The following is a 57160-nucleotide window of genomic DNA, read 5'->3' as shown; positions in this document are numbered from 1 at the left end:
GGCAACGACTGGACCGCGAAGTTCTCGAAGCAGGTCAAGGCGCTCGACAAGCTCGATATCGAAAGCGGCTGGCTGGACGGCGAAGCCGTGGTGCTCGACGAGCGCGGCTTGCCCGACTTCCAGGCGCTGCAGAACGCATTCGACGTGGGGCGCCCGCAAGACATCGTCGTCTATTTCTTCGACGTGCCGTATCTGAACGGCTACGACTTGCGCAACGTGCCGCTCGTGCAACGCCGTGCGATCCTGAAGGCGGTCATCGAGCCGCTCGACGATCCGGTGCTGCGCTTCTCGCAAGACTTCGCCTTTCACGCCGACGACCTGCTCAAGAGCGCTTGCGACATGGCGCTGGAAGGCATCATCGGCAAGCGGATCGACAGCACCTATGTCTCGGGGCGCAGTGCGTCGTGGATCAAGCTCAAGTGCAGACGCCGCCAGGAATTCGTGATCGGCGGCTATTCGGAGCCCTCTGGCAGCCGCGGGCAGTTCGGCGCGCTGCTGCTCGGCGTCTACGATACGGACGGCAAGTTGCAGTACGCAGGGCGCGTCGGCAGCGGCTTCGATCACGCGACGCTCGTCGCGGTGAAGAAGGAACTCGACAAGCGCGAGACTCAACGCATGCCCTTTGCAAGCGAGCCGCAGGAACGCAGCCGCACGCCCGTGCATTGGGTGAAGCCCGAGCTCGTGGCGGAATGCAATTTCGCGGAATGGACCAAGGAGCGCATCGTGCGACAAGCATCGTTCGTCAGTTTGCGGGACGATAAACCCGCGCGTCAGATCGTGAAGGAAGAGCCCGTGGCCGCGAAGAAAGTCGCGGCAAAGAAAATCGCGGCGAAGAAGACGACGGCCGCGAAAAAGGCCAAGGCAAGTCCGGCTGAAATCGAAGGCGTGAAGATCAGCCATCCGGATCGCGTGATCGACAAATCGACGGGGCTGACCAAGCTCGACGTCGTCGAGTATTACGCGTCGGTCGCCGACTGGATGCTGCCGCATCTGAAGGATCGGCCGGTGTCGCTCGTGCGCGCGCCGGAAGACATCGGCGGCGAGCTCTTCTTTCAGAAGCACAGCGCGAAGCTCGCGATTCCGCATATCACGCAGCATCCCGATATCGATCCGGGACATCCGCCGCTGCTCACGATCGAATCGTCGCAGGCGCTCGTCGGCACCGCGCAGATGGGCACGATCGAGCTGCATACGTGGAACGCGGTGGCGTCGAACATCGAGAAGCCGGATCGCATGATCTTCGATCTCGATCCGGGCGAAGGCGTCGGCTGGGAACGCATGATCGAGGCCGCGAAGCTCACGAAGGATCTGCTCGTCGAGCTCGGTCTCACGTCGTTCTGCAAGACGAGCGGCGGCAAGGGCTTTCATGTGGTCGTGCCGCTTGCGAAGCAGGCGAGCTGGGACGACATGAAGGATTTCTCGCAGGCCGTCGCGCAGCATATGGCGAGCACGCTGCCCAAGCTCTTCTCCGCGAAAATGGGCATGCAGAATCGCAAGGGCAAGATCTTCATCGACTATCTGCGCAACAACCGCGGCTCCAGCACGGTCGCCGCATTCTCGCTGCGCGCGCGGCCGGGGCTCGGCGCATCGATGCCGCTTGCCTGGGACGAACTCGATTCCGTCACGAGCGGCGATCAATGGCATATCGGCAACGTGCGCGAGCGGCTCGATGCGCTGAAGAGCGATCCGTGGGCGGGCTATGACAAGGCGCGTCAGCGGCTCACGGCGGAGATGAAGAAGCGGCTTGGCATGAACGCATCGCGCAAGTGAGCGTTCACAAGGAGACGAACATGAAGCAGGCGAGCGCGGGCCCGGAGAGCGTGCCCGAACGCGGACGCGAAATGGCGAGCAAGGATCGCGAGAAGCAGGCGCGCGACGATGCGTCGAACGCGCCGCTGCCTCACGAGGCGGATCAGAACGTCGAATCGCAACGCGAACATGGCGCGCGCGATGTTGGCAAGCAGGCGCACGAGGACCTCGAACACGGTCTCGTCGACACGGACCGGCGCGGCGGCGGCGACTATCAGCGCGACACGCAGCGCGACGAACATGCGAATGCGAACAGCGGCGAAGGGCAGTCGAAGGAGCGCTGAACCGAACGCTGAAAAGCCTTCGCGGATGGCAGCGCGCGGGCCGCTTGCGTAGAATGATTCGTTGATCGGGAGCGGGCTTGAACGCAACGTTCGCCGCGTTTTTTCTACCGATGCGCGTATTTCAACAAGCGCGCAAACCGGTAAGCCCTTCCGATGCTTGCATCCCATGACCGCTTTGCGGACTGAAGCCAACACAACGGAACATGCCACTCGACCTTCTGTCCCGTCTGAAGAACGAAACCGCTGCGTGCCACGCGCGGCTGGAGAATGCGCTCGACCTGATGCGGGACGACCTTCAGCGCGACGAATACATCGCGCTGCTCGAACGATTCTATGGTTACGTCGCGCCGTGGGAAGACGCGGCGGCCGCGTGCCTGCCGTCGTCGCTCGCGGACTTTTTCGATGCGCGCCGCAAGGCGTCGCTCCTCGCCGCCGATCTCGCCGCGCTGACGGGTGAAACGCCGTCCGCCGGATCGCTGCCGCAAGCCGGCGCGCGCGATGACCTGCCGCGTATGGACAACATCGGCGATGCCATCGGCTCGATGTACGTGATGGAAGGCAGCACACTCGGCGGCCGCTTCATCGCGCCGCATGTGGCCGCGCGTCTCGATCTCGCGCCGGGCATCGGCAACGCGTATTTCGACGGCTACGGTCCGCGCACGGGCAGCATGTGGAACGCGTTTCGCGAGACCGCGGCGGCAAGCGTGCCCGAACGCCTTCACGACGATGCGGTGAAAGCCGCCATCGCGACGTTCGAAAGTCTGCAAGCGTGGTTGTGTCCTGAAGCAATCGGCATCGAGTATTCGCAGCCCGCGCCGGGAGCGGGTTCATGAGCGAGTCCGCGAGCGAGCCGCCCATCGGCGCGAGGGCCGTGCGCGAAGCATCGCAAGGACCGCCCGATGCCGAAGCGCGCCGGCGCACGCTCAGCTCGGGCGTCGCCAGCCAGGACTGCGATGCCGAGCCGATCCACATTCCCGGCGGCATCCAGCCGCATGGATTTCTGCTCGTGCTGTCCGACGATCTGCACATCCTGCAGGTCAGCGAGAACCTCGTCTCGCTGACGAACGCGGGTGTCGACGAACTGCTCGGCGCTCCGCTCGATGTCGTGCTCGGCGCGGCGGGCGCGCAGCGCATCGGGCAGGCGGCCGCCACGTCCGCGCTCGACGACGCGCCGCTTTACATCGGCCCGATCGATCTCGCGCCGTCGTCGTCCGATAAGGCGTTGCGCCTCGATGTGACGATACATCGTCATGACGGCACGCTCATCGTCGAGATGGAGACCGCCGCCGCGACGGGCGATGCGTTCGCGTCGATGTATCCGCTCGTCCGCACGTTCGCGCGCGGGCTGCAGGAGGGCGGCAGCGTGCAGGCGCTCGCGGAGCTCGGCGTGCGCGAAGTGCGGGCGATCACGGGCTTCGGCCGCGTGATGCTCTATAGCTTCGACGAGGAAGGCCGCAGCCACGTGCTCGCGGAGGACCGCGACGCGAGTTATCCGTCGTTCCTGCATCAGTTCTTCCCGGCGTCGGACATTCCGCGTCAGGCGCGCGCGCTGTATCTGAAGAACCGTATCCGCCTCGTCGCCGATGTCGACTACACGCCCGCGCGCCTCGTGCCGAGCGTGAATCCCGTCACCGGACGCCCCACCGATCTCACGTTTGCGACGCTGCGCAGCTTCTCGCCCGTGCATCTGGAGTACATGCGCAACATGGGCACGCATGCGTCGATGTCCGTGTCGATCGTCGTGCGGGGACAGTTGTGGGGACTCATCTCGTGTCACGATCACAGCGCGCGCATCGTGCCGTTCAATACGCGCGTCGCGGTCGAGCATCTCGGGCACATGCTGTCCTTGCAAATCGAAGCGAAGGAAGAGCGCGCCGAGGGCGAATATCTGAGCGCGCTGCGCCGCACGATGAGCCGCCTGATTTCGGCGATGGGCGAGCACGAGAACTTCGTCGCCGGCTTGCGCGCCGTGCCGGGCGACGTACTGAGTTTCGCGCGTTCCGCGGGCGCGGCGATCGTCTTCGACGATCAGGTCACGCTGCTCGGCGCGACGCCCGACGAGGACACCGTGCGCGCGCTCACGCACTGGCTCGCGGAAAACACCTCCGGCGTGTGGGCGACGGATTCGCTCGCGCGCGAATGGCCGCCCGCCAAGGCGCACGCAGACAAGGCGTGCGGCGTGCTCGCGGTGCCGGTCTCGCAGATCTTCCGCAACTATTTGCTTTGGTTCCGTCCCGAACTGATGCAGACGATCGAATGGGCGGGCGAGCCGGTCAAGATCGAAAGCGCGGATGGCTCGAGCGCGCCGCGCACGAGCTTTTCGCCGTGGCTCGAAACGGTGCGCGGCCATTCGGCGCTGTGGCGTCAGAGCGAGCTCGAAATCGCCGCCGAACTGCGCGGCGCGCTGCTGAACATCGTGCTGCGCCGCGCGGAAGAGCGCGCGGAACTCGCGACCGAACTCACGCGCGCGAACAAGGAGCTGGAGGCGTTCTCGTATTCGGTATCGCATGATCTGCGCGCGCCGCTGCGCCATATCGCCGGATACGGCGATCTTCTGCGCGAGCAGGAAGGCGAGCGCATGTCGGACAAGAGCCGGCGGTTTCTCAACAACATGCTGGAATCTGCGCGTTTCGCGGGCACGCTCGTCGACGACCTGCTGACGTTCTCGCAGATGGGCCGCGCCGCGCTCCGGCCCGCGCCGGTCGATCTCGGCCTGCTCGTGAAGTCGGTCGTGCAGGAAGTCGAGGTGGAAGGCTCGGGAAGAAGCATCGAATGGGTGATCGGCGATCTGCCGCGCGTGACCGGCGACGCCGCTTTCCTTCAGCTTGCGGTGCGCAACCTGATATCGAACGCGGTGAAATATACGCGGACGCGGGAATCGGCGAAAATCGAGATATTCGCGACCCGAAGCGGCGACGAATACGTGATCGGCGTGCGCGACAACGGCGTCGGCTTCGACATGAAGTACGGCGCGAAGCTGTTCGGGGTGTTCCAGCGACTGCATCGCGCGGAAGAGTTCGAGGGCACGGGCATCGGGCTCGCCAACGTGCGGCGCATCATCGAGCGTCATGACGGGCGCACGTGGGCCGAAGGGCGGCTGGGAGAGGGCGCGGTATTCTATTTCTCGCTGCCCGTGACATTCCGCAACGCGAACGGGACGCAAGGCGCGCCAAATACAAAGTCAAGAAAAAACCATGCTTAAACCGATATTGCTCGTCGAAGACAATCCGAACGATCTCGAGCTCACGCTCGTCGCGCTCGACAAGAGCCAGCTCGCCAACGAGGTGATCGTGGCGCGCGACGGTCAGGAAGCCATCGACTATCTCACCTCCGAAGGCGAGTGGAAGGAACGCGCGCCCGGCAATCCGGCGGTGATCCTGCTCGACCTGAAGCTGCCGAAGATCGACGGCCTCGAAGTGCTCGACATGATCCGCTCGAACGCATCGCTGAAGAGCGTGCCGGTGGTCATGCTCACGTCGTCGCGCGAGGAGCAGGATCTCATCCGCAGCTATGAACTCGGCGTCAACGCATATGTGGTGAAGCCGGTGGAATTCGCCGAATTCGTCGAGGCGATCAGCGATCTCGGCGTGTTCTGGGCCGTGCTCAACGAGCCGCCGCCGGGCTCGACGCGCTTTCGCCGCCCGCCGCCCGCGCAATGACCGCTGCGCCCATGAGCACGAATCCGTCCCGGCCGGTGCGCCCGCAAGCGTCCTTTCAAGAGGACGCCTAGATCATGCAGCCTCTGCATCTGCTTCTCGTCGAAGACAACGCACTCGATGCGGAGCTGACGATCGCCCAACTCGAACGCGCGGACTATGCGGTCGAGGCGTCGATCGTGTACGACTCCGCGGCGTTCATCGCCGAGCTGGAGAAAAAGCGCTTCGACGTGATCCTCGCCGACTTCGTGATGCCGACCTTCTCGGGCATCGAGGCGCTCACCATCGCGAGCGAGCGTTCCCCGGACACGCCGTTCATCTTCGTGTCGGGCTTGCTCGGCGAAGAGCACGCCGTCGATATGCTCAAGCGCGGCGCAACCGATTACGTGCTGAAACAGCGCCTGCAGCGGCTGCCCGCCGTCGTGCGCCGCGCGATGCGCGAGAGCGCCGAGCGCGCGCAACGCATCGCCGTCGAGCGGGCGTTGCGCGAAACGGAGACGCATTTCCGCCTGCTCATCGATGCGCTGAAGGATTACGCGGTCATCACGCTCGATCCCGAAGGCCGCATCCGCACATGGAACGCGGCGTCGGAGCGCATTCTGGGCTTTCCCGCGCAGGACGTGCTCGGCCAGTCCGCGAACATCTTCTATGCGCAGGAAGATCGCGAGGGCGGCGTGTTCGACGCCGAGCTGGAAACCGCGCGGCGCGAAGGCAGCGCGAGCGACGACCGCTGGCTCTGGCGCAAGGATGGCCATTCGTTTTTCGCCTCGGGCGTGACGACGGCGATCCGCAGCGAGCACGACGAACTGATCGGCTTTTCGAAGATCGTGCGCGACGCGACCGACGCCCACATGGCCGCCGACGCGCTGCGGCTCGCAAAGGATCAGGCGGAATCGGCGAATCGCGCGAAGGACCATTTTCTGGCGGTGCTCTCGCATGAACTGCGCACGCCGCTCACGCCGATTCTCGCCGCCGTGCGCCTGCTCGAAATGAAGCACTCGCTGCCGCGCGAGGCGCATCCGACGCTCGATCTCATCCGCCGCAATGTCGAGCTGGAAGCGCGCCTCATCGACGATCTGCTCGATCTCACGAGCATCGCGCGCGGCAAGCTGTCGCTGAATTTCGCGAGCGTCGCGCTCGATACCTTGCTGACGAGCGCGCTCGACATGTCCGAAGCCGATCTGCGCGCGAAGAGCCTCACGCTCGAAACGCATTTCGACGCGGGCCGGTTCGTCGTGCTCGGCGACGCGGCGCGCCTTCAGCAGATCATCTGGAATCTGATGAAGAACGCGGTGAAGTTCACGCCGGCGGGCGGGCGCATCGACGTGCGGACCTGGAATCCGGATCCGTCGACGATCGCCGTTTCCGTGACGGACAGCGGCATCGGCATCAGCGCGGAGGCGTTGCCGCGCATTTTCTCGGCGTTCGAACAGGCTGACGATTCCATCACGCGCTCGTTCGGCGGCCTCGGGCTCGGTCTCGCGATCGCGAGCACGCTCGCGCAGAAGCACGGCGGCACGCTTTCGGCCTACAGCGAAGGCCGCGACGCGGGCGCGCGCTTCACGCTGACGCTGCCGCTCGCGAAACTGCAACCCGCGCGCGAGGACGAGCCGCTCATCGAAGCCGCGAGCCGGGAACAGGGACGCGCGCTCAAGGTACTGCTCGTGGAGGACAACGAGCAGACGTCGTCGGCGATGGCCGAAGTGCTCGAAATGCTCGGCCACGAAGTGTCGGTTGCCGTAACGGTCGCTCAGGCGCTCGAACGCGCGAAGAGCGGGCCGTTCGATCTGCTCGTCAGCGATATCGGCCTGCCGGACGGCAGCGGACTCGATATCGCGCGCGCGTGGCAGAGCCTGCAGCCCGACAAGCCGTCGGTGGCGATCACGGGCTACGGCATGGACGAGGACATCCGCCGTTGCCGCGAAGCCGGTTTTCGCGATCATCTGACCAAGCCGGTCAATTTCTCGCGGCTCGAAGCGCTGATTCAATCGCTCGCGGAACAGCATTCGAAATAAGCTATCGGCGCGCGCCGGTCGAAGAAATTTGACAGGCGTCTGCGGGCTTGTGTCGATTCGCGCGCGGCCCGTTCGTCGTAGGCTATGAGACCGCGCCAAACCCGGCGCGCTCACTCACTACACGGAGCCGACATGTCCCAATCCGCCGTCAAGCCGATTCCCGAAGGCATGCGTTCGCTGACCCCGCATCTCGTGTGCGCGGGCGCCGCAGAAGCGATCGAGTTCTACAAGCGCGCGTTCAACGCCATCGAGCTGGGCCGCATGCCCGGGCCCGACGGCAAGCTCATGCACGCGATGGTCAAAATCGGCGATTCCATGCTGATGCTCGTCGATGAGTTCCCGCAATTCGGCTCGGTCGGTCCGAAGGCGCTGAACGGATCGCCGGTCACGATTCACCTGTATGTCGAAGACGCCGACGCCACCGTGAAGCAGGCCGAAAGCGCCGGCGCGAAAGTCACGATGCCCGTCGCCGACATGTTCTGGGGCGACCGCTACGGACGTCTCGAAGACCCGTTCGGTCATCAATGGTCGGTCGCGACGCATACGCGTGACATGACGCCGGAAGAAATGAAGCAGGCGATGGCGCAGCAGCCTTGCGGTCAATGAACGAAACCACGCACGCTAGTGAGAACGGAGCAACGCACATGCACAAGATTTCGCCCTGTCTGTGGTTCCAAGGCGGCAACGCCGAAGAGGCCGCGAACTTTTATGTCAGCACGTTCAGGAACGCGCGCATCAAGGACATCATGCGCAGCACCGAGTCGGGCCCGAAGCCGGTCGGCAGCGTCATCGCCGTGATGTTCGAACTCGAAGGCGAGGACTTCCTGGCGCTGAACGGCAATCCGGAGTTCGCGTTCACGCCGGCCGTTTCCATGTTCATCAAGTGCGAGTCGCAGGAAGAAGTCGACCACTACTGGGACAAGCTGATGGACGGCGGCCGTTCGCTGGCCTGCGGCTGGCTCACGGACCGCTTCGGCGTGACGTGGCAAGTTGCGCCGACGCGTCTGCTCGGCATGTTGCAGGACCCGGACCCGGTGAAAGCCGACCGCACCATGAAAGCGATGCAAGGGATGATCAAGCTCGATCTCCCGGCGCTCGAGCGGGCGTACAACGGCGAGTGAGCTACGCGGCGCGTTTGCGGGCTTTTCGTTCGACGAGCTTCGACGCCATGAACCGATGGTCCCGCGAAAACAGCCGCCGATACGTCAGCACGACGGCCCCGACCACGCCGAGCCCCGAGCCCGCCGCAATCAGAAACATGATGACGATCTGATACCGCACCGCCTGCAATGGCGACTGCCCGGCGAGCACCTGGCCGGTCATCATGCCGGGAAGGCTGACGAGACCGACCACGGCCATCTGATTCAACGTCGGAATCATGCCCGCGCGCACGGCCTGGCGCGCGGGTCTCTGCGCCGCTTCCCAGCGCGAGGCGCCGAGTGCGAGCGACATCTCGACCGCCGCGCGTCCCGAAGTCAGTTCTTCCGTCATGCGCTCGATGCCGAGCGACACGCCCGTCAGGCAATTGCCGAGGATCATCCCGAGGATCGGAATCGCGTATTGCGGCTCATACCACGGATGAATCCGGATCACGACGAACAGCCCGAACGCGCCGATCAGCCACGAACTGCCCCAAATCGACAGGATGCTGTCCGCGCGCTGTCCGCGATAAGTGCGCCGTCCGCGATCGGAGGCGGCGAATCCGGCGATGACCGTCATCAGCGCCATCAGCGGCAGCACGACATACCAGCGATTGAACGCGAACACCCAGCCGAGCACGTACCCGATCAGCAGCAATTGCACGACGGTGCGGATCGCGGCGACGAAGAGCTTGCGTTCGAGACCGAGGTCGAGCGCAACCGACAGCGCGCCATTGACGACAATCAGCGCCGCCGCCAGGCCGATATCGAAGAGACTGAGGTTCTGATAGCCGCTCATCGCTTGTCCTCGCCGAGTACGCCTGCGTTCATCGTCAGATGACGCGTGGCGACGCGCCGCGCCTGATCCGGATCGTGCGATACCCAGATGCACGCGCGCGCGTCATCGGCGTCGAACCACGCGGCCACGAGCGCTTCGATCGAGCGTGCCGACGCCGGATCGAGCGATGCGGTCGGTTCGTCGAGCAGCAGCACGTCGGGCGCGAGTTGCAGCACGCGCACGAGCGCGGCGATCTGCGCCTCGCCGCCGGACAGATCGCTTGCGAACTTGTCGAGGAAGTCCGCGCTGCGTCCGGCCGCCTGCGCGAGCCGCATCGCGATATCGCGATCGAAATGCGTGTCGCGATAAGCCTTCAGCGAAAACGGATAGCGCAGATTGTCTTCGACGGTGCCGTCGAGCATCGCGGGCCGTTGCGCGATATACGCGACGCGCCGCCTGTAAGCCGGAATCTGCGCACGCGCGATGCGCTCGCCGCGCCACGTAACGAAACCGGCATCGCACGCATCGAGCAGCGCGAGCGTGCGCAGAAACACGCTCTTGCCCGAGCCCGACGGTCCGGTGATCGCGGCGCGCTGGCTTTTGTCGAGTGCGAAATCCGTGGCATGCAGCAGCACCGTGCCGCGCGCGGCGTCCCGGCGCATCACGCCGTGCGTGGCGACGAGTTCGGTCGATGTCGCGTCCTGCATCGTGGGTGTGTGTGTCGTTCTCTGGATGAGCATCTTACGGACATTCGGCATTCAGCGGACGCATAAGCCGCGGGCACACGATGTGCTGCCGCAATCATAATCAGCAAAAAAGGATGGAGCCGTCATGGCGCAGGCCCGAACGACCGGAAAAAAAATTGGAAGGATCGTCGCATGGATTTTTGCCGTTCTGGCGGTTCTGATCGCAATACTGGTGGTCATTTTTCTGACGTTCGACTGGAACCGGCTGCGGCCCTGGGTGGACGACAAGGTATCGGAAGCAATCGGCCGCCGCTTCGAAATCACCGGCGATCTGAAAGTCGGCTGGCAGCGTCCGCCAAACGAGACGGGCTGGAAACGCTGGGTGCCGTGGCCGCGCTTCTCCGCTGAAAAAATCACGATCGCGAATCCGGACTGGGCGCGCCAGCAGCACTTCGCCACGCTCGATGAAATCGACTTCCAGGTCGAAGTGCTGCCGCTGCTCGCGCACGACATCGTGATTCCGACGATCAATCTCGTGAATCCGTCGATCGATGTCGAGCGGCTCAAGGACAATCGCAATAACTGGACGTTCAAGTTCAAGCAATCGACCGAGCCGTCGACCTGGAATCTCAAGCTCGGCGATATTTCACTCGCGAAGGGCACCGTCGATATCCACGATGAAGTCACGAAGGCCGAGATGCAGGTCGTCATCGATACGCTCGGCCAGGCCGTGCCGATCGGCGAGGTGATGAAGCAGCAGGAAGCGGCGTCGGCGAAGTCGTCGGCGGAAATGGTCGGCAAGAGCGGCGCGGCGAAGCTCAACAAACAAGCGGATGTGGCCGCGGCCTCGGAAGCGTCGGCGGCGTCGGCTGCATCGGCGGCGGCTGCGGCGAACGCATCGGCGCCGAATCCGGCGAGCACGTCGGCCAATACCAGCATCACGACCAAGGAAGGCCCGAAACCGCCGATTCCGCCGTACGCATTCGGCTGGACCGTGAAGGGCACGTACAACAACGGCAAGGTTTCGGGCGAAGGCAAGCTCGGCGGCGTGCTCGCCGTGCAGGACGCGAAGCGCCCGTTCCCGGTTCAGGCGGACGTGCGCCTCGGCGACACGCATATCGCGTTCGTCGGCACCGTGACCGATCCGGCGCATCTGGCCGCGCTCGATCTGCGCCTGTGGGTTCAGGCGGTGAGCATGGCGCATCTGTATCCGTTCACGGGCGTGACCTTGCCCGAAACGCCGCCGTTCGCGACCGAAGGGCGTCTGACCGGCCAGTTCCGCGAGGACGGCAACGTGTTCCACTACGAGAACTTCACCGGGCGCGTCGGCGGCAGCGATATCAACGGTTCGCTCGTCTATGCGGGCAAGAAGCCGCGTCCGCTCCTGAAGGGCGAGCTCGTGTCGCATCTGCTGCAGTTCAAGGATCTCGCGCCGATCATCGGTGCCGATTCGAACGCGAGCAAGGCGAAGCGCGGCGAGACGGAGAAGCAGCCTTCGTCGAAGGCGCTGCCGACCGAAGAGTTCAAGACCGATCGCTGGAAGGCTATCGATGCCGACGTCAAGTTCACCGGCCAGCGCATCATCAAGGATCCTGATCTGCCGATCACCGATCTGTACACGCACGTCATCATGAACGACGGCGTGCTGTCGTTCGAGCCGCTCAAGTTCGGCGTGGCGGGCGGCTCGCTCGCATCGAACATTCATCTCGACGGCAGCGCCGCGCCGCTCAAGGGCCGCGTGTCCGCGCAGGCGCGGCATCTGAAGCTCAAGCAGCTGTTCCCGACCGTGAAGACGATGCAATCCGCGCTCGGCGAGGTCAACGGCGACGCCGCGCTTTCCGCGACCGGCAATTCGCCCGCGGCGCTCGCGGCGACATCGAACGGCGAGGTGAAGGCGCTCATCACGGAAGGCACCGTGAGCCGTCTGTATATGGAAGCGGCGGGGCTGAACGTGGCGAACGTGGTCTACGAGAAGCTCTTCGGCAAGCGCGACGTGAACATCAACTGCGCGGCGGCGGATTTCGTCGTGACCGACGGCGTGCTCGATTCGCGCGTGTTCGCGCTCGATACCGACGATGCCGTCATCAATGTCGACGGCACGATCAATCTGAAGACCGAGGACATGGATCTCGGCATCCATCCGCACACGAAGGGCCTGCGCATTTTCTCCCTGCGCTCGCCGCTGTACGTGAAGGGCACGTTCAAGGATCCGCACGTCGGCGTGAGTCCGGTGCTCGCGCTGCGCGGCGCGGCCGCCGTGGGTCTCGGTCTCATCAATCCGTTCGCGGCGCTGATTCCGCTCATCGCACCGAGCAACAACAAGCCGCTGCCTTGCCAGCAGATGCTCGCCGATATCGGCAAAGCGCCGACCGCGCCGCCCGCAGGGCAGAAGCAGAAGGCGAAGGCGGCGCCGGCGTACATGTCGTCGGATGCGGCGGCGACCGGCGTGGCCAAGTCCAAGGACAAGGACGCGAAGAAGCCGGCGGCGCCGGCGCCCGCCAGCGCCGCGCAGTATCGCGGCAGCTAAGTCGCCGCCGCGCGCTCAGAACGCGTAGCGCACGCCCGCGAAGATGCTGCGGCCTTCGCCCGGATAGAAGATCGCGGTCGACGACGCGGTGCGCGCATCCGCGATCGTGCTGATGTCGCTCACGTAGCGCTTGTTGGTCAGATTGCGCGCGTCGAGAAACACCGAGAGGCCGTTGCGAAAATCCATCCCCGCCTGCACGCCGATGAGCGTATAGCCCGGCACGCGCAACGTGTTGGCGTCGTCGGCCCACGCGCCCGCCGGCACCCAGTCGACGGATGCGGAAATGTGAAAGCCGTTCGGCCGCGCATAGCCGAGCACGGCGCGCAACACGTTCACCGGCACGCCCGCGATGCGGTTGTTGCCGTACTGCGGATCGTCCTTGAAGCGGAAATCGCTCAGGTTCCACAAGCCCGACAGCGTGATCCTGTCGCCCGCGCCCGCGTGCGTGACGTCGCGCCACACATCGACCGATACGCCGGCTTCGATGCCCTGCAGCACCGTCTTGTTCGCATTGAACGTCGATGCCGGTATGTCGGGATTCGTCGTGTACTGAAGCAACTGGTCGCGCACGAGCGAGCGATACGCGGTGACGTCCCAGCTCACGCGATCGCGCGTGCCGCGCGTGCCGAGCTCGAGCGTCCACGCATGCTGCGACGTGAGCGGCGTGAATTGCGTCGTGCTCGAAAAGGTCTGCGTGAGATCGCCGAAATCCGGCACGTCCTGGCTGCGCGTAATGTCCACATACGCCTGGATGTCGCGATTCGGCTGCCACATCAACCCGAGCTTCGGATTCACGCCGCTGAATGTCTCGCTAGCCGACTTGTAGTTCGGATCGGCCGCGAGCCCGCCGTGATCGACATACTTGCGCACGTCGCGCAACGCCTTGAAGCCGGCCATCAGCGCGACGGTCGGCAGGAAGAACAGACGGTCTTCGACGTACGCCTCGTAGTTGTAGGCGCTTTGCGTCGAATCGAGCGTTTGCGCGCCTTCGTTGCCCGACACGTTCACGTACTGCCGCGCCTGCGTGTTGCCGCCGAAGAAACGCGCGCCCGCGATGACATCGTTGCGCATCCCGCTCACGTTGAACGTCGCGGTATAGCGCGGCGCGATGCCGTAGGTCCAGCCGTCCTGATCGATGACCTGGAAGATCGGGTGATACAGACTCTTGTGGATTGCCCACGTGACGATATCGAGCTGGCCGACATCGAGCTTGACGGTCGTCTTGTTGGCGATGCGCTCGGTGCGCGTATCGCGCGCCTGATCGCCCGCCAGCGCGCTCGCGGATGCCTTCGTCGGATTGTCGAGCGCGTCGGAAAGCGAGAGCGTGCCGGGAAGCTGCTGATCGACGACATACGCGCCGAGATAGAAGCGCGTCTCCACATCCGGCGAGAAGCGATAGCCGACATTCGCGTTGAACTGCTCGTACTGGCCGCGCTCGTGATCGCGATAACCGTCCGCATGATTCACCGAGAACGTGCCAATGAAATCCAGCGGACCCATCACGCGCGAAAACTGCGCGCTGCCCCGGATCGTGCCGAAGCTGCCGCCTTCGAGCCGCACGATGTTCGGCGCATCGGCGGTGTAGGCGGAAGGCGTGACGAAATCGATCGCGCCGCCCATCATCGACGAGCCGTACGCGAGGCCGTTGCCGCCCTTGTAGACATCGACGGATTGCAGCGCGAGCGGGTCGATCTGATAGTAGTCGCCGCTGCCATCGGCGAGATTGGTCGGGATGCCGTCCTGCAGTATCTCCAGCCCGCGCGTGTGATAGCCGCGCGCGAGGCCCGAGCCGCGAATCGAGAGGCGCAACTCCTGGCCGTAGCGGTTCTGCACGAACACGCCGGGCACGTTCTTGAGGACGTCGCGCAACGTGAAGGCGTAGGTGTTCTGGTAATCGGCGCTATCGACGAAGCCGACCGAGCCGACCGTCGCGTCGAGCGTGCGCTTCTGATCGGCGACGTTTTGCGATGTCAGCGAATGTTGCGCCTGTCCTTGAACGATGACGGCGGGAAGCGTCGCGGGTTCGGCCTGCGCGAATGCGCGGGTCGCGGCGAGCGCGGTGAGGCCCGTCATGAGGGCGCGTTGTCGGGCGAGTCGCTTCATGGCAGCGTCCTCGCTTCTGCGTGTGCGGACGGCACGACGCCGCCCCTTGCTGAAAGTGAGCATGGTTCTTCTTCGAATTCGTGATGAATGAGCGCGGCGCGACGCGATGGACGCGCGGCGCCGTTCGATGCCGCGAAAGGCAATCGATCCGTTAGGACGAATCAGACGAGAACCGGAGGGGCGCGAGGCTGCGCAGTGGTGAAAGGAGGCGCGGGACGCTCGATGCGAATCCGCGCGACCGCGACGCTGCGGCGCGCAGGAACGTCGAGCGCTGCGGGGGCGCGTGCAGCGGAGATGGCGGGCGCGTGCGCGAAGAAGTGACAGTAGCCGCAAGCCTGGTCGTCGAGATGCGCGAGCGTGTCTGTCGAATGCGTCGAATGATGACCACCCGAACGCTCGACTGTCGACGCATGCGCCGAACAGAGCTCGGCGGTGAGTTCGTCGGCATGCGCGCTGGCGGCGATCAGTTGCGAGACCATCGGCGCGAACGTGATCAGCAGCATTGCGAGCAATGCCAGCAGTGAACCCGTTCGTTGATGGAAGCGACTGCGCATGAGGACGAAGATTTGCAAATCCCGAGTGGCGGGATTATGCCACCCGCTTACTTTATATTACAAAGCAAAGCGGACATAAATTTTCGCCATCAGCGCGCGGACATGTTGTCCCCATCAATTGGGGAGCACCCTGTTGAAAACGCGCCTAAAAGTCTGCTAAATGACTGATGCCGAAGGAAAAGTCATGCGCGCTTCAGGTTGCATCAATGCGTATCGGGCTTTGCATAACTTATCCCCAGCGCACGGGGAAAGGGCTGTGGAAAACCGCTTGGCGACTCATCTAGTTTCTTGATTTCGCGCTGAAATCCCCGCGCGACGCGCATCGCGCCACTTTTTCGCTCGCGCGCGCGACATCGATGCGATGCCCGACTTATCCACAATTTCTGTGGACAGCAGTGTTGAAAAGCCTCGCGTAGACGCGTTAAGTCTTTGATGAATAAAGATTTGTACGACCTGATCGAAGACGGGCGAGCGCGTGCATCGCGATCGTGCCGCGCGCCAGGTTCAGATCGAAATTCCGGGACCGCCGTTGCTGCCCAGCAGTTGTTCGACCGAATTCGCGTCCGTGTAGTCCTGCTCGGGCAGGCCGTCGAACACGGTGATGACGTCGTTGGATACGCCCGCCTCGCGCGCCGCATCGACGATCGCGTCCTTGTTGGCGGGGTACTTCACGAGACGTAATACCTGGGCGATCTCGTTGTCGATCGGCTCGTCGTTCAAGGCGTGTTTTGCGTGCGTGTCGGTCATTCCGAGGTCCGGTGTCGAGTCAGTGAATGAGGAGGCGCGTCAGGTCTGGACCTGAATCGTCTGGCTCGCCATGCCGTGACTCGGCGTGCGCGATTTCGGCAGCGGCACATGACGCCAGCGCGCGTGATCGAGATCCTGCGCCGCGACGTCGGGCGCGGGCGGCGATACGGGCGCGGCGTTCACGCGCAGCGCGGCGCGCGTCGCGGCAATGGCGGCGGTGGATTCGTCGGTCGAACTCGTGTGCAGCGGCGCGGCATAGCACGAGACGGAAACCAGAGCCATCGACAACAACGTTGAGGTCTTCATCGGGCAACCCCTCCTCACGTAGGCAGCAGAAAAGACCAAGCAAAGCCTATGCCGATGGATATTTCCGCCACCCGCCGTGCGCTCGGACCATGACAGCGCCGCGCACACGGGCGCGACGAGTGGGCGTCGCGCAGACATACTTCGAGTGAATTGTGAAGTCGATCCGACCCGCGCGAAACGCGCGCACGCGAAGCGTGACGCGCCGCGAAATTGCACGGCTGCGCAGTTTCAGCGCGACGTCGGGTTCAGACGGAAGTATGCGTCCAGAAGTGAGGTTTTGTACACGACGCCGAGCAGCAACGGCTGCGTCTTTTTTTCGATGACCGGCAGGCGTTCGCCCTGGAACGCGAGGAAGTGCTGCAGTGCTTCGCCGAGCGACATGTCGGGCGTGAGCACGTCGAATTCCGGCTGAAGATAATCCGCGGCGGTTTTGGATGCGCAGGTCTTGTCGTCGAGCAGATCCGACGTGATGTTCTTCAGCGCCACCACGCCCTGAAAGCGCCCGGCGTCATCGACGACGTACAGATACTTCACCGGATATTCGAGGAACACGCGCGTCATGTCCTTGATGTTCGCGGACAGCGGCACGACGGTATCGGCGGGCTTGACGAGCTCGCGCATCTGCGTCGCGGCGAGACGCAGGCGCTCTTTCTCTTCACGCGTGCGCCGCAGCGTGACTTCGTACATCGACGTCTGCTCGGACGTGCGCGCGATGAAGTACGCGATCACGCACGAAACCATTAGCGGCAGCATGACCTGATACGACAGCGTCATCTCGAAGATCATCAGGATGGCCATGAGCGGCGCGTGCGTGGCCGCGGCGAGAAACGCGCCCATGCCGACCATCGCGTAGGCGAAGGGCGCGGACGTGGAGTCCGGCCAGATTGAATGCACGCCGATGCCGTAAAGACAGCCGAGCACCGCGCCGACGAAGAGCGTCGGCGTGAAGATGCCGCCGACCGCGCCCGAACCGGCGGTGGCCGCCGTCGCGATGATCTTGAAGACGAGCACGGTGAGCAGCGCGGTCCAGGTCCACGGTTCGTGCAGCAGCGAGTTCACGACTTCGTAACCGTTGCCCCAGACTTCGGGCCACCAGATCGATATCACGCCGACGATCAGCCCGCCCAGCGCGAGGCGCACGGGCAAGGGCAGGGGCAAGGTCGAGAAGCGTTTTTTCGATTCGGCGAGCAGCCGCAGGAAGTGCGGCGCGAGCGTGCCGCAGAGCAGTCCGAGCACGACGAAGAGCAGCACTTCGATGCCGGTGACGGTCGGGAACACCGGCATCTCGTACGGCGGCCTGTAGCCGGCGAACTCGCGCATCGTGATGTTGGCGACGACCGACGAGACGACGATCGGGCCGAAGCTTTCCATCGCCATCGAGCCGAGCACGAGTTCGGTGACGAAGAACGCGCCGGCGATAGGCGCGTTGTACGCCGACGTGATTCCGGCCGCCGCGCCGCACGCGACGAGCAGACGCAGGCGCGGCGGATCGAAGTGCACCCAGCGCCCGATCAGCGACGACACGAGGGCGGCGAGTTGCACCATCGACCCTTCGCGACCGATCGAGCCGCCGCTCGAAATCGTGATGAGCGACGACAAACTGCGCCATACGCTTTGCCAGACGGGCACGACGCCATCGCCAATGGTGACGGCTTCCATGTAGTCCGTGCTCGCATTCTTGCTCGCGCGCTTGCTGGCGATCAGCAGGCAGACGCCCGCGATGAGCCCCCCCACGGCGGGCAACAGCACGCGCACAGGCCAGGGCAGGCTTTGCGCGAGCGCGACGAGACCTTCCGAATGATTGCCGAGGAGCCGCTGAAGGATCTCAATGCCTTCGCGAAAGACGGAGGTGGCGAAAGCACCGGCCACGCCGACGACCACCGCCCAGACGAGCATCGTATGCGAGTCCGACAGACGGAAAAGCCGTTGGGCCCGTGTACGGAGCTTGAGCAGAAAGGAGAGCACTTTTGCGAAATCGTGGAATGCTTAGAAGCAAATGGAATAAGGGACTCGCAAGGATAGCATTGCAGGGCGGCGCTGCGGACGTCGAAACGCGTTCGTCAGAGTCGAAAAAAAGCCCGGCACACGCCTGGCCGGGCTTCGTCGGAGCAATCGCGCGTCACCACTTCGGCGCGAACGGCGGATTCGCATTGCGCTTGCCTTCGTCGAGCGCATCGATTTTCGCGATGTCGTTGGCGTCGAGCTTCAGTTTCTGCGCGTCCCAGTTGGCTTTCTGATGCTCCGGATTCGTCGATGCCGACAGCACCACGATATCGCGCGAAAGCAGCCACGCGAACGTCACCTGCGCGGGCGTCGCGCCATGCTTCCCGGCGATCGCCTTGAGCGTCGCGTCCGTATGCGCGCGCCCTTCGCCGAGCGGCATGTACGCGGTCACTTTCACGCCGAGCTTTTGCGTCGCATCGACGAGCGCGCGGTTCGCGAGAAACGGGCTCACTTCAATCTGGTTCGTGACGATCGCGCCGCCGCCCGGCGCCTTCAGCGCTTCTTCGAGCAACGGCGCGGTGAAATTCGACACGCCGTAATGGCGAATCAGCCCGAGCTTCTGCGCTTCCTGCATCGCCGCGAGCGTTTCGGCGATCGGCACCGCGCCGTCGGGCGACGGCCAGTGCACGAGCGCGAGATCGATCGTGCCGATGTCGAGCTTCGCGTGACTGTCCTTCAGGCTCGCGACGAGCGCGTCGTGCGAGAGCCGTTCCCACCAGACTTTCGTCGTTACCCAGATAGCGTCGCGCGCCACGCCCGATTCGCGCACGCCCTGACCGACGGCCGCTTCGTTGTTGTAGTACTGCGCGGTGTCGATATGGCGATAACCAAGCTGCAATGCGCTCTTCACCGCGTTCGTGGTCTTCGCGGCATCGACGCGAAACGTGCCGAGACCGAATGAAGGAATCGTTTCTACCATGCTGGCTCGTGGTGAGTGTCGAGGTTTCAAGCGTCCCGATCGAGTTCGGGATAGTGCCTGAAAATGCCCGATTCGTTGAACGGGATGCGCCGTTCCGAATCGACGTAAGCCGCGATGTTCGGCCGTTGCAGCACCGCATCATGAATCGCGGCCACGCGCGGATACTGCGCGCCGAACTCCTTCATCGCGCGCGGAAAGGCGTAATGCAGGCCATCGACGATCTGGAAGATGGACAGATCCACGTAAGTCGCCGTATCGCCGATCATCTGCGTATCGCCGTGCGGGTTCTGCGCAAGCACGCGCTCGAAGTACTTCATGAACTTCGGCACGCGCTTGTCCAGAAAATTCTGCGTGCGGATTTTCGCCGCGTCCTTTTGATCTTCGTAATAGAGATCGGTCGCGAGCGGATGATGCGTGTCGTGCACTTCGGCGACGAAATCGGCGATCGTCAGTTGCAGGCCGTGCGCGACGTAGCGCAGGCCCTCGTCCTTCGGCGCGAGGTTCAGCTTCGGCCCGAGATAAAGAAGAATGTTCGCGACGTGCGGGACCATCAGCTCGCCGTCCCTGAGAAACGGCGGCGCAAACGGAATATGCGGCTCAGTCTTGCTGTTCAGGACTTTCATCATCGCGTCCATGCCGTAGCCGCTGTTCTTCGATTCGCGCGCGACGTCGATATATTCGGCGCCCGCATCTTCGAGCGCGAGCCGGACGAATTCGCCTCGGCCCTGCAATCCGTCCCAATAGTAGAGTTCGTAAGCCATGAGAAAGGGCTCCTCGTCGGGGCATGCCGCATCGGCGGCGAAGCGTGAGCGTGCGCGTTTTTGACGTTCGGCGGGAAACGCGCGAACGAAGAGGCGGACGAGCAACACGCGTTCCCGTCGCGCGGCGATGCCATGACTCGTCGCGAATCGTGCAAAATCGATGTTTTGCGTTTTCGAGTAGCGGAGAAGAGATGAACAAGCAAGGCTTCACCACAGGCATCGTTCACGGCGACAGAAACGCGGGCGGCGAGCACGGCGGCGTGCGCCAGCCGATCCACACATCGGTTCAGTACGGATTCGAGCGCGTGGAAGATCTGATCGGCGTCTTCCAGGGCACGAAGAAAGGCGGTTTCAACTACGCGCGTCAGGGCACGCCGACCACCGCCGCGCTCGAACGCAAGATCACGAGCCTCGAAGACGGCATCGGCTCGATCTGCTTCAGCACCGGCATGGCGGGAATCACCGCCATTTTCCTGACCTTGCTGCGCGCGGGCGATCATCTCGTATCGAGCCGCTACGTCTTCGGCAACACCAACAGCCTGTTCGGCACGCTGCGCACGCTCGGCATCGAAGTGACGATGGTCGATGCAACTTCCGCCGAGAACGTCGCGAACGCGATCAAGCCGAATACGCGCATGGTGTTCGTCGAGACCATCGCGAACCCCGGCACGCAGATTCCCGATCTCGAAGGCATCGGCGCGTTGTGCCGCGAGCGCGGCCTCGCGTATGTCGTCGACAACACGATCACGTCGCCGGCGCTGTTCCGGCCCAAGGCGGTCGGCGCGAGCCTCGTCGTCAATTCGCTGACGAAGACCATCGCGGGTCATGGCGCGGCGCTCGGCGGTGCGGTGACGGACACGGGTCTCTTCGACTGGAGCGCCTATCCGAACATCGCCGATGATTACCGCAAATCGCCATCCAAAGAGCAGGGCTTGCTGCAAGTCCGCAAGAAAGGGCTGCGCGACATGGGCGCGTCGCTGTCGTCTGAGCAGGCGCATTCCATCGCGATGGGCGCGGAAACGCTCGCCCTGCGCGTCGCGAAGTGCAGCGAGAACGCGCTCGCGCTCGCCCAGTATCTGGAGAAGCACGAGGCCATCGGGCGCGTGTTTTATCCGGGATTGAAGAGTCATCCGCAATACGAGATCGCTCAGGCGCTGTTCAAGGGTGCGTCGTGGCTGCTGTCGTTCGAGTTGCGCCGCGCAGACCGCATGATCGATGTCGTCAACGCGCTGCAGTTGCCGGTCAAGGCGACGGGCCTCGGCGACACGCGCACGCTCATCATTCCCGTTGCGCCGACGATCTTCTTCGAAGCCGGCCCCGAAGTGCGCAAGTCGATGGGCATTTCCGACGGCATGCTGCGGCTTTCGGCGGGCATCGAAGATATCGACGATCTGATCGCCGATTTCGAGCAGGCGCTCGAGCTCGCGGCATGACCTTGGTGCGCGCCTCGCGCACTACGAGGCGCGCGCGTAGTAAATGTTCTGCGGATGGCGCGCTTCGGCGAAGAAGAACCATCGCTCGGCGACGAGCCCGAGATACTGCGTGACGCACGCGAGGCAGAAGAGCGCGATCGATTGCGCACCGATCCCGAGCAGCATCAGCACGAAGGGCACGGCGAACGCGCCGACGAGAAACGTCCACTTGATGCGCGCGATCGCCTGCGCCGAGCGTCCGTGAAAGAACTCGCGCAGATTGAACGCGCCCGCCGTGAAGCCCCGCGACTTCTGCACGACGTTCGGCCCCTTGATGCCGGTCGCGCTCTGCACGGTCGATTTCGGCCGCAGCTTCGCATTGCGCTTGAGCGCGGCGACGCGCGTCGCGCAGCCCGCGAGCGTCAACGTGCACGCACAAGCGGCGAGACCCGCCGCCAGTGACGGCGCGAGCCACGCGGCGCACGCGGTCGCCAGCGTGAATCCCGATGCGCAGCCGAGCAGCACGAAGTTGACCATCGTGAGCGGCGTCGCCCATTCCTGCAGGAAGCGCAGGCATGCGTAGATCATCGCGGTACAGACGAAAAGCGCCGCCGACGCGATCACGCCGATCACGCCGACGGCAAGCGACCACGGCGCGCCGAGCCAGTGCGCGAAGCCGTACAACGCGGCGCATCCGAGGAACGCGGGCAGGCACAGGCATTCGCGCGACAGCCACGACGTACGCCACATCGCGATGGCGCGCCACGCCCGCTCGGGATGCCCGAGATGGAAAAACGATGCGACGAGGCCCAGCCCGCCGAGCACGACCGACAACGCCGCGCCGAGGATGAAGAACAGTTGCGAAGGCGCGTCGATCAGACCGAGCTTCGCGCACGCTTCGACACCGACGAGCGCAATCAGCAAGCCTTGCGCGGCGCCGCTCAATGTCGTGAGAAACACGACGGAAAACGCGGGTTTCATGTTCGAGCTCCGATGAAAGTCAGACGCGCACGGCCATCGACGCGAGATTGAGTTCGCCGTGCGCTCCGGGTGCGTCCGGCGCTTCGGCGTCTTGAGACTGACAGCCGCACGAGCCGCCGCCGCTGCTGCACGCATTCACGGGACGACGCGGCAAATAATGATTCGCGGGCTTCGTGTCCCATTCGGGCATCAACTGATAGCCGCCGCGCTCCTCGATCGCCTTCGACACGACCGACTCCGGATCGTGGATATCGCCGAAGAGCCGCGCCGACGTCGGACACGCGAGCACGCACGCCGGCTTGCGATCGCGTTCGGGCAGCGCCTCGTTGTAGATGCGATCGGCGCACAGCGTGCACTTCGTCATCTCCTTGCGCGCTTCGTCGAGCTCGCGCGCGCCGTACGGACACGCCCACGCGCAGTACTTGCAGCCGATGCACTTGTCGAAGTCCACGAGCACGAGTCCGTCTTCCTTGCGCTTGTAGCTCGCGCCGGTCGGACAGACGGGCACGCACGGCGGATCCTCGCAGTGCAGGCACGACTTCGGAAAGTGGATCGTATCGGCGAGCGGAAATTCGCCGGCTTCATACGTCTGCACGCGGTTGAAGAAGGTGCCGGACGGATCGGCGTCGTACGGGCGCTGATCCGCGAGACTGCCAGCTTCGCCGGACGTGTTCCATTCCTTGCAGCTCGTCACGCAGGCGTGGCAGCCGACGCAGACGTTCAGATCGATCACGAGGGCCATTTGAGTCATGCCGGTCTCCTTCAGTTTTTTACGTCGCGCTTGATGGCGTTGCGCAAGCGCGCCGCGAACTCGCCGCGTCCGGCGAAGTACGTCTGCACGACGCGTTGAACCGATCCCGTCATGCCGGGCGATGGACGCATCGGCGCGAATTGCGGCAGCGTGTGATCGGCATCGCTTTCGGCGGGATAGACGCGCACGCGCACGTCGTACCACGCGGCTTGTCCGGTGATCGGATCGGAGTTCGAAAAGCGCAGGCCTTCGCGCGCGGACGCAGGAAGCTCATCCGTGATGAGGTGATTGAGCAAAAAGCCCCGCTGCGATTCGTTCGCGTCGGGACCGAGGCTCCACGCGCCCGATGCCTTGCCGATCGCGTTCCACGTCCACACCGTTCCGGGCTCGACGGCTTCGCTATAGCGCGCCATGCAGCGCACCTTGCCCCATTGCGATTCGACGTAAATCCAGCCGCCGTCCTCGATGCCGTTCGCCTTCGCCATGCGCGGATTCATGTACAACAGGTTCTCGCCGTGAATCTGCCGCAGCCACGCGTTCTGCGAGTCCCACGAGTGATACATCGCCATCGGGCGCTGCGTGACGGCCGCGAGCGGATACTGCGCGAGATCGGTCGTATCGAGTTCCAGCGGCGCGTACCAAAAGGGCAGCGGATCGAAATATTCCTCGATGCGTGCGCGCAAGTGTTCCGGCGGCTGCCGGCCTTTCGTGCGACCCTGCGCGGCGAGGCGGAACTTCTGCATCACGTCGCAATAGAGCTGGATCAGGATCGGCTCGTTGAACTTGCGAAAACCTTTATCGACGGCGAATTGCAGGTACGGCCCGTTCTGGCCGCGCATGTATTGCAGCTCTTGGGGCAGCGTGTAGTGGTAGACGCAATCGTGCTTTGCGTACTCTTCCCATTGATTCGGATTCGGCTCGCCGACGAGCGCGTCCTTGCCGTCCTTGCCGCGCCAGCCGATCAGAAAGCCCACGCCCGACCCCGGCGCCGTCTGATGATTGACGATGAAATCCGGATAGTCGCGATACTTGCGCGTGCCTTCGGGCGTCGTGAACGCGGGCAGCTTCAGGCGGCTGCCGAGCTCGACGAGCACTTCCTGGAACGGACGGCATTCGCCGGTGCGCGGCACGACCGGCACGCGCACGGAATCGACGGGACCGTCGAACTCGGAGATCGGGCGGTCCAGCATCGACATTGCGTCGTGTCGTTCGAGGTAGGTCGTGTCGGGCAGGATGAGATCGGCGAATGCGGTCATCTCCGACTGGAACGCATCGCACACGACGATGAACGGAATCTTGTATTCGCCGTTGACGTGCTTGTCGGCGAGCATGTTGCGCACTTCCATCGTGTTCATCGACGAGTTCCATGCCATGTTGGCCATGAAGATCATCAGCGTGTCGATGGGGTACGGATCGCCGCGCCATGCGTTCGTGATGACGCTGTGCATCACGCCGTGCACCGCGAGCGGATATTCCCACGAGAACGCCTTGTCTATGCGAACCGGCGTGCCGTCGTCGTGGATGAAGAGGTCCTCCGGCGCGGCGGGCCAGCCGAGCGGCCCGCTCGCGAGCGGCGTGTTCGGCTTCACCTGATCGGGATGATTCGGCGGTTTCGCCGATGGCGGCACCGCGCGCGGAAACGGCGACTTGTGCCGGAAACCGCCCGGACGGTCGATCGTGCCGAGCAGCGACATCAGCACGGCGAGCGCGCGGATCGACTGGAAGCCGTTCGAGTGCGCGGCGAGACCGCGCATCGCGTGAAAGGCGATCGGGTTGCCCGTCACGGTGTCGTGCTTCCTGCCCCAACAATCGGTCCATTGAATCGGCAGCGTGATCTCGTGATCGCGGCTCGTCTGGATCATTTCGGCGGCGAGGCGTTCGATCGTCGCGGCGGGAATACCGGTGATGTCCGCGGCCCATTCCGGCGTGCACGTCGCGACCTGCTCGCGCAGCAAGGCGAAGGAGGGCGCGACGCTCGTGCCGTCGTCGAGCGTGTAGCGGCCATCGAGCGCGGGAGCGGCATCGTCGGCGTGATGCGCGACCGCGCGATTCGTCTTCGTGTCCCACCAAAGATGATTCTGCGGAAAGAGCGGATTCGATTCGGCCGCGCTTTCGTCCTTCACGAAAAGGCCGAACGTGTCGCTCGCTTCGTTCATATCGAGCAGTTCGGCCGCGTTCGTATAGCGCGTGACGAATTCGTGATCGTAGGCGTCGGCGGCGATCAGTTCGTGGATCAGCGCCATGAAAAGCGCGCCGTCTGTGCCGGGGCGGATCGGCACCCATTCGTCGGCGATGGCCGCGTAGCCCGTGCGGACCGGATTGATCGCGATGAAGCGTCCGCCCGCGCGCTTGAATTTCGATATCGCGATCTTGAGCGGATTCGAGTGATGATCCTCCGCCGTGCCAATCATGAAGAAGAGCTTCGCGCGGTCGAGATCCGGGCCGCCGAATTCCCAGAACGAGCCGCCGATCGTATAAATCATGCCCGCGGCCATGTTCGCCGAGCAGAAGCCGCCGTGGGCCGCGTAGTTGGGCGTGCCGAAGTTCTTCGCGAAGAGGCCGGTCAGCGCCTGCATCTGATCGCGTCCGGTGAAGAGCGCGAATTTCTTCGGATCGGTGGCGCGCAGGTGTGCGAGACGCTTTTCGAGCGTATCGAGCGCGAGCTCCCACGAGACCGGCTCGAACTGCGCTTCGCCGCGCAGTGCGCCGGGTTTTCGCATCAGCGGCTGCGTGAGGCGTGCGGGCGAATACTGCTTCATGATGCCCGACGCGCCTTTCGCGCAGATCACGCCTTGATTGAGCGGATGGTTCGGATTGCCGTCGATGTATCTGACTTCGCCGTCGCGCAGATGCACGCGGATGCCGCAACGGCACGCGCACATGTAGCACGTCGTGGTCTTGACATCGAGCTTCTCGTTCTGGGTACGAGCGCCGTGTTCCATGAGTGCTCCTTCTAAAGCGTTATCGCGCGACGGGGACGTTCGCGCGATTCGGTACTTCACTGCATCGGCGATCGATCAGCTGAAGAGGCGTTCGACGCCGAGCGTGATCGCGAGGCCGCCGCCGACCAGCCACGCATACAGGATCGCGCCGGTTGCAAGCGCACGCGGGCCGGCCTGACGGATCTGCGCGATGCGCGTCTCCATGCCGAGCGCGGTCATGGCCATCGTGAGCGCGAAGGTGTCGAGCGTGTTGATCGTGCTCGTGGCGGCATCGGGCAGAACGTGCAGCGAATTCAGGACGACGAGCGCGAGAAAGCCGAGCGCGAACCAGGGCACCGCGATCTTGCCGTTGCCTTGCGCCGCGCCGTCCGCCGTGTTGCGCGAGCGGCTGATCCAGAAACCGATGACGAGCAGCACGGGCACGAGCAGCATCACGCGCGTCATCTTGACGATGGTCGCGATATGCGTCGCTTCCGGGCTGACGTTGCTCGCCGCACCGACGACCTGCGCCACTTCGTGAATCGTGCCGCCGAAAAAGAGGCCCGCGCCGAGCGTATCGAGATGCAGCCAGCCGGCGTTGAACGCGAGCGGGTAAAGGAACATCGAGAGCGTGCCGAACAGCACGACGCTGCCCACCGCCATCGCGCTCTTGTGCGGCTTCGATTGCAACGTCGATTCGAACGCGAGCACCGCGGCCGCGCCGCAAATCGCGCTGCCGGCTGCCGTGAGGAGTGCGGTATCGCGATCGAGCTTCATCAGCTTCATGCCGGCCCACGTACCGATGACGAGCGTGCTGACCACGACCAGCACCGACACCGTGAAACCCGACACGCCGACTTGCGCGATTTCCTGAAGGCTGATGCGCAGCCCGAAGAACGCGACCGCGATGCGCAGCAGCTTGCGCGCGGAGAAGTTGACGCCGGCCGCCCAGCTTTCCGGCATGCCGTGACGCAGCGCATTGCCGTAGATCGCGCCCGCGACGATGCCGACGATCAGCGGGCTGATGCCGAGCCCGGCGATAGCGGGCAGCGAAGCGAGGCGCGTGACGGCGGCGGCGAACAAGGCGACGAAGAGAATGCCGTTGAGTTGCCCGCGTCTGGATGATGCGGCCGGCGCAAGCGTTTGGGCGGACTGAACCGTGGACATGGATGAACCCGTTTGATGATGATGACTCGATGGGCTAATCCTATTCTCGATATATGAATATGAAAAATCGTGATTTAGAATGGGAAGTATCGGACCACCTTATATTTGAAACAGATGACCCCGGAACAGCTGATAACGTTCGCAACGGTCGCAGAGCACAGCAACATCAGCCGGGCGGCGGTGGCCTTGCATTTGTCGCAGCCCGCCGTGTCGGGGCAGTTGCGCCTGCTGCAGGAGGAATTCGGCGAGCCGCTTTATCAGCGTGATGGCCGCGGCGTGCGCCTGACCGCAGCCGGCGAGCAGTTGCTCGGCCATGCGGAACGCCTGCGCGAGACATTTCGCGCGGCGCACGCGCTGCGCGACGCATTGCGCGGGCTGGAGCGCGGCACGCTGCGCATCGGCGCGAGCACGACGCCCGCGAGTTATTTGCTGCCGTATCTGATCGCTGCGTTTCACAAGCGCTTTCCGGAAGTCGTCGTGACGACCATCGACGGCAATACCGCCGATATCGTCGCTGCGCTCGGCTCGCTCGATATCGCGCTCGTCGAAGGCGCGCCGGGACACGATCTGCCGCTCGGCACCACCGTCACACCGTGGCGCGAGGACGAAATCGTCGCGATCCTGCCGAATGGTCATCCGCTTGCCGACGGGCGCGATGCCGCCACGCTCGATCAGCTGAGCGAGCATCCGCTCGTGCTGCGCGAGCCCGGCTCGGGCGTGCGGCAGATCATCGAGCGCGCGTTCGCCGATTGCGATGCGCCCATGCGCGTCGCGCTGGAAATCGCGGGCGTCGAGGGCGTGAAGGAGGCGGTGCGCGCGGGCATGGGCATCGGCTTCGTATCGGCGATGTCGATCCGCCACGAGGACAGCGCGTTGCGTCGCGTGCGTATCGCGCCGCGACCGCTCACGCGGCGTTTTTCGATTCTGCTGCCGCACGCGGCAACGCCGTCACGCGTCGCGGCGCGTTTCCTGGAGTTGTGCGAGGAACCGGGTCTCATCGGCTAGGGAATTCCACTATGGCGCGTCGATGGCGGTCTGACGCACCATTCGTTCTCAACAGGGGCGCTGCGGCGTCCTTTTCGAAAATCGTTTATGGAACCGGTTCCACCGAGGAATTTCGAGGCCAAAACCCATAGTGAGAAGCGAGTGAATCAAAAATCCCGCATCGATGAAAAGCGCGCAGAAGTTGTGATCGTGGCGAGCGCGTTCGGCGCCGATGCGATCCGTCGCGATGGCCACGCCGCGTGGGCGGCGGTCGCGGCGCGCGCGGGTGCGGATGGCTTCGAAGTGCGCCGCGAGTTGTTCGCCGATGACGCCGATTCGCAGCCCGATGCACTCGCGCAGCTCGGCGCACGGATTCGCGCGCACGGATTGTGGGCCGTCCATTCGACGCCCGCGACGCTGTTCCGCGACGACGGCGCGCTCGATCTCGATTCGCTGCGGCTCGCCATCGACGAGGCAGCGGCGATGGACGCGCGCATCGTCAAGCTGCAACTGGGCGGCACGGAGCGTGGTGTCGCGACCGATCCGGCCACGCTCGATCGCCTGATGTCGGCGATCGCCGCGTCGAAAGCGCGCGTGGTCGTCGAAAACGGACAACTGAAGGCAGGCGGCACGATCGGCGCGTTCGATGCGCTCTTCGCCGCGCTGCCCGCGCGAAGCGGCCTCGCGATGACTTTCGACACCGGAAACTGGCACTGGGCGGAGCAGGATCCGCTCGACGCGGCGCAGCGCCTCGCGCCGCACGTCGCGTACGTGCACTGCAAGCCGGTGATGGGCGAGGGCGCGCGCCGTTTTGCCGCCGCGCCCGCGAACGGCGACGCGCGTTTCGCGACGCTGCTCGCGCAGTTGCCGGGCGATGTGCCGCGCGGCATCGAATATCCGTTCATTCCGGGCGCGGACGGTTCGCTCGACGCCGACGCGGCGCGCCAGGTCGCACGAATCGCGGCATTTTGAATGCCACTTTGAATTACGCATTTTGCATTCAGCATTCATCTGCAAAGGAACCCGACATGCAAGCCAAGCCTGAAGCCCTCGACGTCGTCACTTACGGCGAAGCGATGACGATGTTCGTCGCCGCCGTTACCGGCGATCTCGCGAAGGCCGGTCAATTCACGAAGCGCGTCGCGGGCGCGGATCTGAACGTCGCGATCGGTTTGTCGCGCCTTGGCTTCAAGGTGGGCTGGATGAGCCGCGTCGGCAACGATTCGTTCGGGCGCTATGTGCTCGACGTACTCGCATCCGAAGGCATCGACGCGCGCCGTGTGACGATCGACGAGCGTTATCCGACGGGCTTTCAGCTCAAAGGCAAGTGCGACGACGGCAGCGATCCGGCCGTCGAGTATTTCCGCAAGGGTTCGGCCGCGAGCCATTTGTCGCTCGACGACTACGCCGCCGATTACGTGCTCGGCGCGCGTCATCTGCATCTGACGGGCGTGGCGCCCGCGATCTCGGCGACCTCGCGTGAGCTTGCGTTCCACATGGCCCGCGAAATGCGGGCAGCGGGCAAGACGATCTCGTTCGATCCGAATCTGCGTCCGACGCTGTGGCCGTCGCGCGAGGCGATGGCCGAATCGCTCAATGCGCTCGCCGCGCTCGCCGACTGGGTGCTGCCGGGGGTGTCCGAAGGATTGACGCTGACGGGCTATGCGAAGCCCGAGGACATCGCCGCGTTTTATCTCGATCGGGGAGCGAAGGGCGTCGTCGTGAAGCTGGGCGCGCACGGCGCGTATTTCCGCACGGCGGACGGCGAGCAGGGCATCGTGCCGGGCGTGCCGGTCGAGAAGGTCGTCGATACGGTCGGCGCGGGCGATGGCTTCGCGGTCGGCGTCGTGAGCGCGCTGCTCGAGGGACGCGATGTGCGTCACGCGATCGCGCGCGGCAATCGCATCGGCGCGCTGGCGATTCAGGTGATCGGCGACAGCGAAGGACTGCCGACGCGCGCCGCGCTCGATCTGCTCGAAGCACAGGATTCCAACGACAAGACGGCCAAAGCCGCGTTCGATCTGGCTTGAAAGCCACCAACCGAGACTCAACCGAATTGCGTTCGGAGACAACCATGCAAAGTTCTTCCAATCCCACGCTGGCCGTGCGCCGCTGGTGGGCGATCATGCCGATCGTCTTCATCACGTACAGCCTCGCGTATCTCGACCGCGCCAACTACGGTTTCGCGGCGGCGGCGGGCATCAATCAGGATTTGGGCATCAGCAAGGGACTGTCCTCGCTGATCGGCGCGCTGTTTTTTCTCGGCTATTTCTTCTTCCAGATTCCGGGCGCAATCTATGCCGAACGGCGCAGCGTGAAGAAGCTCGTGTTCTGGAGTCTCGTGCTGTGGGGCGGCTGCGCGACGCTCACGGGCATGGTGAGCAATATCCCTTCGTTGATGGCGATCCGCTTCGTGCTCGGCGTCGTCGAGGCTGCGGTGATGCCGGCGATGCTCGTCTTCATCGCGAACTGGTTCACGAAGTCGGAGCGCTCGCGTGCGAATACGTTTCTGATTCTCGGCAATCCGGTGACGGTGCTGTGGATGTCGGTCGTATCCGGTTATCTCGTGAACTCGTTCGGCTGGCGCCACATGTTCATCGCGGAAGGTTTGCCGGCGGTGGTGTGGGCGGTGATCTGGTGGTTCATCGTGAAGGACAAGCCCGCACAGGTGAGCTGGCTCACGGATCAGGAAAAGAACGATCTCGATGCGACCTTGCGCGCCGAGCAGGCCGCGATCAAGCCGGTGAAGAACTATCGCGAGGCGTTCAAGTCGCCGGCGGTGATCAAGCTGTGTGCGCAGTATTTCTGCTGGAGCATCGGCGTGTATGGGTTCGTGCTGTGGCTGCCTTCGATTCTCAAGAGCGGATCGACGCTCGGGATGGTCGAGACGGGCTGGCTGTCGGCGGTGCCGTATCTTGCGGCGACCATCGCGATGCTGCTGGCTTCGTGGGCCTCAGACAAGCTTCAGGCACGCAAGGCTTTTGTGTGGCCGTTTCTGCTGATCGGCGCGGTGGCGTTTGCAGGTTCCTACCTTCTCGGGTCGACGAACTTCTGGGCTTCTTATGCGTTGCTCGTGATCGCAGGGGCTGCGATGTATGCGCCCTATGGGCCGTTCTTTGCGATCGTGCCGGAGTTGCTGCCGAAGAATGTCGCCGGGGGGGCGATGGCGCTCATCAATAGCATGGGGGCGTTGGGGTCGTTCGTCGGGTCGTATTTTGTGGGGTATTTGAATGGGGCTACTGGATCGCCCTCTGCCTCTTACGTTTTCATGAGCGCCGCGTTGTTGATGGCTGTTTGGCTTACGCTGGCGGTTAAGCCGCAGGCGGCGGTTCGGGCTGGGGTTGTTGTGAGGCCTTGAGGTTTTTGCTTTCGCTTTTCGCTTTTGCTTTCGGTTTCGCCGGATCAGAAGCCCGAGCCAACCAACCCAGACAAAGCAAACCATGACCAAAAAAATCGTAGCCTACAAGGCGTTGCCAAGCGACGTAGAAGCCTATCTCCGCGCCCACGCGGAAGTGGTGAACATCGATCCGAAAAACCACGCCGCATTCGTGCAAGCGCTAACAACCGCCGACGGCGCCATCGGTGCGAGCATAAAGATCTCCCCCGACATGATCGAAGGCGCCCACCGCCTGAAAGCACTGTCGACGATCTCCGTAGGCTTCGACCAGTTCGACGTGCAAGACCTCACCCGCCGCGGCATCGTGCTTACGCACACGCCGGACGTGCTCACCGAATCCACCGCCGACACGGTCTTCGCGCTGATCCTCGCAAGCGCGCGCCGCGTCGTCGAACTCGCCGAATGGGTCAAGCAAGGCAACTGGAAGGCAAGCATCGGTGAAGCGTGTTTCGGCGTCGACGTGCAAGGCAAGACACTGGGCATCGTCGGCCTGGGACGCATCGGCGGGGCCGTCGCACGGCGCGCGGCGCTCGGCTTTCGCATGAACGTGCTCTACACGAATCGCAGCGCGAACGAGCAGGCCGAAAAGGAATACGGCGCAAAGCGTGTCGAGCTCGACGAACTGCTCGCGCAATCCGATTTCGTCTGCCTGCAAGTGCCGCTCACGCCGGAAACGCGCGGTCTCATCGGGGCGAACGAATTGCAGAAAATGAAACGGAGTGCGATTCTGATCAACGCCTCGCGCGGACCGACCGTCGATGAAAACGCGCTCATCGATGCGCTAAAAAACGGCACGATCCGCGGTGCAGGCCTCGACGTGTTCGAGCAGGAACCGCTTCCCGCCGACTCGCCGCTGCTCGCGATGAAAAACGTCGTCGCACTGCCGCATATCGGCTCGGCCACGCACGAAACGCGTCACGCGATGGCGCGAAACGCCGCGGAAAATCTCATCGGCGCACTGAACGGCACGCTCACGCAGAACATCGTCAATCCCGACGTGCTCGCGCGCTGAAACCGTGGGTCGCCCGGTCATGCGCTAACATGCGCGATGCGAGGAGAACGATAATGACGGCATCGCGACTCGCTTCACGGCGAAGCGCGCGCCCACGACCACTATGTCCGACGACCCCACATTGACGAACCGCCCGCCTGCATTCGGCGCGCGCCGCGCGACCATCACCGATGTCGCCCGCGAAGCAGGCACCGGCAAGACCAGCATCTCGCGCTATCTGAACGGCGAGCTCGGCGTGCTGTCGCCCGATCTGCGCGAGCGCATCGAGGCGGCCATCGCCAAGCTCGACTATCGGCCGAATCAGATGGCGCGCGGCCTGAAGCGCGGCCGCAATCGTCTGATCGGCATGCTGCTCGCCGACCTCACGAACCCGTATTCCGTCGAAGTGCTGCAAGGCGTCGAAGCAGCGTGCCACGCGCTCGGCTATATGCCGCTCATCTGTCACGCAGCCAACGAGATCGACATGGAGCGGCGCTATCTGCAATTGCTGACGACGTATCGCGTCGAAGGCGTCATCGTCAACGCGCTCGGCGTGAAGGAAGAACTGCTGCAAGGCTTTGCGCGCGGCGGCATTCCGGTCGTGCTCGTCGATCGCTCGGTCGAAGGTTTCATCACCGACATGGTCGGGCTCGACAATCCCGCCGCCGTGCAGATCGCGACGCGTCATCTCGTCGACGAAGGTTTCGACGAGCTGCTGTTCGTCGTGCAGCCGGTCACGCATGTCAGCTCGCGGCGTCTGCGCGAAGCCGCGTTTCGCGAAACCGTCGCGGCGCTCCATGCAAGCGGCTCGACGCTCGTGATCGATCTCGCCGATGCGGCGCCCGCGCTCGCGGAACTCGACACGCGCGTCACGGCGGCGAAAGCCGCGGGCAAGCGCGTCGCGCTCTTCGCGGCGAACGGGCCGGTCGCGCTGCGCGTCGCGGTGCATCTGAAGGAACGCCACGGCGCGGACTGGCAGGCGAGCGTCGCGCTGATGTCGATCGACGATTCCGAATGGGCGCAGCTCGCCGGCATGACGGCGGTCCGCCAGCCGACGTACGATATCGGCCGGCGCGCGGTCGAATTTCTGCATGAGCGTCTCGGCGGCGCCGCGATGCCCGCGCGCGAATGTCTGCTGCCGGGCGAACTCGTCGTGCGCGCATCGACGACACGCGCGAATCACAACGACGAGCAACAAGCTTCGCAAGGAATCTGAATGATCAGTGTTACGACGTTGCTGAGCCTCGCGCTCGCGACGCTCATCATCGCGGCCATGCCCATCGTGCTGTACAGGAAGCTGCGGCCGCGCTTCGCGATCGTGCCGCGCTACGCGATTCTCGGCATCGCCGTGTTCGCGCTCTTCGCGATGGTCATCGAACGCGCGCTGCACGGCTTCATGCTGAGCAATCCCGTCACGTCGGCGTGGCTCGTCAATCCGGCCGTGTTCGTCGTTTATGGCGCACTCGCGGCGGGGCTGTGCGAGGAAGTCGGACGCTTTCTCGCGATGAAATGGCTCATCTCGCGCGAGCCTGACGCGCTCGACCGGCACGGTCCGGCGCTCGGCTACGGCATCGGGCACGGCGGGGCGGAGGCGTGGATCGTCGGCGTGCTCGTGCAGGTGCAATGGATCGTCTATGCGGTGCTCGCGAATCGCGGCACGCTCGACGCGCATTTCGCGACCGCGCCGCTCGAAGCGATCGCGCGCATTCATCTCGTGCTGATGAGTCTGTCGCCGGTATCGGCGGGCATCTTCCTCGTCGAGCGTGGGAGTGCGTTCGTGCTGCAACTCGGCTTTTCCGCGCTGATGTGGCAAATGCTGCGCGAGCGTTCGCGCCACGCGCTCGCAGTCCTCGTTGCCGCGCATGCGCTCGTCGGCTTGCCAGCCGCGCTTTTTCAGGCGCGGCTCGTGCCGCTCATCGCCGCCGATGCGGTGTATCTCGTGCTCGGCGCGATCGTCGCGGTGGCGCTCGTGCGCTACTACCGGCGAGCCGCGGCGCGCGGCGGTTGAGCGCATCCGCGCCTGCCTGAATCAAATATCGACATCGAATGGACGACTATCAATACGACTGCCCGAGCGCGGATATCGACATGCTCGCGCATGTAATCTGCGATCTCTTTCCCGAGCAGACGCAGTTCGCCGAACGCAAGGACGATGAAGGCCGCACATCGCTCGTGATTCATTACGTGGCGATGCGCTTCGGTTCGAGCGCGCGGCGCATCACGATCGACGTGCGTTTCGATCCGGCCGCGCTCGCGCGTTATCGCGCATTACCGCCACGCATGCACGCGCGCAGTTACGCGGTGCTGCGTGCCTATGTGGAAGCGACGCTCGGATCGCTCGAAGAGATGTACGCGGACGGCCAGACCGTGCCGCGCGAAGTGGACATCGAGATGGGCGAGGACTTCGCGTGAGCGCGCTCAGGCTTCGCGATAGACCTTCGCGAAGCGCGCTGCCTTCACGACGCCGAAATCGCCCGGCGCGTATTGCATGACCCAGTCGCCGGCAGCGCCGGTGAGGGTGTCGCCTGCCGCGGATCGCGCGATCGAGAAGGGTTCGTGCATCTGCTTCGCGAGCACGACGTTCGGACGGTTGCGATAGATGCCCGCCTCGCCGTGCGCGATGCCGCCTTCCGGCACGTACTTCGGATCGAAGCGTTCGCGCGACACGACCCAGCGCTCGCCGCTGGAAGCGGTGACGATCGCATCGCCGCTTGCATAGCGGTTCGGCCCTTCGAGGCTCATGAGTTCGCCCGCGGCAGCCGCGAATTCCACGGTGACGGCTTCGTCCTTCACGACGCGGCGTGCGGCGGGATCGGTGGCGAGATCGAGTTGCGAAAGATGGAGCATGGTGCGATCGGCGAAGATGGTGAGGGAGCGGATCGTAACGGCATTCGCGTCATTTTGCACTCGGCGGACGCAAAAAAACCCGCATCATGCGATGCGGGCTTTCCGATCCGGCGCTCGTTCAGGGCTTCGTCGTCGATGCCGCATCCGCGCCCGCCGCGCGCGAACGATGGTGCGCGCCGCCGCGGCGCGCCTTGCCGTGCTCCGAGCGGAAGCTCGTATCGGCGAGTTTCTTCTGCTCGGGCGAAAGGCTCGCGTAAAGCGGCTCGAAAGCTTCGACGAGCCGCTTCGTGCCGTCCGCGTTGGCTTGCGTGATCTGCTCGTATTGCTTCATGTCGTCGAGCGCGGACATCGTGTCGCGCTGCGCGATGCGCTGGCGGTACAGATCGGCCATGGTGCGGCCGTTGTCGCGCATTACATCGGCGAACTTCGACCACTGCGCTTCCTGCTGCGGCGTGATCTTGAGGCTCGAATGCAGTTCCGCGATACGCTCCTCGACGCGCGCCTCGCGCTTGCTGGCGGCCGGTGCGGACGCAGCGTCCTGCGCGGCGGGCGCCGATGCGGCCGTGGGCGCCGAACTTTGCGCGAAAACCGGGCTCAGTGCGCAGAAAGCGGCCAATGCAACGAGTGTTCTTTTCATTCAAAGTACCTTCGATCGATATAGGAAGCGGCGTGCTTCGTAAGCTGCATGCAAAGCAGCGAAGATCACGCCATCGGCGGATATTAGTATCACGATTGCATGCGGATTCGCCCGCATTGCCACAACTGCTTACATTCGAAACGTCTCTGGAAAAAACGCAGTGGATACCTTGTTGAGCATGCGGGTCTTTGTCGCGATCGTCGAGGCGGGCAGTCTGAGCGCCGCGGCCGAGCGCTTTTCGATCTCAGCGCCGATGGCGGGCAAGCACTTGCAGGCGCTGGAGGCGCGGCTCGATGCGCGTCTCATCGTCCGCACGACGCGTCGTCAGAGCCTGACCGAGATCGGCCGTGAATATTACGAACGCTGCCGCCGCATTCTCGCGGAAGTCGATTCTGCCGACACCCTCGCCGAATCGATGAGCGCGACGCCGCGCGGTGTATTGCGCGTCACCGTGCCGCTGACTTACGGCGTGCAGTTCGTCACGCCCGCCGTGACCGAGTTTCTCGCGGCGTTCGCGCAGATCAGCGTCGAGCTCGATCTGACCAACCGCATGGCCGATATCGTCGAGGAAGGATTCGACGCCGCCGTGCGTATCGGCACGCTCGCCGATTCGAGCTTCGTCGCGCGGCCGCTCAAGCCGTATGCGATGACGGTATGCGCGTCGCCTTCCTATCTTGCGCGCGCGGGCACGCCCGCGACCCCCGCCGATCTCGCGAGCCACGAGTGCCTCGGCTTCTTGCATCTCGGCCGCGAGGCGAGCTGGCGGCTCGAAGGCGAGGACGAGGCGATGCATGCGCGCCGTACGCAGTCCGCGCGCTTTCGCACGAATAACGGGCAGGCGCTCAGGAAGGCCGCGCTCGCCGGCTTCGGCCTCGTGCTTCAACCGCATGCGCTCGTCGAAGACGAACTGAAGAGCGGCGCGCTCGTCGCGGTGCTCCAGGACTTTCTGCCGAAGCCTTCGCCCGTTCATCTCGTCTATCCGCACGATACGCGCGCGACGCCCAAGCTCGCGAGTTTCGTCGATTTCATGGTGACGAAGCTCGGTGTCTGACCGGCGTTCGTATCGCAGCGTCTCGGCGATAATGCAAAACACAAAATGCCGGATGCCAGATGGCATTCAAAACGCATAACCCAAAACACAAAACGCCAAGGACGACGCCCACATGAGACCGCCGCGCCTCGATCAGCTCGACGACATCGATCGCAATCTCGTCGCGCTTCTGCAGATGAACGCGCGCGAGAGCGTCGCGAATCTCGCGCGGCAACTGGGCGTTGCGCGCACGACGGTGATCGCCCGCATGGCGCGGCTCGAAAAGAACAACGTGATCGCGGGCTACGGCGTGCGGCTCGGCCAGGATGTGCTCGACGCGAGCATTCAGGCGTACGTCGGCATCAAGCTCACGCCGAAATACGGCCGCGATCTGCAGAAGCGCTTCGCACGCATGCCGGAGATTCAGTTGCTCTGTGCGGTGAGCGGCGAATTCGACTACGTCGCATGGCTGCGCGCCGATTCGCCGGACCGCCTGAACGACCTGCTGGACGAGATCGGCGTGCTGGAAGGCGTCGAACGGACGACGACGTCGATCATCCTCGCGCGCAAGATCGATCGCGCCGGTTGAGACTCGACGATACAAACGGGATCGATCGATCGTCGAAACGACGAAAACCGTCGTCGAAGCGCATCATTTTGCGTCTAGGATCAATATTCGCGCGCTCCTAAACTGTGTGAACAGGTGTATCGGCTAACTCGCACATACAGGAGACGAATATGAAAGTGGCCCTCGTCGGCGCCGGACTGATCGGTCAAAGCATTGCGCATTTGCTGCGTGAAACGGGGGATTTCGACGTCGTCGCCTTCGATCGCGACGAACACGCGCTCGCGCTCATCGATGCGCAAGGCATCCCGACGCGCCGCGTCGATTCCGCCGATACGCCCGCGCTTCGTCAGGCGCTGATCGGTTTCGACGCGCTGATCAATGCGCTGCCGTATTACCTCGCGGTCAACGTCGCATCGGCGGCGAAAGCGGCGGGCGTGCATTACTTCGACCTCACCGAAGACGTGCGCGCGACGCACGCGGTCCGCGCGATCGCCGACGACTCCGAGCTCGCGTTCATGCCGCAATGCGGTCTTGCGCCGGGCTTCATCGGCATCGTCGCGCACGATCTGGCGAAGCGTCTCGACGACGTGCGCGAAGTAAAGATGCGCGTCGGCGCGCTGCCCGAGTTTCCGACCAATGCGCTGAAGTACAACCTTACATGGAGCATCGACGGGCTCATCAACGAGTATTGCCAGCCGTGCGAGGCGATCCGCGAAGGCCGCACGCAATGGGTGCAGCCGCTCGAAGGCGTCGAGCATTTTTCGCTCGATGGCATCGAGTACGAGGCGTTCAATACATCGGGCGGGCTCGGCACGCTCTGCGAAACGCTTGCCGGCAAGGTCGAGACGCTCGACTACAAATCGGTGCGCTATCCGGGGCATCGCGATCTGATGAAGTTCCTGCTCGACGATCTGCGTATGTCCACCGATCGCGACGGTCTCAAGACGATGCTCAAGCGCGCGGTGCCTTCGACGGCACAGGACGTCGTATTGATCTTCGTCACGGTGACGGGCATGCGGCGCGGGCAACTCGTGCAGGACGTGTTCACGCGCAAGATCTTCGCGAAGGATGTGTGCGGCGTGCCGATGAGCGCGATCCAGATCACGACCGCCGGCGCGATCTGCGCGGAACTGGATCTCTTCCGCGAAGGCGTGCTGCCGCAGAGCGGCTTCGTGCGTCAGGAGCAGGTTCCGCTCGACGCGTTCCTCAACAACCGCTTCGGCAAGCTGTACGAAGGCGCCAACGCGGTCGCGACGGCACGCCAGCTCGCGGCGGCTTAAGCGACGAGGCGCGCGACCAGTTCGCCGCCCGCTTCACCGGATGGCGTCGTGTTGTCGAACATCACGAGCGTCCGCGCAAGCGCTTCATCGGGGACGAAGAGGCGCTTGCGATATTCCTCCCAATGCGCAAGCTTGTACGCATCGTTCGGATCGCCGCGCGCGACGATCCGTTCGCGCGCCACATCTTCATCGACATGCACCCAGACGACGCTTATGGCGACATCGTCATCGATGCCGAGCCACGCGCGATCGAAAAGGCGTCCATTGCGCACCTCGCGCGTCAGCGGCGCGACGATCACGACGCTCACGCCGAGCGCGAGATTTTCGGCGGCGGTATCGATGAGACAGCGATACTCCGCATCGCGAAAATGTTCTATGAAAAGCGGGCTGTCGCGATCGTGCGGATCGCCGGTGAGCGCGCCGATCGCCGCGGCGCTGTATGCACCGTAGAGCGTGTCCTTGTCGAGCAGGCAGAAGGGCTCGCCAGTCGCATGCATGAGCGGCGCGAAGAGTTGCTTCGCGAGCGTCGTCTTGCCGGTGCCGGCATGACCGCAGAAGAAAATCAGATGCTTCACGCCGGGTCGGTCCTGGATGATAGTTGCATCGCTAAATATCGGTTCGCGCGCGCTGATATCGCTTCATGAGCGGCGTCGCGGTGATGCCGTGCACGATGACAGATGCAGCGATCGTCGCGATGACGAGCGGCACGAGCGGCGCGGCCACGTCATGCGGCGCTTGCTCGAGTGCAAAGAGCAAATAATAGAACGAGCCGACGCCGCGTATGCCGAACCAGCTCATGAGACGTCTTTGCGCGCCCGTCGCCTGCGAGCCGATGAGCGACGCCTCGACCGCCGCCGGCCGCAGCACAAGAAAGAGCGCGACGATGAGCGCGCAGGTCTGCCACGAGAGCAGTTCGCGCCACATCGTCGCGAGCACGGCGCCGACCATCAGCATGATCGCCACTTCGGCGATGCGCTCCAGTTCGATCGTGAAGCCGTGCACGCGCTCGGCCATGAAGGCGTGCGCGCGTTCGGGATCGGCTGCGGCGGCGCCGACGTCGTCCGCATCGATCTTGCCGACCGCCTGGCGCGGGGACTTGTCGCCGCTTTCTTTTTGCTCGACGCGGCGCATGGAGAGACCGGCTGCGAAGACCGCGAGAAACGCGTACGTGTGCAGCAATTCGGCGACGCCGTACGACAGCGCGATGAGGCCGAGCGCAAAGAAACCTTCCGGTCCGAGCGCCTGCCCGTGGCGCGTGCGCAGATACGCGACAAGCCGCACCGACAGCGCGCCGAGCAGCCAGCCGCTCACGAGCGCGCCCGCGATGCCCCATATCGCCTGCAATGCGAAGTTCCAGTGCAACGCTTCGCTTGGCGACGCCTCGAAGCGGCACACCGCGATGCCGAGCAGCGCGAAGGGCAGCGCGATGCCATCGTTGAGTCCGCCTTCGCCCGTCAGCGAAAAGCGCAGCAGGTCGACGTCGCCGGGCGTCTCGACCTGAACGTCATGCGCGAGCACGGGATCGGTCGGCGCGAGCATCGCGGCGAGCAGCAGCGACGGCCCCCAACTGAGACCGAGCACATAGACGCCGAAGAGCGTGAGCGCGGCGACGGTGAGGATCATGGCGACGAAGCCCAGGCGTACCGGGAGAAGCCAGATGCGATCGGTGGGCGGCACGCGCAGCCGCAGGCCGATCGCGAATAGCGACACGAGCATCGCCACTTCGGTGATGCGCCGGAGGACCGTTGCATCGGTCGCGAGGTCGAGTGTCAGCAGATTGGCTAGCGCGGGACCCATCGCGAAGCCGATCGCCAGGTAGCACATCGCGGTGCTGACCGGCAGGTGCTTGAACGTCGAACTGGCGAGGCCCATGAAAATGAGCACGCCGCCGACGACGAGAAACCACATCGTCTCGATCATGAATGCCTTCGGACTTCATATGCTGATGGTTGAGCGGACCGCGCCGCGATGCGCGGGACGTTCTGTTCGGACGCAGCACGCGCCGTGCCCGTATCCGAATCACGCGCTTCGGGCAGCGCGCCTGCCTGTTCGCCGACTTGCGCGTAAGATGCATTCGGTTCCCGCATGGGCATTCTTCATCCGCTTCATTCGCACGGTCTTTTGCGTTACGAATGCAAAAAACCAGGGAGAACGAGCATGTCACAGCACTTCGACGCAGTCGTGATCGGTACGGGGCAGGGCGGTTCGCCGCTTGCCGTGCGGCTCGCGGAAAGCGGCAAGCGCACGGCCATCATCGAGCGGCATCTTTTTGGCGGCACCTGCGTGAACGTCGGTTGCACGCCGACCAAGACTTATGTCGCGAGCGCGCGGGCCGCGCATGTCGCGCGCACGGCGGCGCAGTACGGCGTGATGATCGGCGGCGACATCCGCATCGACATGGCGCGTGTGAAGGCGCGCAAGGACGAGGTGATCGGCGGCTCCCGCACGGGCATCGAGAAATGGCTGCGCGGTACGCACAATCTCACGGTCTTCAAGGGACACGGGCGCTTTACAGGGCCGCGAGCGCTGTCCATCGAGGCGGCCGACGGTTCCACGCAGGAGATCGACGCCGATCTCATCATCATCAACACGGGAACGCGCGCGGTGGTGCCGAAGGTCGATGGGCTCGAACGCGTCCCGTATCTGACCAACTCGACGATTCTCGAACTGACCGAAGTGCCGGAGCATCTGGTGATTGTCGGGGCGAGTTATATCGCGCTCGAATTCGGGCAGATGTTCCGGCGCTTCGGCAGCCGCGTGACCTTGCTCGTGCGCGGCGAACGGATCCTCACACGCGAGGACGAGGACGTCGCCCGCGCGATGCAGGACGTGTTCGTGCGTGAGGGCATCGACTTTCGCTTCGGCGCGGAGATGTCGCGCGTGGAGCCGATGGCAGGTGGCGTGCGTATCGTCAGTGGCGATGATGAGGTCATCGATGCATCGCATCTGCTGTTCGCGACGGGCCGCACGCCGAACACCGACGATCTCGGTCTGGAACATGCGGGTATTGCGGTGAACCGGCACGGCATGATCGATGTCGACGGCCAGTTGCGCACCAAAGTCGATGGCGTGTATGCGCTCGGCGATGTGAACGGGCGCGGCGCGTTCACGCATACGTCGTGGAACGATTACGAGATCATCGCTTCGAATCTGCTCGACGGCGAATCGCGCAGCGTCGATACGCGCATCATGGCTTATGCGGTTTTCGTCGATCCGCCGTTCGCGCGTGTGGGGATGAGCGAGGAAGACGTGCGCAGGGACGGACGCGAGGCGCTTATCGCGACGATGCCGATGTCGCGGGTGGGGCGCGCTCGGGAGCGCGGTGAGACCGATGGCTTCATGAAGGCGCTCGTGGATGCGCGGACGAAGCGGTTCTTAGGGGCGGCGATTTATGGCATCGAAGGGGATGAGGCCATTCATGCCTTCATCGACATCATGAATGCGGATGCGCCCTATACGACGTTGCAGCGGGCGATGCATATTCATCCGACGGTGAGTGAGTTGATTCCTACTTTGCTTGAGGGGTTGACGCCTTTTGAGTGAGTTTTTCTTTGTTTTCGCCGGATCCCGTGTTCTTAGTGGTCTAGTGGCGTTGCCCCTGTGCGGGGCAACGCTAATAAACCGACACGAACGCAGGATTTCACCGAAGCATGAGCAAGAGACAATAGAAACGAAGCCCTCAAACCTTCACCGACGGCTCGGCCTCACCCTCCTTCACCGCATTCGCGATACGCGTCTCCGGCATAGCAAGCCACACCATCAACACCGCAAGCGCCCCGGCCCCGGCGAGCCCAAAAAAGCTCATCGCAGTGCCGAAGCGATCCGCGGCAAAACCGGCCGCCGCCGTCGAAAGCGTCGCCCCGACGCCCGCAGCCAGCCCAAAAAACCCGATCGTCAGGTTGTAATGCCCGCGCCCGCCGGCGACATCCGCCGCAATCAGCGGAAGCATCACACCGAACACGGCTGCGCTGATGCCATCGAGCATCTGCACCGGCACGAGCAGATACGGGCTGCTCACGCCCGCGAACAGAATCGCGCGTATAGGCAACGCGCAGAACCCGAGAATCAGCACCGGCCGGCGTCCCCACTTCTGCGCCTGCCGTCCGACCCACGGCGACAACGCCGCGACGATGAACTGCGGCACGATGATGCACGCCGCAATCACGAGTTGAACGTTGTCGCCCATGTGCGCCGTGACTTCGCCGGCGGCGAGATTCAGCATCGCCGCGTTCGACAGGTGAAAGAGCACCACGCACGCCGCGAAAATCAAAAGACGCCTGTCCTTCAGCAACTCGCGCAACGATTCGCGTTCCTCGCCCTCAGGCGTGAGCTTGGGTTTGCCCGGCGGTGCGCGCGGCACGACGGGCGGCGCATCGTAGTGAATCATGCGCAGCGCGACGATCGCCGGCAACGCGAGCGCGGCCGTCAGGAAGAACACCGAGCGCAGCGACAGATACTCGCCGAACGCGCCCATCAACGCCGCTGTCAGCGCACTGCCGATCGACGCCCAGCGCGCATTGCGGCCGAGCCGGTCGCCGAGATCGGCGCGCGAGACGAGGGCGAGCGAGATCGCCGCCATCGCCGGGACGAGCATGCAGCTCGCGAAACCGTGCAGCACTTCGGCCGCAAAAACCGGCACGAACGTCGGGCTCGCAGCGAGCAACAGCGCACTCACGATGATCGCGATGATCGCCGAGAGAGCAGCGAACTTCTTGTTGCGCATCGCATCGACGAGCGCGCCTGCCGGCAACTGGCTCGCCATCGCGCTGATCGTGCCGACGGAAAGCATCAGGCCGATCTCGCCCTGCGTCCACTTGTTGGCCGCAAGATACGAAGCAATGAAAGGGCCGAAGCCGGTCTGCACGTTGGCGACGAAGAAGTTCAGCCAGTCGAGCGCGCGCAGACTGCGTGCAATTACCATGTTGTGATTCTGTTATCGATGTCGTTATCCGCTATCTCGTCAGGCGCGCGCCGGAAGCGGGCGCTTGCGCCGGCGCCGCGCCTGAAGCCGTCGCGCTCGCCGCGCCAGTCGATGCCGATGCCGATGCCGCGCTCGCAGCCGTCGCCGGCGCGGGCACCACAGGCGACACGATCTTGATCGGCTGCTCGGGCGAGTAGGTGGGCGCGGCCTTCAGTTGCGCGTCGTTGAAATCCATCTGCAGCAGCCACTGCTTGTTGCGCGAAAACACATGCAGGTCGCCCCAGTTGGCCGCGACATGCCGCTTGTCGCCCGCGAGCGAACTCGATAGATCGAGCACCAGCGCCTGAGGCTGCGCCTGAGCGTCGACGAGCACGTCAACCACACGTCCGATGCGCGCGCCGCTTCTTTGCGTCACCGTCGAATCGACGAGCTGCATGAAGTTCGCGGGCGCCTCCGCAACGGGCTGCGGCTTCGGCACCGGTTCGGCCGGCTTGCCCTTCGCGGGCGGTGGTGGCGGCACGAAGGTGATCGGCGCGGTCTTCGAATTCGGCGTGAAGCGGAAGGCCGTCCACGGGAAGTTGACCTTGCGGTCGCCGACGCCGAGGAAGCCCGCGAGATTGACCATCAGAAGCTTCGGCTTCGCGGATGCATCGACGTACATGTCCACCGCACGGCCGACGACCTTGCCGTCCGGACGCTGCACTTCGGCGTCGAGCAGGCCGTGCAGCTGATCGTGCTGCATGATGCGCGTCGAGATGATCTGCGGCGGAGGCGGCGGCTCGGGCGGTTCAGGCGGTGGCGTGACGGCCGGCTCCGGCGGCTTCGGCTTGACGATGCGGCGCTTCGGTTTCGGCGCCGGCGCGGGTTTCACGGCAGACGCGGGCTCCGGCGCCTGCACGGCGGGCAAAGGTTCTTCGGGCTCGGCAGAGCCGGCTTCTTCCGGCGCCGGAATATAAGAGTGTTCGACGATCGGCGCGGGCACCTGTTGCTGCATCAGCCCGCATGCGGAGAGCGCGAAGGCGGCGATGACCGGAAGGCTCGCGGTGACGCGCAGCGCGCGCAACGTTCTCGCGATGGCGACGATGAACGCGGCCACGCACAGCGACAGACGTGCGGCTGCATTGAAGACGCGGCCCGCCCGGCATGCGCGCCCAAGCGCGTGAAGGTCTGTCGGCGACGCATCACCCCGATGCGAGATACCGCCTGTCATCGCAAAAGCTCCATGGTTCCGAGTCACCTGCTTGTCTGGTTCGTTGTTGGATCGGTGCTTGTCAGATCGATTCGACGCGCGCGAGGCGTCGTTCGTTCGCGGATTGAATCATGCATGCAAAGTGCATTGTGCCAATCGACGCTTCACGCTTCGGATGGCCGCGCATGGCCGTTCGATGCGTTCGCGAGCCGTGCCGCGGTGTCGGGCGCGCCCATCTTCTCGGCGGCATCGCGTGCGCTGAAGCCGCCGGCATCGCGCGCATCCGGGTTCGCGCCGCGCGCGATCAGCAAGTCGACGATCTCCACGCGATTGAACATCGCCGCGATCATGAGCGCGGTGCGCCCGTCGGGCGATGCGCCTTCCACATCCGCGCCATGTTCGAGCAGCGTTTCGATTACCTCGCGAAAGCCCTTGAACGCGGCGCCCGCAATCGGCGTCTGGCCATTGTCGTTGCGCAGGTTGGCATCGGCGTTGTGCTGAAGCAGGACGCGCACGGCGTCGGCGTGACCGTGATAGCTCGCGAGCATCACGAGGCTGTCGCCCTTGTCGTTGCGCAGATTCGGCGGCAGGCCCTTGGTCAGGAGCGCGTCGAGCATCGCGGCGTCGCCGCGGCGAGCGACATCGAAGACCTCGCTCGCGAACGCGATCATGTCGTCATCGGGGCCATCGCTGGATTGCTTCGTCGGGGGCTCTTTCGGATCGTGCTGCATGGTTCACTCCAATTCGATCGCGCCGCGTGCGCGGGCCAGAGTTTGTCGGGATGCATCGGCGCGCTCGATGTCATGCTGCGCCGGCGGTTTGCACGCGTTCGGAATGCATTCAATCTGGCATTCAGAATGCACGGCGCATGCATGCAAAATGCGAAAGCGGACGCGGGATCAACCGGGAGCATACACAGGTTTGCTTGCAATCCGCGCTTTCCGCGCGCTTCGGGACAGCACGAATCGCGCCATGCCGGTCAGCATTGGCGGCTCGCCGTTATGTCGCTTGACGGGTCTTCGTGCGTCCCATTAGGCTCGTCGCGAATCGACCGTTAAGCGCCCGCACGCGCTCTCGCAATGAATCCGACACCATCCGCCTCCGGCGATACGCCGCCTCCCGACATTGCCGTGCGCCGCCGCGCGCCCGCCGCCGAACGTAATCGCGATGCGATTCTATCGGTCCTCAAGCGCGTCCTGCCGCAAAGCGGCGTCGTGCTGGAGATCGCAAGCGGCACCGGTCAGCACGCCGTGCACTGCGCGGCTGCACTGCCGGGCCTCGTCTGGCAGCCTAGCGATGCCGATGTCGAAGCACGCGAATCCATCGCCGCATGGCGCGCTCACTCGGGGCTCGCCAACCTGAATGCGCCGCTCGCGCTCGATGTGTGCAACGACGACTGGGGCATCGCGAACGTGGCGGCCATCGTGTGCATCAACATGATCCACATCGCGCCGTGGGAAGCGGCCGAGGCGCTCTTTCGCGGCGCGGGCGCGCGTCTCGATGCGGGGGGCGTACTGTACTTGTACGGGCCGTATCGGCGCAATGGAGTGCATACCGCCCCGAGCAACGAAGCCTTCGATCAGCAACTACGCGCACGCGATCCGCGCTGGGGCGTGCGTGACATGGAAGCAGTCGAGGCGCTTGGCGAGAAGGCCGGCCTCGCGTTCGTCGAGACGGTCGCGATGCCGGCCAATAACTTCAGCGTGGTATTCAAAAAACCCGCGTAACGACGTCCGCGTTCACGCTTCGCCCGGACGCGCTGCGAACATGCCGCGCCAGGACACCGTCGCCATCAGCGAGGCCGCGACGATCATCCCGCCGCCGATCCAGCCCGCCATCGACACACGTTCGCCGAGCCACGCGCTCGCGAAGAGCGCGCCGAACGCGGGCTCGCTGCCCATCAGGAGCGAGACGCGCGTCGGGCTGCTGCGGCCGATCGCGTAGTTCTGCGCGAAGAAGGCGAAAAGGGTGCAGGCGCACACGAGATACAGCACCGATCCCCAGAACATGCCGTGACCGGCGAGAGCGGGCAGCGACTGCCATTGCGATGGCGCGAAAACCAACGCGATGACCGCGCTGCCCGATGCGACCACGCCCGCCTGCACCGCCGTCACCGTGAGCGCAGGCAGGGGAGCCGCGCGCAACACGCGCTTCGTCACGCAAACGGACAGCGCGCGCAGCACGGCGGCGGCGAGGATCAGTCCATCGCCGGCATTGAAGTCGAAGGACAGCGCGCCGTCGCTCGCGAGCAGCCACGCGCCCGCGAACGACACGCCGACCGCCAGCCACTCGGCCGCGCCGGGGCGTCGCCTGAGCAGCGCCCATTCGACGAGCGGCGTCAGCACGACGCACAAGCTGATCAGAAACGCGGCGTTCGCGGCGCGCGTATGGAGCACGCCGAACGTCTCAGCTAGAAAAATCGAAAGCAGCAGCAAGCCGAGAACGAGCACGCCGCGAAGGGCCGCCGCGCTCGCGTGCCGCAGATGCCGCAGGTTGACGGCGAGCAGACAGAACGTGATGCCGAAGCGCAGCGCGAGCAGCCCCAGCACCGGATAGAACGCGAGCGCGCTCTTGACGATGCCGTAGCTGCTGCCCCACACCATCGCGACGGCGAAGAGCAGGAGATCGGAAAGAGGATGCAGGCGTCGGACGGTCATGGAGCGGCTCCGTGAGAAAGTAGCCGTCATTGTCGAATGATGCGTTCAGCGCGATAATCGGCTTCAGTCGCACAGCTTTTTTGTCACGAATGCACAAATGAATCCCGCCGATCTTTTCGACCTGATGCCGGACATGGCCGTATTCGCGCGCGTCGTCGATGCGGGCAACTTCTCGGTCGCGGCGCGGCAACTGGGCAGCACGCCGTCGACGGTCAGCCGCCAGATCAAGCGTCTTGAAGAGGCGCTCGCCACGCGGCTGCTCGAGCGCTCGACGCGCAAGATCCGCGTTACCGAGTCGGGGCTTCAGGTGTATCGGCATTGCCGCGACATGGCCGCGGCGGCGTCCGGCGCGGTCGATGCGGCGGGGCAGGTGTCGGGCAAGCCGCAGGGCCGCGTCGCGCTGTCGGCGCCGACGGCTTACGCGAAGTCCGTGATTCATCCGCTCGTGCCGGCGTTTCTCGCGGCGTATCCGGATGTCGATCTTCAGCTCGTCTTCAGCGATCACGATATCGATCCGCTCGACAGCGACGTCGATCTCGTCATCCGCGCGACGAGCCATCCGCCGCAAGGGCTCGCCGCGCGCCCGCTCGGACGCGTGCGCTGGCTGCTGTGCGCGTCGGCGGGCTATCTGCGGGAGCGTGGCGCGCCGGCGCATCCGCGCGAGCTGGCGCTGCACGATTGCATCCATCTGGGCGAAACCGCCGACGACCACCGCTGGCGCTTCAGCAACAACGGCGAAACGGTGACAGTCGCGGTGCGCGGGCGCTATATCGCGAATCACGCGGGCGCGCGGCTGGACGCGGCCGAAGACGGGCTCGGCATCGCGGCGCTGCCGGAATTCGCCGCCCGCGATGCGCTCGCGTCGGGCAGCGTGCAGGCCGTGCTCGCGGACTGGGACATGCAGGCGCGCGCGTATCAGGGACCGGTGTGGCTGCTTTATCCGCCGAATCGCTTTCTGCCGCCGAAGGTGCGCGCGTTGATCGATCATCTGCACGCGCATCTCGGGCAGCAAGCGTGAGCGCGAGGATCCGGCGCGCGCCGAAATGAGCGACGCCGTGTAGACTGCGAATGGTCGTTCATTGCGCCGCGCGGCTCGCGGCGTTCAAACCGATCTCCCTTCACCGGAGGCGTCGTACATGCACGCAGCGTTGCCGCAAGGCGAGCAGGAAGCCGGATCAACCGATACACCCGCCAAGCCGCCGCGGGATCTGCGCCGCGTCGACATTCATCCCGATCACTGGTATCCGCTCGCGTGGTCGCGCGAGGTGAAAGCGGGGCGCGCGCACGGCGTGCGTTTCGCGGGCGATCCGATCGTGCTCGTACGCACCGCCTCGGGCAAGGTCTTCGCGCTGGAAGACCGCTGCGCGCATCGGCAGGTGCCGTTGTCGGCGGGTGTCGTCGACGGGGAATCGATCCGTTGCTGCTATCACGGCTGGACCTACGACTGCACCGGCCGCTGCACCGACATCCCTTATCTCGGACGCGAACGCCTGCCCAACGGCGTGCGCGCGTATCCGTGCCGCGAGGCGGGCGGGCTGGTTTTCGTGTTCACGGGCGACCCGGCGCTCGCCGATGCCGCGAAGTTTCCCGATCTCGGCTCCGCCACCGATCGCGCATACAAGACGCGCCGCTTCGGCCGCGCGGTGAAGTGCCACTACTCGTTCATGCACGAAAATCTGATGGACATGAACCATCAGTTCCTGCATCGGCGGCAGATGGGCAGCATGCGCGCGCGCTCGCTCGGCAGACGGCGCGGCGAGGACTGGATCGAAGTCGATTACACGTTCGCGCGCGAAGCGGGCAAGCAGCCGATCGGCGAAGCGCTCGTCTTCGGGCAAAAGCGCGGCTCGAAGCCCGACGACGGCCAGAAGGACGTGATGACGATCCGCACCGAGTACCCGTATCAGACGCTCAAGATCCGCACCAAGGACGACACGATGGTGATGGACCTGTGGATCGCCTACGTGCCGCTCGACGCCGAGCAGCGCACGAACCGCACGTTCGGCCTGTTGTCGATTCGCCGCCCGAAAATCCCCGGCCTGCTCGATGCCGCGTGGCCCTTGCTCGTGTGGTTCACCGAGCGCATCTTCAAGGAGGATCGCTGGATCGTCGAGCGCGAGCAGGAGGCGCACGACCGGCAGGGCGCGGACCACAATCACGAGGTGTTCCCGGTCATCGTCGAGCTGCGCGCGCTTTTGATGGAGCGCGGCGTGCCTCACGGCGCAGGCAGGGGCCCGCGGGACGCCCGGCGCGTGCACGTCATCCAGCCGGTGCAGGAACTGCCCGCATCCTGAGGCGTGCGGCGCTGTGCCTCGCTTGCACCCGATTGCACGCTTCGCGCCGCGGCGCTATACAGAGAGCAGAGAGCGGAAACCACACACGGAGGACCATCATCATGAACAGCGACCCGACCAAGCCGCGCGACGACGCATCGGGTATCGGCGAGGCGCATCCGGACGTCGAGCATTTCGATGCGGCCATCTCGCACGTCGACGAGTCCTACGCCGCGGGCAAGATGGCGGCGGGCGCGGCGAAGGGCATTCTGTACAGCATCATCGAGACGCTCGGCACGCTCGTCGGCGATCCCGATCTGCCCTCGCATGCGCGTTCGGGCTACGAAGGCCTGCTTGAAACGGCGCGCGAACTGCGCTCGAAGATCGAGCACTAGCCGACCCGGTCGGGCGACGCAAGCTTGCAGCGCGTTCGCCCGATGTCAATTTCGCGTCTGCGCATCGTCGGGTAACTGTCAGATCTATTCCGATGCAGCGCCGTCGACCGTCGCCTGCACGACGCACGCGAATTTTCCGCGAGCCTGTTCGGGCTATCGCGTTTCCCGTCCCCAAAGAATGGCAATTGGCTGGTATCTCAGAAAGCGGACAAGCCTTGTCCCGTCAAGCCGCGTCCTTTCTGACTGCGGTCGAATCCCTCGTTATCTCTAGCCGCCGCGCCGTCGATTCGGCCCCGCTCGGACCGTCATCGCGCCACATTGCTGTCAGCTTTCTGTCAGTTTCGTGACCGTTTGCCCAATATCTGCGAACCAGAAAATACTGGTTAACCAGACAGTGAAAAAAAACGACACAAAACCGCGTCTTTCTTTCGCATTCGGACTGTAAGCCATACACTTGCCAGCGATAAAAGTTACGAGTTGAAACATAAGAAGTCGCCACGGCGGCACCGGTTCCAAGACTCGCATGCAAGTAAATTGCCCACCGCTTGAGGAGAAAAAATGAAGGGTTTCACGATGACCAAGGCAGCAATCGTCGCAGCCACGGCGTTCGCCGCCGCGGCACCGGCGTTCGCGCAAAGCAGCGTCACGCTGTACGGTATCGTCGACGATTCGATCGTCTATCAAAGCAGCCAGACCAACCTGGCCAAGACGAATCCGGGCCGCTCGAACATCAAGACCGGATCGGGCATTTGGGCCGGTAGCCGCTTCGGTTTGAAGGGCGCCGAAGATCTGGGCGGCGGCAACAAGGCCATCTTCCAGTTGGAATCGGGCTTCGACATCAACAGCGGACAAGCGCAGTTCACCAACGCGCTGTTCGGCCGCCAGGCATGGGTCGGTCTGACGAACCCGGCATACGGTACGTTGACTGCGGGTCGCCAGTACACCTCGTACTACACGCTGCTCTCGCCGTACAGCCCGACGAACTGGCTGACCGGCTACTTCGGCGCGCACCCGGGCGATCTGGACGGTTTGGACACGATCTACCGCGCGAACAACTCGATCGTCTACACGTCGCCGAAGTTCTACGGCCTGACGGTGAGCGGCTCGTACTCCTTCGCTGGCGTGCCTGACAGCGTGTACCAAGGCTCGACCTGGACGGCTGCGCTGCAGTATCAGCAAGGCCCGATCGGCGGCACGGTGGCGTTCTCGCGCATCAACAACGCGGCGGAAGGCGGCGGCATCTACAGCAGCAGCTCGACGACGATCAACAGCACGGCAGCGACCGACGGTTCGGGTCAGCCGGGCGTGTCGGCGGTGACGGCTGGCTACCAGCGCGCACAAGCGCAGCAGCGCTTCGCGGTTGCAGGCGGCTACCAGTTCAACAGCGCGTGGGACATCTCCGTCACGTACACGAACGTTCAGTACATTCCGGGCGTGAACTCGCGCTTCACCGACGAAGCCGTGTTCAACACGGCCGGCACGGTGCTGCACTGGAAGGCGACGTCGGCATGGGATTTCGCAGCGGGCTACAGCTACACGTGGGCCAGCAAGGCGAACGGCATCAACGACGCAGCGTCGTACCACCAGTTCAACCTCTCGCAGTACTACTCGCTGTCGAAGCGCACGGGCCTGTACGCACTGGAAGCATTCCAGCGCGCGAACGGCAACACGCTGGCTGTTCCGTCGAACACGTCGACGAACCGTCAGACGGCCGCCAACGCGACAATCGGCGATGGCTTCCAAAGCGCGCCGTCGGCATCGCGCAGCATGTTCGCAGCGGGCGTGGGTATCATCCACCGCTTCTGAGCGATGCTTCGCGGCGTGATGCATTAGGCATTACGCATGTGGCATGCAAAAAACCGGACGCCTCGGCGTCCGGTTTTTTTTGTCCGCGCGCGGCGCATTTCCTCGTGTCAGATGAACATCCCGCCCGATACCTCGACGCGCTGCGCCGTCATCCAGCGATTGCCGTCCGAGAGCATCGCCACGATCGCGCCGCCGATATCGTCCGGCACACCCGCGCGCCCGAGCGCCGTGTTGTCCGCGACGAACCGGTTGGTGTCGTGATCGTCGCGCACGACGCCGCCCCCGAAATCCGTCTCGATCGCGCCCGGCGCAATGGTGTTCACCGTGATGCCGTGCGGCCCGAGTTCCTTCGCGAGATAGCGCGTGAGCACCTCGATCCCGCCTTTCATCACGGCATAGGCCGCGAATCCCGGCAACGCGAAACGCGTGAGTCCGCTCGACACATTGAGAATCGCGCCTTCCTCATGCAGATAGGGCAGGAGCGTCTGCGTCAGAAAGAACGGTCCCTTCAGCTGGATATTGACGAGTTCGTCGAACTGCGCGGGCGTCGTCTCCGCGAAGAGCGCATGAATGCCGATGCCCGCGTTGTTCACGAGAAAGTCGAAGTTCTCGCGCTCGAACGTATCTTCGAGCGTCTTGCACAGCGCGTCGCCGAAAGCGGCAAAGGTGCCGCAATGCGCGACGTCGAGCGGCAGCATGGCCGCCTTGCCGCCGGATTTCGCGACCTCATCGACGAGCGAGCGCGCCGCGTCCGCGTTGCGGTTGTAGGTGCCGATCACGCCGGCGCCTGCCTGCGCGAGCTTCAATGCGGCGTTGCGTCCGAGTCCGCGGCTCGCGCCGGTGATGACCGCGATTTTGCCGCTCATGGTTCCATTCACGGTGACAGCTCCTTCGATTGCGTGGCCGATGGTTCATCGTAGGACGGCGCGGCGTGCGCAGAAAGGCGCGTCGATGCTGCAATGCACAGATGGCGGGCGCGGCCTTTGCTGCACCGTCTCGATCAATGTGAAAACCGGAGAACGCACCATGGCCGATCGTGAAAGCAGGGAAACCCCTTCGGAGCCGCCCGCAAGTCTCGAACGCCCGTTCAGGCTCTTTGCGGTGGAGCAGCGCGTGCTCGCGCAGAACGTCGACGGCAAGGTGATCGACATCGGCGGAATGGATTCGAAGAACGGCCAGTTCTGCGCCTGCATGGATTCGGGCGATATCGCCACGGAGCCGAAGCGCAGCGCCGAACTTGCGTTGAAGGCGCTCGTCGGCAAGCTGACGTTCGATTATCTCGACGGGCTGTTCACGAGCGAACGCGAAGCGGAGGTGAGCGGCCGTCTGCAGGATTATCCGAGTGTGGAGTTCCAGCTCGACGAGACCTTGCCGCGCGACATGACCGACCGCACGCCGCCGCATCTTTTCTAATGATCACATGCGCGCGAATGAAAGCGACTTATTGATACGGGTTGCTAAATAATTCCGAGACCATGCCGTCCAGCGTTTGTACGACAAAAGCGCCGCGCCGCGCAGCATTTCCCTCGATGTGCGATGCTAGTCGAGCGGCGACGCTCGGGGCTTGCCGCGCTCAATCGCGGGGTGAATCATGAAAAGAACGCCTTTCGCCACGGTCATCGTCCTTGCGGCGGCGACGCTCGCCGCACCAGCTTTCGCACGCGACGACGGTCCGCGCTTCGCGCAGGACCGGCTCGATGCGCTCGTCGCGCAACACGAGGAAGCGAGCCGGCACATCGCTCAGCCATCCGCACCGGCTGAGCACGCGCAGTCGAACACGCCGCACCACGGCGCTTCGTGATCTGACGTTGCTCGGGGCCTGACGAAGGCGTCGGGTCGCCACGTCGTTGATGAGACGGCGCGCAACGCGCCGGATGGGATCGTTCGTGTCCAAAGGTATGAAATTTGCGGACGCCGCCCGGGTGTTCCGCGGCTGCGTGCCGACGATCCTCCTCATCACCCTCATATAAAGCCATGACAAGGAAAGCCGTATCGATCGCAATTCTCTCCGTCGCCTTTCTCGCAGCGGGATGCGCTGGCATCGGCCCGGGTCGCCTGAAGGCCGATCAGGTCGATTACGCCCGGGCGCTCGGCGATGCGAAGAAGCGTGAAATTCTTGCCGCGATTGTCGGCTTGCGCTTCGCCGATGCGCCGTCGTTTCTCACGGTGAGCAGCATCATCGCCGCGTACACGTTCGATACGACGGGCGGCGTCGTGCTCAACGCCGGCTCCGGCGCGCAGCCGAACTACGCGCAGGCAACGGGCAGCGTCTCCTACTCGAATCATCCGACTTTCACGTTCACGCCGACCACGGGCGACGCCTACGCCAGCGCGTATATCCGGCCGCTTTCGCCGACACTCGTCTTGCCGCTCGCCGAAAGCGGCATTCCGATCGATCTGCTGTTGCGCATCACCGCGCAGTCGATCAGTGGCTTGCAGAACGGCACGGCGTTGGGCGGGCCGAACGCATCCGGGTCGCCCGAGTTCTTCCTGCTTCTGCAGGCGCTTCGCAGGCTGCAACTAGCGGGCGAATTGAACATCGAGACGCGCAACGCGGATGACGACAAGAGCGGCAAGCCCGACAAGGCCGCGAAGGGCAACAGCGCCGACAAGGGCGGCGTATTCATCACGCTCGGCGCGACGCGCAGCGGTTCGAACAAGGCTGTCGTCGACGATCTCACGCTCGTCAGAAAACTGCTGCACCTCTCGCCAAAGATGAAGACTTACGAAATCGTCTATGGGCAGTCGTCGGACCACAACCGCATCCCGATGGTCACGCGCTCGGTGCTCGGCATCCTCACCGATCTCGGCGCGCAGATCGCCGTTCCTGACGAGCAGGTGGGCAGCGGCGCGACCAAGCCGGGCATCGGGTTGATCGGCGGAGAGACGCGGCCGACGATCATCGTGAAAGTTGGCGAGGAGGCGCCGCAGGATGCGTACGTGAGCGTGCTCTACGACAAGGCCAACTACTGGATCGATCGCAGCGACTTCGATTCGAAATACGCGTTCACGGTCGTGCAGAATCTGATGGCGCTTGCGGAAGTCACGGACACGGCGAAGTCGCCGGTCGTGACTATTCCGGCGAACTGACATCGAGCGTCTGAACCGGCAACGTCGGTAGCGATCATGCAAAGTGCGAAATGCCATCATGCATGATGTATTCCGCACGCAAAATGCATAGGGCGACATCGATACGATGTCGCCCTATGCATTGCTGCTTATGCGATGCGTCTGTCGACGCTATCTGAACCTACTGGCCGAAGTATGTACCGAGCGCCCGCGGCTGAACGCCGGTGATGCGGCCTGATTGCGACGAACCATTGGCGACCGAACCGTAGGCGCGCGATTGGGGTGTCACTTGCGCAAGCTGCTCCGAGCTCACGCGGGCTTGCGCTGCCTGGATGTTCGACGGATAAGACGGGTCGCTGATGTTCGGGTTGTAGCCTGCCTTTTCGAGTTGGACCAGTTCGGCGCGTACCTGAGCGCGGCTCAGCGGCGCATCCGATTGCTGCGCGAACGACAGAGCGGGAACGGCGAGGGCAGCGGCGACGGCGACTGCGGAAATGAACGTCTTCATGATGACTACCTCCGATTCGGATTTCTGATCGTGCTGCCCGTTTCGTCTTAAGCAGCTTGTGAACGGAGTGTAAAGACGCGCTTGCCGAAGATCATTCTCGTTTCCGTTGAATGATCTTTGTCGATATCGGAATAATTTCGCGAGTCTTCATTGCATTGCGCGAAACTCACCGCGTGATGACGGTGACGGCCGGCTTCGTCGACGGTCTTTTCGCTCCACTGCATCGTTGGCGCCGCCACGCGCCGATCGATCCTTACCAGTTCCGTAAAGATGCTTCTTCGTCACGACGAATGATTGCTTGCAGTTGTGCACTTACACTCTGCGTCGTCCATTCGGCATGGCTCGAACCGCGAGTCGGCCGATTTATCGAAAACGGGGAGAGCCGGATCATGAAATCGTGGGTCAACGCAGTCGTCGCAGTCCTGGTGATGTCCGCACCGCTCGCATCGTTCGCCCAGTTCAGCGCGGCAGTGGGCCGTGCAGAACTTAGTGGTGAACTCGTTCAACTTCAGAAGGCAGGTTATTTGCCGGTCGCGGAAGACGCGTCGTACCCGGCGAAACTGCAGGCGGCCGAAATGCGCGTCGGCGATATGCGTGCGGCGCAGGCGCGGGCAGAAGGATACGGATCTTCGACAGGTGCGGCGGCGCAATCGGGCCGTGCGACCATGCGGGTCGATACGCAAGGCGTGTTCTTCGGGCAGTGAGCGTCAGGAAGCGGCGGTGAGCCCCGCAATGCGAGCGGTTCTGGTCGTTGCATACAAAACTCGAAATGCGCTTTCGCACGATTTGCGTGAACGTGAAGCGACCTCTGCCACCCAATCACCGGTGGTTTTCCCAGTCCGGCTTTCGGCTGGGCTTTTTTGCGTGCGGATGACTTCATGGGTCAGACTCGGTTCCGGGTTAACGCGACGCTATCTATATCGACATAGTTGCACGCAAAATTAATCAACCGGACGGTCGGTTAATGGATATACTCGCTCCATCGCATCTCAAAAAGACGGCGGAGCCCCGCATGTACACGCAATCCCTCGACCTCCCCAGCGCGACGTCCGCAGCCGAAAGCCACGAAGCCGCAGCCTCCGCCGCCC

At 64.1% G+C, this 57160-nt stretch carries 54 protein-coding genes (1 of these 54 cut by a window edge); 31 read left to right on the top strand and 23 right to left on the bottom strand.

Going from position 1 to position 57160, the window contains the following annotated elements; genetic code table 11:
• The 8 genes from ligD to NCT05_RS09305 form a co-directional block, all read left to right on the top strand.
• Positions 1-1770: the 3' portion of a DNA ligase D gene (gene ligD / locus NCT05_RS09340; RefSeq protein ID WP_034473413.1), read on the top strand. Its footprint begins 945 nt before the window's first position; only the last 1770 of its 2715 coding nucleotides appear in the window; its start codon lies off the left edge, out of view; the stop codon is at positions 1768-1770.
• Positions 1771-1790: 20 nt separating this feature from the next.
• Positions 1791-2093: a hypothetical protein gene (locus tag NCT05_RS09335; RefSeq protein ID WP_008349427.1), complete on the top strand. Its 303-nt coding sequence runs from the start codon at positions 1791-1793 to the stop codon at positions 2091-2093.
• A 203-nt stretch (positions 2094-2296) separates the two neighbouring features.
• Positions 2297-2926 carry a biliverdin-producing heme oxygenase gene (locus tag NCT05_RS09330; protein ID WP_008349429.1) on the top strand — a complete coding sequence of 210 codons (630 nt, stop codon included), beginning with the start codon at positions 2297-2299 and terminating at the stop codon, positions 2924-2926.
• Positions 2923-5295, top strand: coding sequence for an ATP-binding protein (locus NCT05_RS09325; RefSeq protein ID WP_250502173.1), 2373 nt, complete (start codon positions 2923-2925; stop codon positions 5293-5295). The genes NCT05_RS09330 and NCT05_RS09325 overlap by 4 nt, the downstream gene beginning before the upstream one ends.
• On the top strand, positions 5288-5752 hold the full coding sequence (locus NCT05_RS09320) for a response regulator (protein WP_008349436.1): 465 nt from the start codon (positions 5288-5290) through the stop codon (positions 5750-5752). The genes NCT05_RS09325 and NCT05_RS09320 overlap by 8 nt, the downstream gene beginning before the upstream one ends.
• A gap of 74 nt (positions 5753-5826) precedes the next feature.
• A complete protein-coding gene (locus tag NCT05_RS09315) occupies positions 5827-7764 on the top strand; it encodes a hybrid sensor histidine kinase/response regulator (protein WP_250439809.1) in 1938 nt (645 codons plus the stop codon).
• Positions 7765-7896: 132 nt separating this feature from the next.
• Positions 7897-8370 carry a VOC family protein gene (locus NCT05_RS09310; RefSeq protein WP_008349441.1) on the top strand — a complete coding sequence of 158 codons (474 nt, stop codon included), beginning with the start codon at positions 7897-7899 and terminating at the stop codon, positions 8368-8370.
• A 38-nt stretch (positions 8371-8408) separates the two neighbouring features.
• Positions 8409-8885, top strand: coding sequence for a VOC family protein (locus NCT05_RS09305; RefSeq protein WP_008349443.1), 477 nt, complete (start codon positions 8409-8411; stop codon positions 8883-8885).
• Between the two features lies 1 nt (position 8886).
• Here the strand turns inward: NCT05_RS09305 and NCT05_RS09300 are convergent, their stop codons facing one another.
• Both NCT05_RS09300 and NCT05_RS09295 read right to left on the bottom strand, forming a co-directional pair.
• The gene (locus NCT05_RS09300; protein ID WP_008349446.1) at positions 8887-9702 is read right to left on the bottom strand and encodes an ABC transporter permease; all 816 of its coding nucleotides are present in this window, start codon (positions 9700-9702) and stop codon (positions 8887-8889) included.
• Positions 9699-10388, bottom strand: a complete 690-nt coding sequence (locus tag NCT05_RS09295) for an ABC transporter ATP-binding protein (protein ID WP_250460236.1) — start codon at positions 10386-10388, stop codon at positions 9699-9701. The genes NCT05_RS09300 and NCT05_RS09295 overlap by 4 nt, the downstream gene beginning before the upstream one ends.
• A gap of 124 nt (positions 10389-10512) precedes the next feature.
• On the opposite strand from NCT05_RS09295, the gene NCT05_RS09290 reads away from it, so the two are divergent.
• Positions 10513-12894, top strand: coding sequence for an AsmA family protein (locus NCT05_RS09290; protein ID WP_250502172.1), 2382 nt, complete (start codon positions 10513-10515; stop codon positions 12892-12894).
• A gap of 15 nt (positions 12895-12909) precedes the next feature.
• On the opposite strand, the gene NCT05_RS09285 is transcribed toward NCT05_RS09290, so the two are convergent.
• From NCT05_RS09285 to NCT05_RS09255, 7 genes are all read right to left on the bottom strand, one after another.
• Positions 12910-14997: a TonB-dependent receptor family protein gene (locus tag NCT05_RS09285; RefSeq protein WP_250502171.1), complete on the bottom strand. Its 2088-nt coding sequence runs from the start codon at positions 14995-14997 to the stop codon at positions 12910-12912.
• Between the two features lie 161 nt (positions 14998-15158).
• Positions 15159-15551, bottom strand: coding sequence for a DUF2946 domain-containing protein (locus tag NCT05_RS09280; RefSeq protein ID WP_034473427.1), 393 nt, complete (start codon positions 15549-15551; stop codon positions 15159-15161).
• Between the two features lie 504 nt (positions 15552-16055).
• Complete coding sequence (locus NCT05_RS09275; RefSeq protein WP_034473428.1) at positions 16056-16298, bottom strand: DUF2795 domain-containing protein; 243 nt, start codon at positions 16296-16298, stop codon at positions 16056-16058.
• Between the two features lie 39 nt (positions 16299-16337).
• Entirely contained in the window at positions 16338-16604 is a 267-nt protein-coding gene (locus NCT05_RS09270) for a hypothetical protein (protein WP_250502170.1), read from the bottom strand.
• Positions 16605-16832: 228 nt separating this feature from the next.
• A complete protein-coding gene (locus NCT05_RS09265; protein ID WP_250502169.1) occupies positions 16833-18569 on the bottom strand; it encodes a ClcB-like voltage-gated chloride channel protein in 1737 nt (578 codons plus the stop codon).
• A 154-nt stretch (positions 18570-18723) separates the two neighbouring features.
• Positions 18724-19527 (bottom strand): aldo/keto reductase, encoded by an 804-nt coding sequence (locus tag NCT05_RS09260; RefSeq protein ID WP_250502168.1) that lies wholly within the window; start codon positions 19525-19527, stop codon positions 18724-18726.
• 26 nt (positions 19528-19553) lie between these two features.
• Positions 19554-20288: a glutathione S-transferase gene (locus NCT05_RS09255; protein ID WP_250502167.1), complete on the bottom strand. Its 735-nt coding sequence runs from the start codon at positions 20286-20288 to the stop codon at positions 19554-19556.
• Between the two features lie 191 nt (positions 20289-20479).
• Here NCT05_RS09255 and NCT05_RS09250 point away from each other — a divergent pair, with 191 nt between their 5' ends.
• Positions 20480-21721: a cystathionine gamma-synthase family protein gene (locus NCT05_RS09250; protein ID WP_034473432.1), complete on the top strand. Its 1242-nt coding sequence runs from the start codon at positions 20480-20482 to the stop codon at positions 21719-21721.
• Between the two features lie 21 nt (positions 21722-21742).
• On the opposite strand, the gene NCT05_RS09245 is transcribed toward NCT05_RS09250, so the two are convergent.
• The 4 genes from NCT05_RS09245 to NCT05_RS09230 all read right to left on the bottom strand — a co-directional run bounded on the left by NCT05_RS09245 (position 21743) and on the right by NCT05_RS09230 (position 27520).
• The gene (locus NCT05_RS09245; protein ID WP_250502166.1) at positions 21743-22681 is read right to left on the bottom strand and encodes a dimethyl sulfoxide reductase anchor subunit family protein; all 939 of its coding nucleotides are present in this window, start codon (positions 22679-22681) and stop codon (positions 21743-21745) included.
• A gap of 19 nt (positions 22682-22700) precedes the next feature.
• Positions 22701-23432 carry a 4Fe-4S dicluster domain-containing protein gene (locus tag NCT05_RS09240; protein ID WP_175982236.1) on the bottom strand — a complete coding sequence of 244 codons (732 nt, stop codon included), beginning with the start codon at positions 23430-23432 and terminating at the stop codon, positions 22701-22703.
• A gap of 11 nt (positions 23433-23443) precedes the next feature.
• A complete protein-coding gene (locus tag NCT05_RS09235; RefSeq protein WP_250502165.1) occupies positions 23444-26374 on the bottom strand; it encodes a molybdopterin oxidoreductase family protein in 2931 nt (976 codons plus the stop codon).
• A gap of 75 nt (positions 26375-26449) precedes the next feature.
• Positions 26450-27520 carry a YeiH family protein gene (locus tag NCT05_RS09230; RefSeq protein WP_250502164.1) on the bottom strand — a complete coding sequence of 357 codons (1071 nt, stop codon included), beginning with the start codon at positions 27518-27520 and terminating at the stop codon, positions 26450-26452.
• Between the two features lie 114 nt (positions 27521-27634).
• On the opposite strand from NCT05_RS09230, the gene NCT05_RS09225 reads away from it, so the two are divergent.
• The 8 genes from NCT05_RS09225 to NCT05_RS09190 all read left to right on the top strand — a co-directional run bounded on the left by NCT05_RS09225 (position 27635) and on the right by NCT05_RS09190 (position 35304).
• Positions 27635-28525, top strand: coding sequence for a LysR family transcriptional regulator (locus NCT05_RS09225; RefSeq protein WP_250502177.1), 891 nt, complete (start codon positions 27635-27637; stop codon positions 28523-28525).
• Between the two features lie 141 nt (positions 28526-28666).
• Positions 28667-29476, top strand: a complete 810-nt coding sequence (locus NCT05_RS09220) for a sugar phosphate isomerase/epimerase family protein (protein ID WP_250502163.1) — start codon at positions 28667-28669, stop codon at positions 29474-29476.
• 56 nt (positions 29477-29532) lie between these two features.
• On the top strand, positions 29533-30534 hold the full coding sequence (locus NCT05_RS09215; RefSeq protein WP_034473439.1) for a sugar kinase: 1002 nt from the start codon (positions 29533-29535) through the stop codon (positions 30532-30534).
• A 44-nt stretch (positions 30535-30578) separates the two neighbouring features.
• Positions 30579-31862, top strand: coding sequence for an MFS transporter (locus tag NCT05_RS09210; RefSeq protein ID WP_008349482.1), 1284 nt, complete (start codon positions 30579-30581; stop codon positions 31860-31862).
• A gap of 82 nt (positions 31863-31944) precedes the next feature.
• The gene (locus NCT05_RS09205) at positions 31945-32913 is read left to right on the top strand and encodes a 2-hydroxyacid dehydrogenase (RefSeq protein WP_175983252.1); all 969 of its coding nucleotides are present in this window, start codon (positions 31945-31947) and stop codon (positions 32911-32913) included.
• 103 nt (positions 32914-33016) lie between these two features.
• The gene (locus NCT05_RS09200; RefSeq protein ID WP_034473442.1) at positions 33017-34108 is read left to right on the top strand and encodes a LacI family DNA-binding transcriptional regulator; all 1092 of its coding nucleotides are present in this window, start codon (positions 33017-33019) and stop codon (positions 34106-34108) included.
• Positions 34109-34900, top strand: a complete 792-nt coding sequence (locus NCT05_RS09195) for a YhfC family intramembrane metalloprotease (RefSeq protein WP_250502162.1) — start codon at positions 34109-34111, stop codon at positions 34898-34900. It abuts the gene before it with no gap.
• Between the two features lie 38 nt (positions 34901-34938).
• A complete protein-coding gene (locus NCT05_RS09190; protein ID WP_008349491.1) occupies positions 34939-35304 on the top strand; it encodes a DUF3022 domain-containing protein in 366 nt (121 codons plus the stop codon).
• A 6-nt stretch (positions 35305-35310) separates the two neighbouring features.
• On the opposite strand, the gene NCT05_RS09185 is transcribed toward NCT05_RS09190, so the two are convergent.
• Complete coding sequence (locus NCT05_RS09185; RefSeq protein ID WP_034473473.1) at positions 35311-35739, bottom strand: PGDYG domain-containing protein; 429 nt, start codon at positions 35737-35739, stop codon at positions 35311-35313.
• A gap of 118 nt (positions 35740-35857) precedes the next feature.
• Positions 35858-36376: a Spy/CpxP family protein refolding chaperone gene (locus tag NCT05_RS09180; protein ID WP_034473444.1), complete on the bottom strand. Its 519-nt coding sequence runs from the start codon at positions 36374-36376 to the stop codon at positions 35858-35860.
• Between the two features lie 160 nt (positions 36377-36536).
• Between NCT05_RS09180 and NCT05_RS09175 the strand changes: the two genes are divergently transcribed.
• The 3 genes from NCT05_RS09175 to NCT05_RS09165 all read left to right on the top strand — a co-directional run bounded on the left by NCT05_RS09175 (position 36537) and on the right by NCT05_RS09165 (position 39254).
• Positions 36537-37427: a LysR family transcriptional regulator gene (locus tag NCT05_RS09175; RefSeq protein ID WP_250502161.1), complete on the top strand. Its 891-nt coding sequence runs from the start codon at positions 36537-36539 to the stop codon at positions 37425-37427.
• A 112-nt stretch (positions 37428-37539) separates the two neighbouring features.
• On the top strand, positions 37540-37995 hold the full coding sequence (locus tag NCT05_RS09170) for an Lrp/AsnC family transcriptional regulator (RefSeq protein ID WP_008349499.1): 456 nt from the start codon (positions 37540-37542) through the stop codon (positions 37993-37995).
• A gap of 149 nt (positions 37996-38144) precedes the next feature.
• On the top strand, positions 38145-39254 hold the full coding sequence (locus NCT05_RS09165; RefSeq protein WP_250502160.1) for a saccharopine dehydrogenase family protein: 1110 nt from the start codon (positions 38145-38147) through the stop codon (positions 39252-39254).
• On the opposite strand, the gene NCT05_RS09160 is transcribed toward NCT05_RS09165, so the two are convergent.
• Complete coding sequence (locus NCT05_RS09160; RefSeq protein WP_250434780.1) at positions 39251-39829, bottom strand: P-loop nucleotide/nucleoside kinase family protein; 579 nt, start codon at positions 39827-39829, stop codon at positions 39251-39253. The two genes, NCT05_RS09165 and NCT05_RS09160, sit on opposite strands and share 4 nt — an antisense overlap.
• Before the next feature lie 31 nt (positions 39830-39860).
• Positions 39861-41174, bottom strand: a complete 1314-nt coding sequence (locus NCT05_RS09155; RefSeq protein WP_175983247.1) for a cation:proton antiporter — start codon at positions 41172-41174, stop codon at positions 39861-39863.
• Positions 41175-41411: 237 nt separating this feature from the next.
• On the opposite strand from NCT05_RS09155, the gene NCT05_RS09150 reads away from it, so the two are divergent.
• Complete coding sequence (locus NCT05_RS09150; RefSeq protein ID WP_250502159.1) at positions 41412-42797, top strand: FAD-containing oxidoreductase; 1386 nt, start codon at positions 41412-41414, stop codon at positions 42795-42797.
• A gap of 136 nt (positions 42798-42933) precedes the next feature.
• On the opposite strand, the gene NCT05_RS09145 is transcribed toward NCT05_RS09150, so the two are convergent.
• From NCT05_RS09145 to NCT05_RS09135, 3 genes are all read right to left on the bottom strand, one after another.
• Positions 42934-44175 carry an MFS transporter gene (locus tag NCT05_RS09145; RefSeq protein ID WP_250502158.1) on the bottom strand — a complete coding sequence of 414 codons (1242 nt, stop codon included), beginning with the start codon at positions 44173-44175 and terminating at the stop codon, positions 42934-42936.
• A 31-nt stretch (positions 44176-44206) separates the two neighbouring features.
• On the bottom strand, positions 44207-45385 hold the full coding sequence (locus NCT05_RS09140) for a hypothetical protein (RefSeq protein WP_250439795.1): 1179 nt from the start codon (positions 45383-45385) through the stop codon (positions 44207-44209).
• Between the two features lie 143 nt (positions 45386-45528).
• Positions 45529-46095 carry an ankyrin repeat domain-containing protein gene (locus tag NCT05_RS09135; protein WP_008349512.1) on the bottom strand — a complete coding sequence of 189 codons (567 nt, stop codon included), beginning with the start codon at positions 46093-46095 and terminating at the stop codon, positions 45529-45531.
• 348 nt (positions 46096-46443) lie between these two features.
• Here NCT05_RS09135 and NCT05_RS09130 point away from each other — a divergent pair, with 348 nt between their 5' ends.
• The gene (locus NCT05_RS09130; protein ID WP_250502157.1) at positions 46444-47091 is read left to right on the top strand and encodes a DUF938 domain-containing protein; all 648 of its coding nucleotides are present in this window, start codon (positions 46444-46446) and stop codon (positions 47089-47091) included.
• Positions 47092-47103: 12 nt separating this feature from the next.
• Here the strand turns inward: NCT05_RS09130 and NCT05_RS09125 are convergent, their stop codons facing one another.
• Positions 47104-48021: a DMT family transporter gene (locus tag NCT05_RS09125; protein ID WP_250439793.1), complete on the bottom strand. Its 918-nt coding sequence runs from the start codon at positions 48019-48021 to the stop codon at positions 47104-47106.
• A gap of 97 nt (positions 48022-48118) precedes the next feature.
• Between NCT05_RS09125 and NCT05_RS09120 the strand changes: the two genes are divergently transcribed.
• The 4 genes from NCT05_RS09120 to NCT05_RS09105 all read left to right on the top strand — a co-directional run bounded on the left by NCT05_RS09120 (position 48119) and on the right by NCT05_RS09105 (position 52495).
• A complete protein-coding gene (locus NCT05_RS09120; RefSeq protein WP_250502156.1) occupies positions 48119-49039 on the top strand; it encodes a LysR family transcriptional regulator in 921 nt (306 codons plus the stop codon).
• Positions 49040-49157: 118 nt separating this feature from the next.
• Positions 49158-50315 carry a Rieske 2Fe-2S domain-containing protein gene (locus NCT05_RS09115; RefSeq protein WP_034473459.1) on the top strand — a complete coding sequence of 386 codons (1158 nt, stop codon included), beginning with the start codon at positions 49158-49160 and terminating at the stop codon, positions 50313-50315.
• Between the two features lie 101 nt (positions 50316-50416).
• Positions 50417-50689: a hypothetical protein gene (locus NCT05_RS09110; protein ID WP_008349524.1), complete on the top strand. Its 273-nt coding sequence runs from the start codon at positions 50417-50419 to the stop codon at positions 50687-50689.
• 558 nt (positions 50690-51247) lie between these two features.
• Positions 51248-52495, top strand: a complete 1248-nt coding sequence (locus NCT05_RS09105) for a porin (protein ID WP_008349526.1) — start codon at positions 51248-51250, stop codon at positions 52493-52495.
• A 107-nt stretch (positions 52496-52602) separates the two neighbouring features.
• Here NCT05_RS09105 and NCT05_RS09100 read toward each other — a convergent pair whose 3' ends face one another.
• Positions 52603-53361 (bottom strand): SDR family NAD(P)-dependent oxidoreductase, encoded by a 759-nt coding sequence (locus NCT05_RS09100; protein ID WP_250502155.1) that lies wholly within the window; start codon positions 53359-53361, stop codon positions 52603-52605.
• A 160-nt stretch (positions 53362-53521) separates the two neighbouring features.
• On the opposite strand from NCT05_RS09100, the gene NCT05_RS09095 reads away from it, so the two are divergent.
• The 3 genes from NCT05_RS09095 to NCT05_RS09085 all read left to right on the top strand — a co-directional run bounded on the left by NCT05_RS09095 (position 53522) and on the right by NCT05_RS09085 (position 55585).
• Positions 53522-53908 carry a hypothetical protein gene (locus tag NCT05_RS09095; protein ID WP_250502154.1) on the top strand — a complete coding sequence of 129 codons (387 nt, stop codon included), beginning with the start codon at positions 53522-53524 and terminating at the stop codon, positions 53906-53908.
• A gap of 178 nt (positions 53909-54086) precedes the next feature.
• Positions 54087-54296, top strand: a complete 210-nt coding sequence (locus NCT05_RS09090; RefSeq protein ID WP_008349530.1) for a hypothetical protein — start codon at positions 54087-54089, stop codon at positions 54294-54296.
• A gap of 173 nt (positions 54297-54469) precedes the next feature.
• Positions 54470-55585, top strand: coding sequence for a hypothetical protein (locus NCT05_RS09085; protein WP_250434766.1), 1116 nt, complete (start codon positions 54470-54472; stop codon positions 55583-55585).
• 160 nt (positions 55586-55745) lie between these two features.
• Here NCT05_RS09085 and NCT05_RS09080 read toward each other — a convergent pair whose 3' ends face one another.
• Positions 55746-56072 (bottom strand): DUF4148 domain-containing protein, encoded by a 327-nt coding sequence (locus NCT05_RS09080; RefSeq protein WP_175983240.1) that lies wholly within the window; start codon positions 56070-56072, stop codon positions 55746-55748.
• A 110-nt stretch (positions 56073-56182) separates the two neighbouring features.
• Between NCT05_RS09080 and NCT05_RS09075 the strand changes: the two genes are divergently transcribed.
• Positions 56183-56776, top strand: a complete 594-nt coding sequence (locus tag NCT05_RS09075) for a DUF4148 domain-containing protein (RefSeq protein ID WP_250502153.1) — start codon at positions 56183-56185, stop codon at positions 56774-56776.
• Positions 56777-57160: the final 384 nt, after the last annotated feature.

It is taken from the genome of Caballeronia sp. AZ7_KS35, assembly GCF_023631045.1.
GTDB lineage: Bacteria > Pseudomonadota > Gammaproteobacteria > Burkholderiales > Burkholderiaceae > Caballeronia > Caballeronia zhejiangensis.
Note: the sequence above shows the minus strand (reverse complement) of the source record. Positions and strands in the feature narration are given on the sequence as shown.

Coding starts and splice junctions, on each gene's coding strand:
- NCT05_RS09335 (WP_008349427.1), top strand. CDS start 1,791: ATGAAGCAGGCGAGCGCGGGCCCGGAGAGCGTGCCCGAACGCGGACGC.
- NCT05_RS09330 (WP_008349429.1), top strand. CDS start 2,297: ATGCCACTCGACCTTCTGTCCCGTCTGAAGAACGAAACCGCTGCGTGC.
- NCT05_RS09325 (WP_250502173.1), top strand. CDS start 2,923: ATGAGCGAGTCCGCGAGCGAGCCGCCCATCGGCGCGAGGGCCGTGCGC.
- NCT05_RS09320 (WP_008349436.1), top strand. CDS start 5,288: ATGCTTAAACCGATATTGCTCGTCGAAGACAATCCGAACGATCTCGAG.
- NCT05_RS09315 (WP_250439809.1), top strand. CDS start 5,827: ATGCAGCCTCTGCATCTGCTTCTCGTCGAAGACAACGCACTCGATGCG.
- NCT05_RS09310 (WP_008349441.1), top strand. CDS start 7,897: ATGTCCCAATCCGCCGTCAAGCCGATTCCCGAAGGCATGCGTTCGCTG.
- NCT05_RS09305 (WP_008349443.1), top strand. CDS start 8,409: ATGCACAAGATTTCGCCCTGTCTGTGGTTCCAAGGCGGCAACGCCGAA.
- NCT05_RS09300 (WP_008349446.1), bottom strand. CDS start 9,702: ATGAGCGGCTATCAGAACCTCAGTCTCTTCGATATCGGCCTGGCGGCG.
- NCT05_RS09295 (WP_250460236.1), bottom strand. CDS start 10,388: ATGCAGGACGCGACATCGACCGAACTCGTCGCCACGCACGGCGTGATG.
- NCT05_RS09290 (WP_250502172.1), top strand. CDS start 10,513: ATGGCGCAGGCCCGAACGACCGGAAAAAAAATTGGAAGGATCGTCGCA.
- NCT05_RS09285 (WP_250502171.1), bottom strand. CDS start 14,997: ATGAAGCGACTCGCCCGACAACGCGCCCTCATGACGGGCCTCACCGCG.
- NCT05_RS09280 (WP_034473427.1), bottom strand. CDS start 15,551: ATGCGCAGTCGCTTCCATCAACGAACGGGTTCACTGCTGGCATTGCTC.
- NCT05_RS09275 (WP_034473428.1), bottom strand. CDS start 16,298: ATGACCGACACGCACGCAAAACACGCCTTGAACGACGAGCCGATCGAC.
- NCT05_RS09270 (WP_250502170.1), bottom strand. CDS start 16,604: ATGAAGACCTCAACGTTGTTGTCGATGGCTCTGGTTTCCGTCTCGTGC.
- NCT05_RS09260 (WP_250502168.1), bottom strand. CDS start 19,527: ATGGTAGAAACGATTCCTTCATTCGGTCTCGGCACGTTTCGCGTCGAT.
- NCT05_RS09255 (WP_250502167.1), bottom strand. CDS start 20,288: ATGGCTTACGAACTCTACTATTGGGACGGATTGCAGGGCCGAGGCGAA.
- NCT05_RS09250 (WP_034473432.1), top strand. CDS start 20,480: ATGAACAAGCAAGGCTTCACCACAGGCATCGTTCACGGCGACAGAAAC.
- NCT05_RS09245 (WP_250502166.1), bottom strand. CDS start 22,681: ATGAAACCCGCGTTTTCCGTCGTGTTTCTCACGACATTGAGCGGCGCC.
- NCT05_RS09240 (WP_175982236.1), bottom strand. CDS start 23,432: ATGACTCAAATGGCCCTCGTGATCGATCTGAACGTCTGCGTCGGCTGC.
- NCT05_RS09235 (WP_250502165.1), bottom strand. CDS start 26,374: ATGGAACACGGCGCTCGTACCCAGAACGAGAAGCTCGATGTCAAGACC.
- NCT05_RS09230 (WP_250502164.1), bottom strand. CDS start 27,520: ATGTCCACGGTTCAGTCCGCCCAAACGCTTGCGCCGGCCGCATCATCC.
- NCT05_RS09225 (WP_250502177.1), top strand. CDS start 27,635: ATGACCCCGGAACAGCTGATAACGTTCGCAACGGTCGCAGAGCACAGC.
- NCT05_RS09215 (WP_034473439.1), top strand. CDS start 29,533: ATGCAAGCCAAGCCTGAAGCCCTCGACGTCGTCACTTACGGCGAAGCG.
- NCT05_RS09210 (WP_008349482.1), top strand. CDS start 30,579: ATGCAAAGTTCTTCCAATCCCACGCTGGCCGTGCGCCGCTGGTGGGCG.
- NCT05_RS09205 (WP_175983252.1), top strand. CDS start 31,945: ATGACCAAAAAAATCGTAGCCTACAAGGCGTTGCCAAGCGACGTAGAA.
- NCT05_RS09200 (WP_034473442.1), top strand. CDS start 33,017: ATGTCCGACGACCCCACATTGACGAACCGCCCGCCTGCATTCGGCGCG.
- NCT05_RS09195 (WP_250502162.1), top strand. CDS start 34,109: ATGATCAGTGTTACGACGTTGCTGAGCCTCGCGCTCGCGACGCTCATC.
- NCT05_RS09190 (WP_008349491.1), top strand. CDS start 34,939: ATGGACGACTATCAATACGACTGCCCGAGCGCGGATATCGACATGCTC.
- NCT05_RS09185 (WP_034473473.1), bottom strand. CDS start 35,739: ATGCTCCATCTTTCGCAACTCGATCTCGCCACCGATCCCGCCGCACGC.
- NCT05_RS09180 (WP_034473444.1), bottom strand. CDS start 36,376: ATGAAAAGAACACTCGTTGCATTGGCCGCTTTCTGCGCACTGAGCCCG.
- NCT05_RS09170 (WP_008349499.1), top strand. CDS start 37,540: ATGAGACCGCCGCGCCTCGATCAGCTCGACGACATCGATCGCAATCTC.
- NCT05_RS09165 (WP_250502160.1), top strand. CDS start 38,145: ATGAAAGTGGCCCTCGTCGGCGCCGGACTGATCGGTCAAAGCATTGCG.
- NCT05_RS09155 (WP_175983247.1), bottom strand. CDS start 41,174: ATGATCGAGACGATGTGGTTTCTCGTCGTCGGCGGCGTGCTCATTTTC.
- NCT05_RS09150 (WP_250502159.1), top strand. CDS start 41,412: ATGTCACAGCACTTCGACGCAGTCGTGATCGGTACGGGGCAGGGCGGT.
- NCT05_RS09145 (WP_250502158.1), bottom strand. CDS start 44,175: ATGGTAATTGCACGCAGTCTGCGCGCGCTCGACTGGCTGAACTTCTTC.
- NCT05_RS09140 (WP_250439795.1), bottom strand. CDS start 45,385: ATGACAGGCGGTATCTCGCATCGGGGTGATGCGTCGCCGACAGACCTT.
- NCT05_RS09135 (WP_008349512.1), bottom strand. CDS start 46,095: ATGCAGCACGATCCGAAAGAGCCCCCGACGAAGCAATCCAGCGATGGC.
- NCT05_RS09130 (WP_250502157.1), top strand. CDS start 46,444: ATGAATCCGACACCATCCGCCTCCGGCGATACGCCGCCTCCCGACATT.
- NCT05_RS09125 (WP_250439793.1), bottom strand. CDS start 48,021: ATGACCGTCCGACGCCTGCATCCTCTTTCCGATCTCCTGCTCTTCGCC.
- NCT05_RS09120 (WP_250502156.1), top strand. CDS start 48,119: ATGAATCCCGCCGATCTTTTCGACCTGATGCCGGACATGGCCGTATTC.
- NCT05_RS09115 (WP_034473459.1), top strand. CDS start 49,158: ATGCACGCAGCGTTGCCGCAAGGCGAGCAGGAAGCCGGATCAACCGAT.
- NCT05_RS09110 (WP_008349524.1), top strand. CDS start 50,417: ATGAACAGCGACCCGACCAAGCCGCGCGACGACGCATCGGGTATCGGC.
- NCT05_RS09105 (WP_008349526.1), top strand. CDS start 51,248: ATGAAGGGTTTCACGATGACCAAGGCAGCAATCGTCGCAGCCACGGCG.
- NCT05_RS09100 (WP_250502155.1), bottom strand. CDS start 53,361: ATGAGCGGCAAAATCGCGGTCATCACCGGCGCGAGCCGCGGACTCGGA.
- NCT05_RS09095 (WP_250502154.1), top strand. CDS start 53,522: ATGGCCGATCGTGAAAGCAGGGAAACCCCTTCGGAGCCGCCCGCAAGT.
- NCT05_RS09090 (WP_008349530.1), top strand. CDS start 54,087: ATGAAAAGAACGCCTTTCGCCACGGTCATCGTCCTTGCGGCGGCGACG.
- NCT05_RS09085 (WP_250434766.1), top strand. CDS start 54,470: ATGACAAGGAAAGCCGTATCGATCGCAATTCTCTCCGTCGCCTTTCTC.
- NCT05_RS09080 (WP_175983240.1), bottom strand. CDS start 56,072: ATGAAGACGTTCATTTCCGCAGTCGCCGTCGCCGCTGCCCTCGCCGTT.
- NCT05_RS09075 (WP_250502153.1), top strand. CDS start 56,183: ATGATCTTTGTCGATATCGGAATAATTTCGCGAGTCTTCATTGCATTG.